52 protein-coding genes and 1 riboswitch (1 of these 53 running past the window's edge) are annotated in these 57,047 nt (G+C 68.5%); of the genes, 27 read left to right on the forward strand and 25 right to left on the reverse strand.

All coding sequences use genetic code 11. The features are described 5' to 3' along the window. Nucleotides 1-125: 125 nt before the first annotated feature. Complete coding sequence (locus GP2_RS01865) at nucleotides 126-1,598, reverse strand: short-chain fatty acyl-CoA regulator family protein (RefSeq protein ID WP_006898757.1); 1,473 nt, start codon at nucleotides 1,596-1,598, stop codon at nucleotides 126-128. Between the two features lie 121 nt (nucleotides 1,599-1,719). Here GP2_RS01865 and prpD point away from each other — a divergent pair, with 121 nt between their 5' ends. The 4 genes from prpD to GP2_RS01885 all read left to right on the forward strand — a co-directional run bounded on the left by prpD (nucleotide 1,720) and on the right by GP2_RS01885 (nucleotide 8,786). After that, nucleotides 1,720-3,222, forward strand: a complete 1,503-nt coding sequence (gene prpD, locus GP2_RS01870; protein WP_006898758.1) for a 2-methylcitrate dehydratase PrpD — start codon at nucleotides 1,720-1,722, stop codon at nucleotides 3,220-3,222. Further along, nucleotides 3,222-4,148, forward strand: a complete 927-nt coding sequence (gene prpB, locus GP2_RS01875) for a methylisocitrate lyase (RefSeq protein WP_006898759.1) — start codon at nucleotides 3,222-3,224, stop codon at nucleotides 4,146-4,148. The genes prpD and prpB overlap by 1 nt, the downstream gene beginning before the upstream one ends. Then, nucleotides 4,145-5,287 (forward strand): bifunctional 2-methylcitrate synthase/citrate synthase, encoded by a 1,143-nt coding sequence (locus tag GP2_RS01880; RefSeq protein ID WP_006898760.1) that lies wholly within the window; start codon nucleotides 4,145-4,147, stop codon nucleotides 5,285-5,287. Before prpB ends, GP2_RS01880 begins: the two co-directional genes overlap by 4 nt. 109 nt (nucleotides 5,288-5,396) lie before the next feature. After that, complete coding sequence (locus GP2_RS01885) at nucleotides 5,397-8,786, forward strand: pyruvate carboxylase (protein WP_006898761.1); 3,390 nt, start codon at nucleotides 5,397-5,399, stop codon at nucleotides 8,784-8,786. Between the two features lie 54 nt (nucleotides 8,787-8,840). Here GP2_RS01885 and metE read toward each other — a convergent pair whose 3' ends face one another. Next, the gene (metE, locus tag GP2_RS01890) at nucleotides 8,841-11,147 is read right to left on the reverse strand and encodes a 5-methyltetrahydropteroyltriglutamate--homocysteine S-methyltransferase (protein WP_006898762.1); all 2,307 of its coding nucleotides are present in this window, start codon (nucleotides 11,145-11,147) and stop codon (nucleotides 8,841-8,843) included. A 164-nt stretch (nucleotides 11,148-11,311) separates the two neighbouring features. Further along, a riboswitch (cobalamin riboswitch) is annotated at nucleotides 11,312-11,482 on the reverse strand. Between the two features lie 152 nt (nucleotides 11,483-11,634). Continuing rightward, the gene (locus GP2_RS01895) at nucleotides 11,635-12,621 is read right to left on the reverse strand and encodes an oxygenase MpaB family protein (protein ID WP_006898764.1); all 987 of its coding nucleotides are present in this window, start codon (nucleotides 12,619-12,621) and stop codon (nucleotides 11,635-11,637) included. 60 nt (nucleotides 12,622-12,681) lie between these two features. On the opposite strand from GP2_RS01895, the gene GP2_RS01900 reads away from it, so the two are divergent. Beyond that, nucleotides 12,682-13,317, forward strand: a complete 636-nt coding sequence (locus tag GP2_RS01900) for a TetR/AcrR family transcriptional regulator (protein ID WP_006898765.1) — start codon at nucleotides 12,682-12,684, stop codon at nucleotides 13,315-13,317. Here the strand turns inward: GP2_RS01900 and GP2_RS01905 are convergent. Next, the gene (locus tag GP2_RS01905) at nucleotides 13,299-13,547 is read right to left on the reverse strand and encodes a DUF2530 domain-containing protein (RefSeq protein WP_006898766.1); all 249 of its coding nucleotides are present in this window, start codon (nucleotides 13,545-13,547) and stop codon (nucleotides 13,299-13,301) included. The genes GP2_RS01900 and GP2_RS01905 overlap by 19 nt on opposite strands. Before the next feature lie 24 nt (nucleotides 13,548-13,571). Here GP2_RS01905 and GP2_RS01910 point away from each other — a divergent pair, with 24 nt between their 5' ends. Both GP2_RS01910 and GP2_RS01915 read left to right on the forward strand, forming a co-directional pair. Next, the gene (locus GP2_RS01910; protein WP_040526226.1) at nucleotides 13,572-15,146 is read left to right on the forward strand and encodes an NCS2 family permease; all 1,575 of its coding nucleotides are present in this window, start codon (nucleotides 13,572-13,574) and stop codon (nucleotides 15,144-15,146) included. A 124-nt stretch (nucleotides 15,147-15,270) separates the two neighbouring features. Then, nucleotides 15,271-15,735 (forward strand): MarR family transcriptional regulator, encoded by a 465-nt coding sequence (locus GP2_RS01915; RefSeq protein ID WP_040526228.1) that lies wholly within the window; start codon nucleotides 15,271-15,273, stop codon nucleotides 15,733-15,735. Between the two features lie 80 nt (nucleotides 15,736-15,815). Here the strand turns inward: GP2_RS01915 and GP2_RS01920 are convergent, their stop codons facing one another. Further along, nucleotides 15,816-17,063, reverse strand: coding sequence for a GNAT family N-acetyltransferase (locus GP2_RS01920; protein ID WP_040526254.1), 1,248 nt, complete (start codon nucleotides 17,061-17,063; stop codon nucleotides 15,816-15,818). A gap of 199 nt (nucleotides 17,064-17,262) precedes the next feature. Here GP2_RS01920 and GP2_RS01925 point away from each other — a divergent pair, with 199 nt between their 5' ends. Next, nucleotides 17,263-18,117 (forward strand): TrmH family RNA methyltransferase, encoded by an 855-nt coding sequence (locus tag GP2_RS01925; RefSeq protein ID WP_040526256.1) that lies wholly within the window; start codon nucleotides 17,263-17,265, stop codon nucleotides 18,115-18,117. Continuing rightward, a complete protein-coding gene (locus GP2_RS01930) occupies nucleotides 18,114-18,440 on the forward strand; it encodes a DUF2537 domain-containing protein (protein ID WP_006898771.1) in 327 nt (108 codons plus the stop codon). Before GP2_RS01925 ends, GP2_RS01930 begins: the two co-directional genes overlap by 4 nt. Nucleotides 18,441-18,524: 84 nt before the next feature. Here GP2_RS01930 and GP2_RS01935 read toward each other — a convergent pair whose 3' ends face one another. The 4 genes from GP2_RS01935 to GP2_RS01955 form a co-directional block, all read right to left on the reverse strand. Beyond that, nucleotides 18,525-19,355: a DUF6928 family protein gene (locus tag GP2_RS01935; protein ID WP_006898772.1), complete on the reverse strand. Its 831-nt coding sequence runs from the start codon at nucleotides 19,353-19,355 to the stop codon at nucleotides 18,525-18,527. Nucleotides 19,356-19,358: 3 nt separating this feature from the next. Then, nucleotides 19,359-20,426, reverse strand: a complete 1,068-nt coding sequence (gene sepH, locus GP2_RS01940; RefSeq protein ID WP_006898773.1) for a septation protein SepH — start codon at nucleotides 20,424-20,426, stop codon at nucleotides 19,359-19,361. A gap of 235 nt (nucleotides 20,427-20,661) precedes the next feature. Further along, on the reverse strand, nucleotides 20,662-21,807 hold the full coding sequence (serC, locus tag GP2_RS01945) for a phosphoserine transaminase (protein ID WP_040526229.1): 1,146 nt from the start codon (nucleotides 21,805-21,807) through the stop codon (nucleotides 20,662-20,664). 1,301 nt (nucleotides 21,808-23,108) lie between these two features. After that, complete coding sequence (locus GP2_RS01955; protein ID WP_006898776.1) at nucleotides 23,109-24,236, reverse strand: citrate synthase 2; 1,128 nt, start codon at nucleotides 24,234-24,236, stop codon at nucleotides 23,109-23,111. A gap of 163 nt (nucleotides 24,237-24,399) precedes the next feature. On the opposite strand from GP2_RS01955, the gene pdxH reads away from it, so the two are divergent. From pdxH to GP2_RS01970, 3 genes are all read left to right on the forward strand, one after another. Next, entirely contained in the window at nucleotides 24,400-25,095 is a 696-nt protein-coding gene (gene pdxH / locus GP2_RS01960; protein WP_174320687.1) for a pyridoxamine 5'-phosphate oxidase, read from the forward strand. Between the two features lie 142 nt (nucleotides 25,096-25,237). Continuing rightward, entirely contained in the window at nucleotides 25,238-26,506 is a 1,269-nt protein-coding gene (locus GP2_RS01965; RefSeq protein ID WP_006898778.1) for an MFS transporter, read from the forward strand. Nucleotides 26,507-26,550: 44 nt separating this feature from the next. Next, the gene (locus GP2_RS01970) at nucleotides 26,551-27,627 is read left to right on the forward strand and encodes an isopenicillin N synthase family dioxygenase (RefSeq protein WP_006898779.1); all 1,077 of its coding nucleotides are present in this window, start codon (nucleotides 26,551-26,553) and stop codon (nucleotides 27,625-27,627) included. Between the two features lie 38 nt (nucleotides 27,628-27,665). On the opposite strand, the gene GP2_RS01975 is transcribed toward GP2_RS01970, so the two are convergent. The 6 genes from GP2_RS01975 to GP2_RS02000 form a co-directional block, all read right to left on the reverse strand. After that, entirely contained in the window at nucleotides 27,666-28,805 is a 1,140-nt protein-coding gene (locus GP2_RS01975) for an oxygenase MpaB family protein (RefSeq protein ID WP_040526232.1), read from the reverse strand. A gap of 48 nt (nucleotides 28,806-28,853) precedes the next feature. Further along, nucleotides 28,854-29,123 (reverse strand): DUF4235 domain-containing protein, encoded by a 270-nt coding sequence (locus GP2_RS01980; RefSeq protein WP_006898781.1) that lies wholly within the window; start codon nucleotides 29,121-29,123, stop codon nucleotides 28,854-28,856. Between the two features lie 26 nt (nucleotides 29,124-29,149). After that, a complete protein-coding gene (locus GP2_RS01985) occupies nucleotides 29,150-29,407 on the reverse strand; it encodes a DUF3618 domain-containing protein (RefSeq protein WP_006898782.1) in 258 nt (85 codons plus the stop codon). Next, nucleotides 29,408-29,803 (reverse strand): phage holin family protein, encoded by a 396-nt coding sequence (locus tag GP2_RS01990; protein ID WP_006898783.1) that lies wholly within the window; start codon nucleotides 29,801-29,803, stop codon nucleotides 29,408-29,410. It lies immediately after the preceding gene. A 136-nt stretch (nucleotides 29,804-29,939) separates the two neighbouring features. Then, on the reverse strand, nucleotides 29,940-30,812 hold the full coding sequence (locus GP2_RS01995) for a 5-oxoprolinase subunit C family protein (RefSeq protein ID WP_006898784.1): 873 nt from the start codon (nucleotides 30,810-30,812) through the stop codon (nucleotides 29,940-29,942). Then, the gene (locus GP2_RS02000) at nucleotides 30,809-31,474 is read right to left on the reverse strand and encodes a 5-oxoprolinase subunit B family protein (protein WP_006898785.1); all 666 of its coding nucleotides are present in this window, start codon (nucleotides 31,472-31,474) and stop codon (nucleotides 30,809-30,811) included. Before GP2_RS02000 ends, GP2_RS01995 begins: the two co-directional genes overlap by 4 nt. 62 nt (nucleotides 31,475-31,536) lie before the next feature. Here GP2_RS02000 and GP2_RS02005 point away from each other — a divergent pair, with 62 nt between their 5' ends. The 4 genes from GP2_RS02005 to GP2_RS02020 all read left to right on the forward strand — a co-directional run bounded on the left by GP2_RS02005 (nucleotide 31,537) and on the right by GP2_RS02020 (nucleotide 35,606). Further along, complete coding sequence (locus tag GP2_RS02005; protein WP_040526234.1) at nucleotides 31,537-32,484, forward strand: carbohydrate kinase family protein; 948 nt, start codon at nucleotides 31,537-31,539, stop codon at nucleotides 32,482-32,484. A gap of 61 nt (nucleotides 32,485-32,545) precedes the next feature. Beyond that, nucleotides 32,546-33,868, forward strand: coding sequence for a citrate synthase (locus GP2_RS02010; protein WP_006898787.1), 1,323 nt, complete (start codon nucleotides 32,546-32,548; stop codon nucleotides 33,866-33,868). A 59-nt stretch (nucleotides 33,869-33,927) separates the two neighbouring features. Further along, a complete protein-coding gene (locus tag GP2_RS02015; protein ID WP_006898788.1) occupies nucleotides 33,928-34,296 on the forward strand; it encodes an FKBP-type peptidyl-prolyl cis-trans isomerase in 369 nt (122 codons plus the stop codon). A 14-nt stretch (nucleotides 34,297-34,310) separates the two neighbouring features. Next, on the forward strand, nucleotides 34,311-35,606 hold the full coding sequence (locus GP2_RS02020; RefSeq protein WP_006898789.1) for a cryptochrome/photolyase family protein: 1,296 nt from the start codon (nucleotides 34,311-34,313) through the stop codon (nucleotides 35,604-35,606). Nucleotides 35,607-35,635: 29 nt separating this feature from the next. Here the strand turns inward: GP2_RS02020 and GP2_RS02025 are convergent, their stop codons facing one another. The 5 genes from GP2_RS02025 to GP2_RS02045 all read right to left on the reverse strand — a co-directional run bounded on the left by GP2_RS02025 (nucleotide 35,636) and on the right by GP2_RS02045 (nucleotide 39,949). Next, entirely contained in the window at nucleotides 35,636-36,856 is a 1,221-nt protein-coding gene (locus tag GP2_RS02025; protein ID WP_006898790.1) for an ABC transporter permease, read from the reverse strand. Then, nucleotides 36,853-37,749, reverse strand: coding sequence for an ABC transporter ATP-binding protein (locus GP2_RS02030; RefSeq protein WP_006898791.1), 897 nt, complete (start codon nucleotides 37,747-37,749; stop codon nucleotides 36,853-36,855). Before GP2_RS02030 ends, GP2_RS02025 begins: the two co-directional genes overlap by 4 nt. Further along, nucleotides 37,746-38,351, reverse strand: coding sequence for a hypothetical protein (locus GP2_RS02035; RefSeq protein WP_006898792.1), 606 nt, complete (start codon nucleotides 38,349-38,351; stop codon nucleotides 37,746-37,748). The genes GP2_RS02030 and GP2_RS02035 overlap by 4 nt, the downstream gene beginning before the upstream one ends. Further along, the gene (locus GP2_RS02040) at nucleotides 38,348-38,677 is read right to left on the reverse strand and encodes a helix-turn-helix transcriptional regulator (protein WP_006898793.1); all 330 of its coding nucleotides are present in this window, start codon (nucleotides 38,675-38,677) and stop codon (nucleotides 38,348-38,350) included. Before GP2_RS02040 ends, GP2_RS02035 begins: the two co-directional genes overlap by 4 nt. Before the next feature lie 126 nt (nucleotides 38,678-38,803). Then, the gene (locus GP2_RS02045) at nucleotides 38,804-39,949 is read right to left on the reverse strand and encodes an NAD(P)-binding domain-containing protein (RefSeq protein WP_006898794.1); all 1,146 of its coding nucleotides are present in this window, start codon (nucleotides 39,947-39,949) and stop codon (nucleotides 38,804-38,806) included. Nucleotides 39,950-40,003: 54 nt separating this feature from the next. Here GP2_RS02045 and GP2_RS02050 point away from each other — a divergent pair, with 54 nt between their 5' ends. Continuing rightward, nucleotides 40,004-40,735 carry an enoyl-CoA hydratase gene (locus GP2_RS02050; protein ID WP_006898795.1) on the forward strand — a complete coding sequence of 244 codons (732 nt, stop codon included), beginning with the start codon at nucleotides 40,004-40,006 and terminating at the stop codon, nucleotides 40,733-40,735. Nucleotides 40,736-40,845: 110 nt separating this feature from the next. Continuing rightward, nucleotides 40,846-41,964 (forward strand): XdhC family protein, encoded by a 1,119-nt coding sequence (locus GP2_RS02055; RefSeq protein ID WP_006898796.1) that lies wholly within the window; start codon nucleotides 40,846-40,848, stop codon nucleotides 41,962-41,964. Nucleotides 41,965-42,195: 231 nt separating this feature from the next. Here the strand turns inward: GP2_RS02055 and GP2_RS02060 are convergent, their stop codons facing one another. The 4 genes from GP2_RS02060 to GP2_RS02075 all read right to left on the reverse strand — a co-directional run bounded on the left by GP2_RS02060 (nucleotide 42,196) and on the right by GP2_RS02075 (nucleotide 46,667). Beyond that, nucleotides 42,196-43,287 (reverse strand): hypothetical protein, encoded by a 1,092-nt coding sequence (locus GP2_RS02060; RefSeq protein ID WP_006898797.1) that lies wholly within the window; start codon nucleotides 43,285-43,287, stop codon nucleotides 42,196-42,198. A 170-nt stretch (nucleotides 43,288-43,457) separates the two neighbouring features. Next, the gene (locus tag GP2_RS02065; RefSeq protein WP_006898798.1) at nucleotides 43,458-44,780 is read right to left on the reverse strand and encodes a D-arabinono-1,4-lactone oxidase; all 1,323 of its coding nucleotides are present in this window, start codon (nucleotides 44,778-44,780) and stop codon (nucleotides 43,458-43,460) included. Continuing rightward, on the reverse strand, nucleotides 44,777-46,069 hold the full coding sequence (locus tag GP2_RS02070) for an alanine racemase (protein WP_040526236.1): 1,293 nt from the start codon (nucleotides 46,067-46,069) through the stop codon (nucleotides 44,777-44,779). Before GP2_RS02070 ends, GP2_RS02065 begins: the two co-directional genes overlap by 4 nt. After that, nucleotides 46,053-46,667 (reverse strand): TetR/AcrR family transcriptional regulator, encoded by a 615-nt coding sequence (locus GP2_RS02075; protein WP_174320686.1) that lies wholly within the window; start codon nucleotides 46,665-46,667, stop codon nucleotides 46,053-46,055. The genes GP2_RS02070 and GP2_RS02075 overlap by 17 nt, the downstream gene beginning before the upstream one ends. Nucleotides 46,668-46,882: 215 nt before the next feature. On the opposite strand from GP2_RS02075, the gene GP2_RS02080 reads away from it, so the two are divergent. The 3 genes from GP2_RS02080 (at nucleotide 46,883) to GP2_RS02090 (ending at nucleotide 50,814) form a co-directional block, all read left to right on the forward strand. After that, the gene (locus GP2_RS02080) at nucleotides 46,883-48,061 is read left to right on the forward strand and encodes an MBL fold metallo-hydrolase (protein ID WP_006898801.1); all 1,179 of its coding nucleotides are present in this window, start codon (nucleotides 46,883-46,885) and stop codon (nucleotides 48,059-48,061) included. Further along, complete coding sequence (locus tag GP2_RS02085) at nucleotides 48,058-50,556, forward strand: HAD-IC family P-type ATPase (RefSeq protein ID WP_006898802.1); 2,499 nt, start codon at nucleotides 48,058-48,060, stop codon at nucleotides 50,554-50,556. Before GP2_RS02080 ends, GP2_RS02085 begins: the two co-directional genes overlap by 4 nt. A gap of 69 nt (nucleotides 50,557-50,625) precedes the next feature. Further along, nucleotides 50,626-50,814, forward strand: a complete 189-nt coding sequence (locus tag GP2_RS02090; protein ID WP_006898803.1) for an antitoxin — start codon at nucleotides 50,626-50,628, stop codon at nucleotides 50,812-50,814. 7 nt (nucleotides 50,815-50,821) lie between these two features. On the opposite strand, the gene GP2_RS02095 is transcribed toward GP2_RS02090, so the two are convergent. Further along, nucleotides 50,822-51,460 carry a DNA-3-methyladenine glycosylase gene (locus GP2_RS02095; protein ID WP_006898804.1) on the reverse strand — a complete coding sequence of 213 codons (639 nt, stop codon included), beginning with the start codon at nucleotides 51,458-51,460 and terminating at the stop codon, nucleotides 50,822-50,824. Here GP2_RS02095 and GP2_RS02100 point away from each other — a divergent pair. The 6 genes from GP2_RS02100 to GP2_RS02125 all read left to right on the forward strand — a co-directional run. Then, nucleotides 51,438-51,875, forward strand: coding sequence for a type II toxin-antitoxin system Rv0910 family toxin (locus GP2_RS02100; RefSeq protein ID WP_006898805.1), 438 nt, complete (start codon nucleotides 51,438-51,440; stop codon nucleotides 51,873-51,875). The two genes, GP2_RS02095 and GP2_RS02100, sit on opposite strands and share 23 nt — an antisense overlap. 85 nt (nucleotides 51,876-51,960) lie before the next feature. After that, entirely contained in the window at nucleotides 51,961-53,886 is a 1,926-nt protein-coding gene (locus tag GP2_RS02105) for a substrate-binding domain-containing protein (protein ID WP_006898806.1), read from the forward strand. Between the two features lie 56 nt (nucleotides 53,887-53,942). Next, on the forward strand, nucleotides 53,943-54,476 hold the full coding sequence (locus tag GP2_RS02110; RefSeq protein ID WP_040526264.1) for an FMN-binding protein: 534 nt from the start codon (nucleotides 53,943-53,945) through the stop codon (nucleotides 54,474-54,476). Between the two features lie 26 nt (nucleotides 54,477-54,502). Then, nucleotides 54,503-55,372 (forward strand): FAD:protein FMN transferase, encoded by an 870-nt coding sequence (locus GP2_RS02115; RefSeq protein WP_006898808.1) that lies wholly within the window; start codon nucleotides 54,503-54,505, stop codon nucleotides 55,370-55,372. After that, on the forward strand, nucleotides 55,369-56,955 hold the full coding sequence (locus tag GP2_RS02120; RefSeq protein WP_006898809.1) for a ferredoxin reductase domain-containing protein: 1,587 nt from the start codon (nucleotides 55,369-55,371) through the stop codon (nucleotides 56,953-56,955). Before GP2_RS02115 ends, GP2_RS02120 begins: the two co-directional genes overlap by 4 nt. After that, nucleotides 56,955-57,047, forward strand: partial view of a hypothetical protein gene (locus tag GP2_RS02125; RefSeq protein ID WP_006898810.1) — the 5' portion only. Its footprint extends 456 nt past the window's final position; 93 of the gene's 549 nt are visible here — the first part of the coding sequence; the start codon lies at nucleotides 56,955-56,957; its stop codon lies beyond the right edge, outside the window. Before GP2_RS02120 ends, GP2_RS02125 begins: the two co-directional genes overlap by 1 nt.

A 57,047-nucleotide genomic window follows, 5' to 3' on the forward strand; every position in this document is an offset into this window, starting at 1 on the left:
GTGCGCCCCGAATCGGCAGCAGGGCCGTAGCCTTCTGTGCGGTGGAGTGCATGGTGTGGTTCGGGCATCTCTGGTGATGAACCGTCGTGGCCCGCGGTCGGATGTCGCACCGCGAGGTTGGGGCCTCAGTGGTGCTCGCGCGGAGTGTCAGGGGCCGGGCGGTACGGTATCGAGTCGCTGATCCGTGAGTCCACGTTCAACGGTCTACCGATCTGGGGGAACGCTCTCTGCGGGCATGCGTCTCGTTCGCACACCTTGCAGCCCGCGCCGATCGGGACCATCGTTCTGGGATCGTGCAGATCGACGCCGGTCGAGTAGACGAGTTTGTGTGCGTGTGTGAGGTCACATCCCAGTCCGACCGCAAAGGTCTTGCGGGTTCCCAGGTACGACGATCGTCCGTCGTCGGTGGTCCGCGCGACCCAGAAGTAGGAACGGCCATCGGGCATCTGAGACACCTGGATGTGGATGCGGCCGGGGGCGGTGAACGCGTCGTGAACCACCCAGAGCGGGCAGCTACCGCCGACTCGTGAGAAGTGAAAAGCGGTTGCGGACTGACGTTTTGAAATATTGCCGGCGCGGTCGGTGCGTACGAAGATGAACGGCACACCCTGGTTTCCCGGTCGTTGAAGCGTCGACAGGCGGTGGCAGACCGTCTCGAACCCCACCTCGAAGTGGAGGCCGAGCATCTCGATGTCGTAGTGCCACTCCTCGGCGGCGTGCAGAAACCGGCTGTAGGGAAGGATTAGTGCGCCGGCGAAGTAGTTCGCGAGACCGATGCGGGCTACTGGTACCGAAGTCTGGCTCAGTCGGTCGGCGCCGGCGATCAGCCGCTCGATCAGAACGTCTTGGGTCATGAGTGCGATCTGCGTCGCCATCTGGAAAGCGCGCTGACCTGAGGTAAGGGTTCGCGCGAGGTAAAGCGTGCGGGTCTCGGTGTCGAAGCGTCGTTTGGGACCGCCCGCGTTACCGGCCCGTGCACCGGGAGGTGCAAGGATCTTGACCCGCACGTCGTACTCCGAGGCGAGGAGATCCGTGAGTTGAACGTCGAGTCCGCCGATCGAGAGTCGATGGCCCTCGAACAGGGACTCGGCCGCATCATCGAGCTCGACGAAGTGATTCTTGTTGTCGTAGAAGAAGTCCCGTACCTCCTCGAACGGCATCGGCGGCAGCGCGGTATTCCCCGGTTCGGTCACATGTGCCCGATAGGTCTCCAACTCCGTTGTCGCGGAGGACAAGCTGCGATGCATCGACACCAGGGCGTGCGCGACATCGGGCATCCGGGCCACCAGCTCGGCGACCTCGGACCGGTGGGAGTCGCCTAGGTCGATATGGGGGGCGAGGGCATCGACGACGTCGGCGACCAGACGTGCGTCGCCATCGGCGGAGAAGTAGTTCGGATCGAGGCCGAACTCCCGGGTCAGTGTCATCAGCACCGGTACCGTGATCGGACGCTGGTCGTTCTCGAGTTGATTGACATAACTGGTCGAGAGATTGATCCGCCGTGCCAGGGCGGCCTGTGACAGGCCGTGGTCGGCGCGCAGACGCCTCAATCGGGCGCCGACGTAGAGGCGTCCGGTGCCGGTAGAAGTTCTGGCCATGTGGTCGATACTACCGTGTCAGTGCGTTTACAGCGTTCGCAAGAGCGCGCAAGAGATTCCGCAAAAATATACATTTGCCAGCTCTTTCGCTGTTCGTGGTCGGCTGCGTACGGTGCGAATCATGATCGAACACAAAGTCCGTGTCCGCCGCAGTGCCGACGACTTCCCTCAGTCCGAACACCTCGCCCAGAAGATCGCCGAGGTCGCCGTCGACCCGGTCGAAGTGCCTGCCGATACCGCCGAGATGATCATCAATCGCATTATCGACAACGCTGCGGTCAGCGCGGCGTCGGCGATGCGGCGTCCCGTCACCACCGCCCGGGCGCAGGCACTCGCGCACCCCGCGTCTCCAGGGGCCACTGTCTTCGGCGTCAGCGGCCGGGTTTCACCGGAGTGGGCGGCCTGGGCGAACGGGGTCGCCGTTCGCGAACTCGACTTCCACGACACCTTCCTCGCTGCCGAGTACTCGCATCCGGGCGACAACATCCCGGCCCTCGTGGCGGTCGCGCAGCACAAGGGCTGTAGCGGAAAGGATCTGATCCGTGGCCTGGCGACGGCCTACGAGATCCAGATCGACCTCGTCCGCGGAATCTCGCTGCACAAGCACAAGATCGACCATGTCGCCCACCTCGGCCCGTCGGTTGCGGCGGGGATCGGTACGATGCTCGGCCTCGACATCGAGACCATCTATCAGGCCGTCGGGCAGGCGCTGCATCTGACCACGGCGACGCGGCAATCGCGGAAGGGCCTGATCTCGAGCTGGAAGGCTTTCGCGCCCGCACACGCCGGCAAGATAGGGATCGAAGCGGTCGACCGCGCGATGCGTGGCGAAGGGGCACCCGCACCGATCTATGAGGGTGAAGATGGTGTCATCGCCTGGCTCCTCGATGGGCCGGATGCCGAGTACACTGTTCCGTTGCCCGGGCCGGGAGAGCCGAAGCGCGCGATCCTCGACAGTTACACGAAAGAACACTCGGCCGAGTATCAGAGTCAGGCGCCGATCGATCTGGCCCGCCGGTTGCGGACACGAATCCCCAACCTCGACGACATCGAATCGATCGTCCTGCACACCTCCAACCACACGCACGTGGTGATCGGAACCGGATCGAACGACCCGCAGAAGTTCGACCCCGGTGCCAGCCGCGAGACCCTGGATCACTCGGTGATGTACATCTTCGCGGTCGCACTGCAGGACGGCACCTGGCACCACGAGGCCTCCTACGCCCCGGAGCGGGCCAACCGTCCCGACACGATCGAACTCTGGCGCAAGATCTCGACCGTCGAGGATCCCGAATGGACCCGGCGCTATCACTCGGAGGACCCCAACGAGAAGGCGTTTGGTGCACGAGCGGTCATCACCATGAAGAACGGTGATGTCATCATCGACGAGCTGGCCGTGGCCGACGCGCACCCGCTGGGCGCGCGGCCGTTCGGCCGCGAACAGTACACGGCCAAGTTCGCCGCTCTTGCCGAGGGGATCGTCGATGCTGACGAGCAGCGCCGGTTCCTCGCCGTGGCTGCGAACCTGGCAAATCTGAGTGGCGACGAACTCGCAGGATTGAACGTGTCGGTACTGCCGAACGTGCTCGACAAGGCTCCGATCCTCCCCGAGGGAATCTTCTGATGAGCGGGAGCCAGGGACTGTTCTCGTCGACTGTCGATGCGCATGCCAAGCGTCGCGCGCTGCGGGCGGGTCTTGCCTCGGGGACGTTGCAGCGCTGGCCCGGTGCCTTCTCTCCGCTGGTCGCAAAGCTGATCGCCGATGTCGGGTTCGAGGGCGTGTATGTCTCCGGCGCGGTGCTCTCCGCCGATCTCGGACTGCCCGACATCGGACTCACCACGCTGTCCGAGGTCGCCAATCGCGGCGGCCAGATCGCGCGGGCGACCGAACTGCCGACGCTCATCGATGCCGACACCGGGTTCGGGGAACCGATGAATGCGGCGCGCACCATCGCGTCGCTCGAGGACGCGGGTCTGGCCGGATGCCATCTCGAGGATCAGGTGAATCCGAAACGGTGCGGCCACCTCGACGGCAAGGCTGTGGTCCCGACCGAGGTGATGCTCCGCCGGATCGGAGCTGCGGTATCGGCCCGCCGGGACACGGACTTCGTGATCTGCGCTCGCACGGACGCACGGGCGCTCGAGGGGATCGACGCCGCGACCGACCGGGCGAAGGCCTACGTCGACGCCGGTGCGGACATGATCTTCACCGAGGCACTGCGTGATCTGTCGGAGTTCGAGGCGTTCCGTAAAGCGGTGGATGTGCCCTTGCTGGCCAATATGACGGAGTTCGGAAAGTCGGAACTGCTGACCGCGGAACAACTGTCCGGCATCGGATACAACGCCGTCATCTACCCGGTCACCACGCTGCGTATCGCGATGGGCGCGGTTGAGGACGGCCTCCGTGAGATCCGCTCGTGCGGAACACAATCGAGACTTCTCGACAAGATGCAGCACCGTAAGCGCCTCTACGAGCTGCTCCGCTACCCCGACTACAACACCTTCGATTCAGCCCTGTTCAACTTCACCATCGAGGAGGTGCGCTCATGAGTGTCACAGAGTCTCCGGCAGCGCCGACGCGCCGGATCATCCACAAGGGGCTCGCCGGCGTCGTCGTGGACACGACCGCGATCTCCAAGGTCGTCCCCGAGACCAACTCGTTGATCTATCGCGGTTACCCGGTTCAGGATCTCGCGGCCCGCTGCTCCTTCGAGGAGGTCGCCTACCTGCTGTGGTACGGCGAGCTCCCGACCTCGCTTCAGCTCGAGGCGTTCGTCCAGAAGGAGCGGGCCTCGCGACGTGTCGGCAGAGGACTGCTGGCGCTGCTGGCGAAGCTGCCGGAGACGTGCCATCCGATGGATGTCGTCCGTACTGCCATCAGCTACCTCGGCGCGGACGATCCGCTCGAGGACCAGACGGACGAGCGTGCCAACCTCGATAAGGCGATCCGATTGTTCGCCGTCCTGCCGACGATCGTCGCCGCCGACATGCGGCGTCGGCGCGGACTGGAGCCGCTCGCGCCGCACAGTCACCTCGGCTATGTGGAGAACTTCTTCACCATGTGTTTCGGTGAGGCGGGGGATCCCGTCCTGCGCAACGCCTTCGAGAAGTCGATGATCCTCTACGCGGAGCACAGCTTCAACGCCTCGACATTCGCGGCGCGCGTGGTCACCTCCACCAGGTCGGACATGTACAGCGCGGTCACCGCTGCCATCGGTGCGCTGAAGGGCTCCCTGCACGGGGGTGCCAACGAGGCCGTCATGTACGACATGATCGAGATCGATCGCTCGGAACGCGCTCGAGAATGGCTACAGGGCAAGCTCGCCCGCAAGGAGAAGGTGATGGGATTCGGTCATCGTGTCTACAAGAACGGTGACTCGCGAGTCCCGACCATGAAAGCGGCGCTCGTGGAGGTCTCGGAGCACCTCGGGGACAGCCGATGGCTCGAGATCTATCACGAACTCGAGGACGAGATGAACGCGCGCACCGGGATCAAACCGAACCTGGATTTCCCCACCGGGCCCGCCTATCACCTGATGGGCTTCGACATCGGTTCGTTCACGCCGATGTTCGTGATGAGCCGGATCACCGGTTGGACGGCACACATCATCGAGCAGGTGTCGGCGAATGCGCTCATCCGGCCCCTGAGTGAGTACTCCGGGCATCCGCAGCGTGCCTTGGGTACGTGAACCGGGAACAGCGCGTAACCACCATGCTTGCCGGGGCCCGGCCGACCCATCCGGTCGCGACCGGGCCCCGGTGGGTGCGATCGACATGACAAGAGGGAAGAGTCACCACGTGTTCGACAAGGTTCTGGTCGCCAATCGTGGCGAGATCGCGGTCCGCGCATTCCGCGCGGCGTATGAACTCGGCGCGCGGACTGTTGCGGTCTATCCATACGAGGACAGGAATTCGCCTCACCGATTGAAGGCCGACGAGGCATACCAGATCGGTGTGCCCGGACATCCGGTCCGAGCGTACCTATCGGTGGACGAGATCATCGGTGCGGCAATCCGATCGGGCGCGGGCGCGGTGTATCCGGGGTATGGGTTCCTCTCCGAAAACCCCCGTCTCGCCGCAGCCTGCGTCGAGGCCGGCATCACGTTCGTGGGGCCCGATCCCGAAGTCCTCAGACTGGCCGGGAACAAGGCGCGGGCGGTGGCGGCGGCGCGTGAAGCCGGACTGCCGGTCCTCGCGTCCACGGTGCCGTCGTCCGATGTGGACGAGTTGGTGTCTGCCGCGAAGGACATCCGTTTCCCGGTGTTCGTGAAGGCCGTCGCCGGCGGAGGCGGACGTGGCATGCGCCGCGTCAAGTGCCTGGGGGATCTACCTGAGGCGATCGCCGTGGCATCGCGAGAGGCCGAGGCGGCGTTCGGGGATCCGACGGTGTTCCTCGAACAAGCGGTGGTCGACGCCCGCCACATCGAGGTGCAGATTCTGGCCGATCATCAGGGCAATGTTATCCACCTCTTCGAGCGTGATTGCAGCCTGCAACGACGACACCAGAAGGTCGTCGAGGTCGCGCCGGCGCCCGGGCTCAGTCCTGGACTGCGCGACCGCATCTGCGCGGATGCGGTCAGGTTCGCCGCGCACATCGGTTACTCGTGCGCGGGAACGGTGGAGTTCCTGCTCGATCGAGACGGCAATCACGTGTTCATCGAGATGAACCCGCGAATCCAGGTGGAACATACCGTCACCGAGGAAATCACCGACGTCGACCTCGTCCAGTCCCAGCTACGCATCGCCGCCGGTGAGAGTCTCGCGGACCTCGGTCTGGCACAGGAATCCATCGCGATCCGCGGTGCTGCCCTGCAGTGCCGCATCACCACCGAGGACCCGGCCAACGGGTTCCGTCCGGGCACCGGCCGGATCACCGCATACCGAACGCCCGGGGGAGCCGGCGTGCGGCTCGACGGGAGCGCGGTACTCGGTGCCGAGGTGGCGGCGCACTTCGATTCGATGCTGGTGAAACTGACCTGCCGCGGCCGCGACCTCGCCACTGCGGCAGCGCGTGCGCGTCGCGCGGTGGCCGAGTTCCGGATTCGCGGAGTGGCCACGAACATCCCGTTCCTCCAAGCGGTTCTCGACGACCCCGATTTCCGGGCCGGCCGCGTCACGACGTCGTTCATCGAGGAGCGCCCCAGCCTGTTGACGGCTCGAACGTCGGCGGACCGGGCCACCCGGCTCCTCGAATATCTCGCGGATGTCACCGTGAACAAACCTCACGGAGACCATCCCTCGACGGTGTATCCGCGCGACAAGCTCCCCACGGTGGACCAGGGATTGCTCGCGACACCGCGTCCGGGCTCGCGGCAACGTCTCCTCGAACTCGGGCCCGAGGGCTTCGCGGCGGACCTGCGGGCGCGGAAGCAGCTGGGTGTCACCGACACGACCTTCCGTGACGCGCACCAGTCGTTGCTGGCGACCAGGGTCCGTACGAGCGAGCTGATCGCGGTGGCGCCGTATGTCGCGGCGCTGACGCCGGAACTGCTCTCGGTGGAGTGCTGGGGCGGTGCGACCTACGACGTGGCGCTGCGGTTCCTCAAGGAGGATCCGTGGGAACGCTTGGCGCAGATGCGTGAGGCAATGCCGAATATCTGCCTGCAGATGCTGCTGCGCGGCGCCAACACCGTCGGCTACACCCCTTATCCGACCCAGGTCACGACCGCTTTCGTCCAGGAAGCGACCTCGACCGGCATCGATATCTTCCGGATCTTCGACGCGCTCAACAACGTCGAGGCGATGCGACCGGCCATCGACGCCGTGCGCGAGACCGGGACCGCGGTGGCCGAGGTGGCGTTGAGCTACACGGGTGATCTCACTGATCCGGGCGAAGACCTGTACACCCTCGACTACTACCTCAAGTTGGCCGAGCAGATCGTCTCCGCCGGGGCCCATATCCTGGCGATCAAGGACATGGCAGGACTGCTACGGCCTCCCGCGGCTAGGCGTCTGGTGGGTGCGTTGCGTGCCGAGTTCGATCTGCCCATCCATGTCCACACCCACGACACGCCCGGTGGCCAACTGGCCACCTATCTCGCGGCCTGGGAAGCCGGCGCGGACGCGGTCGACGGTGCGTCCGCCGCATTGGCGGGCACCACGAGTCAGCCGGCATTGTCGGCGATCGTCGCCGCGACGGCCAACACCGAGCGGGACACCGGTCTGGATCTCTCGGCGGTCTGTGACCTGGAGCCCTACTGGGAAGCTCTCCGACAGGTGTACGCACCGTTCGAGTCTGGTATTCCTGCTCCGACGGGGCGTGTCTACACACACGAGATCCCCGGAGGGCAACTGTCGAACCTGCGGCAGCAGGCGATGGCGCTCGGCTTGGGCGACCGGTTCGAGGCCGTGGAGAGGGCATACGCGGATGCAGACCAGATGCTCGGGGGACTCATCAAGGTCACCCCGTCGTCGAAGGTCGTCGGCGATCTCGCGCTGGCCCTGGTGGGGCGGGGTGTCAGCGCCGCTGAGTTCACTCGGAATCCAGCGGCCTACGACATCCCCGACTCGGTGATCGGTTTCCTGCGAGGGGAACTCGGCGATCCCGCGGGCGGCTGGCCGGAACCGTTGCGTACCAAAGCGCTTGCCGGACGCGAGGTGGGGGTGAGGAGCCTCGGGCTCGAACCGGAGGATGAGCGGCGGCTCCAGAACCCGGGCGCGGAGCGGCGGGCAACGCTGAATCGTCTGCTCTTCCCGGGGCCGACGAGCGAGTTCGAGGAGCATCGCCGGAGATACGGCGACACCTTCCGGTTGTCGGCGAACCAGTTCTTTTACGGCGTGCGTCACGGCGAGGAACACCGGGTCGAGCTCGAACCCGGGGTCGAGCTGATCATCGCGCTCGAGGCGATCGGCGAACCGGACGAGCGGGGGATGCGCACGGTCATGTGCGTCCTCAACGGGCAGTTGCGGCCGGTGCGGGTTCGGGACCGCTCGGTCGGCGTCGAGGTCGCGACGGCGGAAAAGGCCGACCCGAACGACTCCGGACACATCGCCGCTCCATTCGCGGGTGTCGTGAGTGTCGCCGTGTCGGTGGGTGACGAGGTGCCGCCGGGCGGCCGGGTCGCGGGCATCGAGGCGATGAAGATGGAGTCGACGATCACCGCACCGCGCGGCGGCACCGTGGTCAGGGTTGCCGTCGGCGGTGACTCCCAGGTCGAGGCGGGCGACCTGATCGTTGAAGTTCGTTGAGTGGCAACGAGACCGGCCATCGTCGTCTGAAAGACGACGATGGCCGGTCTCATGTCATCGCAGGGTGGACTGCACTTCCGGCCGCAGCTGGGTGGTCGCGGCAACCAGGTTGGTCAACGACGCGACGACCTCACCGGTGGTCCTTGTTTTCAGGCCGCAATCGGGATTGACCCACAACCGCGCGGGGCCGACCGTTTCCAGCGCTGCCCGCAGGGATTCGGCGATCTCCTGCGTGTCAGGCACTCGGGGCGAATGGATGTCGTAGACACCGGGTCCCACCGCGTTGCGGAACCCGGCCTCATCGAGGACGCCGAGAACCTCCATGTGGGATCGCGCCGCCTCGATCGAGGTGACATCGGCATCGAGCTCCGCGATGGCCCCGATGACCTCACCGAACTCGGAGTAGCAGAGATGGGTGTGCACCTGGGTGTCGTCACGGACGCCGCAGGTCGCGAGCCGAAACGCCCGCACGGCCCACGCGAGGTATTCGGGCTTGTCGGCGTCGCGGAGGGGTAGTAGCTCGCGCAGCGCGGGTTCGTCGACCTGGATGATCCCGACACCGGCGTTCTCGAGGTCGATCGTCTCGTCGCGTATCGCGAGGGCGATCTGGAAGGCCGACTCCGACAGCGGCTGGTCGTCGCGGACGAACGACCAGGCGAGGATGGTGACCGGGCCGGTCAGCATCCCCTTCACCGGCTTGTCGGTGAGGCTCTGCGCATACGTGGTCCAGTCCACCGTCATCGGCTGGGGGCGCGAGACGTCCCCGAACAGGATCGGCGGCCGGACACACCGGGTTCCGTACGACTGCACCCAGCCGTTCGCAGTCGCAAAGAACCCGTCGAGCTGCTCGGCGAAGTACTGCACCATGTCGTTGCGTTCGGGCTCACCATGCACCAGGACGTCGAGACCGATCGACTCCTGCAGCTCGATGACATCGGCGATCTCCGACCGCATCCGAGACCGGTACTCCTCTGCATCGATCTCACCCGCGCGCAGCGAGGCCCGTGCCAGACGGATCGCCGACGTCTGCGGGTAGGACCCGATCGTGGTGGTGGGAAGGACAGGAAGATCCAGTCGTTCCCGTTGTGCAGCAGCACGTTCGGGAGCAGGGGCACGGGTGGCGTCCTGGACGGTGATGGCAGCGAGGCGCCCCCGGACAGCTGGGTTGTGCAGCCTCGGATCTGTCGCGCGACTCGCGAGTGCAGTCTTGCACTCGGTGAACGCGACGGCGTGCGCCGCGCGTCCGTCGCGTAGGGCACCTGCGAGCACGCTCACCTCTCGGAACTTCTCCGACGCAAAAGCGAGCCAGCCGCGCAGTCCGGCGTCGAGATCGTCCTCGGCAGCCAGCGTGTACGGGACGTGCAGGGTCGAGCACGACGTGGACACCGCGATCGACCCGGCGGAACCGAGGAGGGTGCCCAGCGTGCCGAGCGCCTTGTCCAGATCTGTGCGCCAGACGTTGCGGCCGTCCACGACTCCGGCGACGAGGAGTTTGTCCGCCAGACCAGGTGTGCCGGAGACGGTCTCGAGGCTTCCCTCGATGAGATCGACGGCTATGCCCTCGATCGGCGTCCGTGACAGGCTGGTGAGCCTGCATCCCGGGTCGCCGAAGTAGGTGGCCACGACGATCGACGGCCGGTGGGTCTCGGCCCCCAACGAGGTGTAGACCCTCTCCGCCATCGACCCGAGATCTGCGGCGGAATCGGTGACAAGGATCGGTTCATCGATCTGCACCCACCCCACCCCGGCGTCGGCGAGCTCAGCGAGTAGCTCGCGGTAGCAGGGGACCAGCTCATCGAGGCGACCGAGCGGCGTGCCCGCTCCGTCGACCGGTTTGGACAGCGCGAGGAAAGTGACCGGACCGACGACGACCGGCCGCGCCGGCACTCCCGCCTCGAGAGCCTCGGCGACCTCGGCGAGGATCTTGTCCGCCTGCAGCCGAAATGCGGTGGAGGGTCCGATCTCGGGCACCAGATAGTGATAGTTGGTGTCGAACCACTTGGTCATCTCCAGCGGCGCGATGTCGGCGGTGCCGCGCGCCGCCGCGAAGTAGCGGTCGAGCGGATCGTCGGCACCGGCGAAGCGATCGGGGAGTGCGTCGAGCATCACCGCCGTGTCGAGGACCTGGTCATAATAGGAAAAGGTGTTCACCGGGACCGAGTCGTGGCCCGCGTCGACGAGCTCTCGCCACTGGGCCCGTCGGAGTTCGGCGGCGGTCTCCTCGAGTTCGGCACGGCTCGTTCGGCCGGCCCAGTAGCCTTCGACGGCTCGCTTCAGTTCGCGCCTCGGTCCGATACGCGCGGTCCCGAGAACGGTTGTGGTGAATGGTGCCGCTGACGCGCGGCCGGTGGTGTCGGACATGGTCGTCGACTTCTCCTACGGACGAAACGGATGGACCGCCGCCCATTTCGGGGAGAGTCGAAGAAGCCCCGGGTGCGTCGTACGCGCACGAACCAACGCCAGTTCGACCTGCGCCCAATCCTCGAGGCGGCGAGCCACCGGACGCGGCGCGCCCGGTACACATGGCAGGTCTTCGGGCTCGCCGTCGTTGCTCGACAAGAGCATTCCTACTGACCGTCGCTTCCCAAGCCCTGCGGGCTCAGTGCTGTTGACGGTGGTCGTTACGGCATACCGCTGCGGGGACAGCTCCGGATTCGCACCGGATTCCCTCTCGTCCGCCGGACTGGCCGGCGGACTCGACGCCGTGCGGGGAGTAGGGGCTCCATTTCTCTCGGCACGGCGGACCACATGCGGACTCAACATTAGACAGAGGGCCGCACGGAAAGCCAGTCGTCAATCGGCTGCGGGCTCCGCGGATGCAACTCTTCGAGTCGTCGGGGAGATCCGGCTACCGTCCTGCCGACGCCGGGCACTCCGGCGCGAACGAGTCCAGCTGGATCGATCGGTACGTCTGTGCCAGACGTTCGCGGCGGTACTCGTGATAGGCCATGGGGGTCAGCACGATTCGACGCGGAAGTCGGCGCCACGCGGTCTGCAGCAGACGCTGGTAGAGCCGGAACTCCCAGCGTTCACGACGGCCGAGTCGCACCGGGGTCGCCGCGCGGACGCCGGGATGCATGATGCTGAACGAGCACACCTTGACCACGTGGCCGGCGACCGGGCGGATGACGAGCCAGACGGGGGTCAGGGCGGCCCGGACCACGGGCGGGAGGCCGATCGTCGGCAGCGGCAGTCGGGTCAGCGCCTCGGTGACCTCGTCGAGGAACGGATTCGGCTGCACGCGTTCGGCGACGACGTCGTCGTACCAGCGCTGCGCATCGGCCAGCGTGGGCGGGAGTCCGTAGGACCTGCCGGGCAACTGCAGCACGCCGAACCGCTCGAGCATGAGCGCGTAGGCGAGTTCCTCCTCGTCCGGGGTGAGTGCGATGCCCGTGCACGGGGTGAAGCTGTGGAGGTAACCCATCATGGCGCTCATCGCGATCCAGTTCCACAACGTCGGATCCAGGGCGCTGTAGCGCGTCTGGGCGAAGTCGCCCACTCCGGCGCCGCGGACCTCCCGATGCAGGAACTTGAGCCGGTCGGCGAAGGAGTTCCGCGTGCGCTCGTCACCCCACAGCACCAGCTGTTCGGCGCCGAAGCTGCGGAGTCCGCGATCGACGAAGTTGTCGGCGAAGCGGCCCGTGCGGTCGACCGCGGCGGCCACGGGCTCCAGCGCGACCTGGTCGAAGAACGACGCGCCGAAGAATCCGAAGAGCACGCTGCCCAGGTGCCACCGGAACTGCTCCACGGCCGGCGGCAGGTCGGTGAGATCGACTGAGGCGGCCGACGTCCGCGTCTGGGTGTCGACGGGCTTCGGCTGGTCGGTGATGGTCATCGTTCCCCCGGGTAAAATGTTAGTGGTTGCGCTGGACGCTAACATTGGGAAGATGTCTGTGTGAAGACCCCGGGCATGTCGCGTGCGGAGCGCACGGGACAGAAGATCCTCGACGCGGCGATGTCGTCGGTCCTCGCCAAGGGGATCAAGCGGACCTCCGTCGAGGCCATCGCCGCTGTGGCCGGCGTCTCGCACATGACGGTCTACCGTCGCTGGCCCCACAAGGAGGATCTCTTCACCGACCTCCTGTCACGGGAGGCGGATGCGCTCTTCGACCGTGTCGACCAGAGCCTGGCGGCGGTGGACGATCCACGGGAGCGCCTCGTCGAGGGCTTCGCCCAGATCTTCTGGGCCTTCTACGACCACCCGCTGTTGGTCCGTGAATACGACGCCGACCCGGCGACCACGCTTCGCGTCCTCACGGTGGCGTCGAGGCCGGTGTTCGACCGGGCCGTCGACTACCTCGCCGCCCGCGTGGGCGGGCTGGCGGGTCCGGAGCAGACGACCGCACAGGCGCGCCACATGGCCGAGGTCATGGTCCGGATCACCCATTCACTGCTGTTGACCACGCTGGAGACGCGCCCGTTCGCCGATGAGGACGAGGTGCGCGGGTGGGGGCGAGAACACCTCGGCTGGATCTTCGACGACCCGACGGCCGGTGGGTCGGGTCGGAGCCGTCAGTCCAATCCGACCTGAGCTCCCTTGGCTCCGCGTCGGACAGCGGCCTTCTGGACGATCACGATGGTCGTGCCGAGCAGTCCGACGCCGAGTCCGACCAAGCAGATCTGCAGGGCCTTGTCGCCGCCGATGTCGGTGAGTGCGACAACCAGCGTCGCGACCACCCACGACAGCATCCCGACCACGATCACCGGCTCCGGCGCGCGGAGAACTCGGGGCAGTTCGGGGATGTCGACTTCATCGGACATGGGTCACAGAGTAGCTTTCGACAGGTGACGAACCACGTTCCGAGTGACTCCGGCGACGCGACACCCGACGACACCGCCACCACGGCGGCATCAGAACCGACACCCGATCCGGTGCCCGCGGAGACGGGGCCCACCACCACCAAGGGGCCGTCGACCTCGATCCCCGGCGGCCGTGTCGACCGCTTCTTCAAGGTCACCGAGCGCGGGTCGACGATCAGCCGAGAGCTGCGCGGCGGTCTCGTCACCTTCTTCACGATGGCCTACATCGTGCTGCTCAACCCGATCATCATCGGCGGCATCCCCGGCGGCGACAAGAACACCGACGTCCTCGGCAACGTGCTCCCGCTCGCGCAGGTCGCGGCGGTCACCGCCCTCGTCGCCGGCGTCATGTCGATCCTGTTCGGCCTGGTCGCCAACTATCCGTTCGCGATCGCGGCCGGCCTGGGCATCAACAGCCTGCTCGCGGTCTCCATCGCCCCCGAGGTCACCTGGCCGGAGGCGATGGGACTCGTGGTCATCGACGGCATCATCATCGTGCTGCTGGCCGTGACCGGCTTCCGCACCGCCGTGTTCAACGCGGTCCCACCGGAACTCAAGGCGGCGATCGCCGCCGGCATCGGGGCGTTCATCGCCTTCATCGGGTTCGTCGACGCCGGCTTCGTCAAGCGCATCCCCGACGCGGCGGGCACCACGGTCCCCGTCCAGCTCGGCATCGACAACTCGATCGCCTCCATCCCGACCCTCGTCTTCGCGCTCGGCGTGCTGATCATGGGCATCCTCGTCGTGCGCAAGGTGCCGGGCGGTCTGCTGATCGGCATCGTCATCACGACGGTCTTGTCGATCATCCTGGAATCGATCTTCGACTACGGCTCGAGCATGGAGAACCCGAAGGGCTGGGGGCTGTCGGTGCCCGACATCCCGAACGCCCTCGGCAGCCTGCCGAACCTTAGCCTGGTCGGCGACGTCGACCTCTTCGGCGCGTTCACCCGCATCGGCGTCCTGTCGGCATCGGTCTTCGTGTTCGCCCTCGTGCTGTCGAACTTCTTCGACGCCATGGGCACCATGACCGGCCTCGGCAAGGAAGCCGGTCTCGCCGACGAGAAGGGCAATCTCCCGGGCATCGGCCGCGCGCTGGTCATCGAGGGCAGCGGCGCCATCGCCGGCGGTGTGGCCTCCTCGTCGTCGAACACGGTCTTCGTCGAGTCCGCCTCCGGCATCGCCGAAGGCGCCCGGACGGGCCTCGCCAACATTGTCACGGGCGCGCTGTTCCTCGCCGCGATGTTCCTGACGCCGCTCTACGAGATCATCCCGCTCGAGGCCGTCGCGCCCGCGCTGGTGATCGTCGGCGCGATGATGATCGGGCAGCTGCGCGACGTCGACTTCACCCGCTTCGAGTACGCGCTGCCGGCATTCCTCACGGTCGTGTCGATGCCGTTCACCTACTCGATCGCCAACGGCATCGGCGTCGGCTTCATCAGCTGGGTGGTCATGGCGACCGCGAGCGGCAAGGCGCGCACGGTCCACCCGCTGTTGTGGCTGGTCGCGGCGATCTTCGTCGCCTATTTTGCCCGGGGTCCGATCTCCGATCTGATCGGCTGACATCCGCAACCGGCACTGAAGGCCGCCTAGGGATGAGATCCCAGATCGCTGTCGGTGTCGTCCGTGCGAGTCAATTTGGGATTCCGAGGTCCTTCGTACGCTTTTCTACGCATACATTGTGTCAATGCACTCACCATTCGGTGACGGAAGCCTTTCCGGAGACCTGTCCCTGGCCGTGGTCCGGCTCGGGCGTCGCCTGCGCGGCCGTCGAGAGAACAGGGTGGTCTCCCTGACCCAGCTGTCGGCGATGTACACGCTGTATCAGGAGGGTCCGATGACCCCGGGGGCGCTGGCGGCGGCCGAGCGCGTACGACCCCCGTCGATGACCAGGGTCATCGCTTCGCTGGCGGATCTGGGGATGATCAAGCGGGAACCGCACCCCACGGACGGCCGGCAGGCGATCGTGGCATTGTCCGAGCAGGGGCTCGCCGTCATCAAGGAGGAGCTCGAGGCGCGCAAGGCGTGGCTCAGCGACCGGCTGCGGGAACTCACCCCGGACGAACGCGAGACGTTGCGCGAAGGGGTGCGGATCTTCAACCAGATCCTGGCCGTGCCCGACGCCGACGCCCCGCGCAGTCGCGCCGTCTGATCAGAGCCCTGCGTTCACGCAGAGGCCGACTCACCGCGGTCCGGGGTGTTCCGGGGTCTCGGCGAGTGGGGACGAGACGGTCAGAAGAACGTTCCCGAGAACGGCGCCCGGTCGGTGCCGAACGCCAGGTCGAGAGCGCGGAGAGTGGCCGGTGAGTCGACGTCGAGCCGGCCGGCGGCCGCGAACTCCGACGGCTTGATGCCGCCGAGATAGATGCTCGACAGCACCGAGGTGTCCATCCGCACGGTCGGCGTCGTGCCCGGCTCCGCCGGCGTGACGATCGCATCGCCGCCCCGCACGGAGAGCTTGAAAACGCCGCCGCGACCGCGGAATTCGTCGGCAATGTCGAGTACGACGTCGAGCTCGGCGGCGTATTTGCGCGCCGACAGCGCGGCCGGGACGTCGAGGATGCGCAACCACATCTCGTCGCGGCGGCCGGTCACCGTCACCGCGCGCAGGTTGGTCAGCTTGTGGCGCAACGGGTCGTCGACGGGAACGGTCGCGGTCAGGGACGGGATGAGGTCGAGGCTGACGAGCACGCGCCACAGTTCGGTGTGGGCGTCGTCGGTCACGGCGAAGATCTCGTTGACCTCGCCGCGGACGTCGCCGGAGGGGGCCTTGTAGATGCGATAGCTCGCGTAGCCGTCGTCGTGCAGCAGGTAGTGCAGCCCGCTCGCGCTCAGCGGCCGTTCCGACGGGCGGTCGGCGAGGATCGGCGCCCACCACTCGGGGGTGCGGGTGAGCGCGCCCGGCGTGCCCAGGGTCCAGCGGGCGTGCAGATCGGGGACCGCCGCGGCGATCTCGTCCGGATTCGCGAACCGGACCGTGGCCTCGCTCGGTTGCGCGCTGCGCATCACCGGGTTGCCCGGCGTCAGCGCGATGGTGTGCGAGAAGCAGGCCGGCCCGAAACCGAAACGTTCGTAGATGGTGCCCTCGCTGGCGGTGAGGATCGCGAACGTGAAGTCCTCCGCCTCCCACTGCTCGAACAGTTCGGTGATCATGCGGCGCAGGATTCCGCGCCGGCGATGCGTCGAGGCCACCGACACCCACGACAGGCCCGCGGCGTCGGCGACACCCGCGCCCGGCAGCGACATCGACATCCGGTAGAACATCGACACCCCGACGAGCGGGTTCGAACTCAACCCGGTGTCGCGCACGAGGACGATGTCGTCGTCGGCGACCTTGTTGCGCAGGTCGGCGCGTTCGTCGTCCGGCAGCGGATTGCGCATGGCGAATGCGCGTGCGTCCGTGGTGATGATGTCGTCCCAGTCCGCGTCGGTGGCGCGCTGCAGGGACAGACGTGACTTCGGGGTGGAGACACTGGTCACGCCCTCCACATTTTCACATCCGGTCTCGGTGGGCACGCACCGGGCGAGCGAGTCGGTCGTCCGGCCGGAGGTATGGAGGAGTGGCGGGGCCGGGCGCAGGGGCGCGCCGTGTCGCCCGGAGTCCTCCGTAGGGGCGGGGAACGCGCGTCGAAAGGCGGTGTCCGTGGTCGCCCAGGCCGCGGATGGCACACTGTTCGGCGTGCCTGGGCTCGCAGTTGACGTGATCGACATCGACGACCCGCAGGATCCGCGGGTGGAGGATTTCCGCGACCTCAACTCGGTCGACCGCCGCCCCGACCTGCCGGTGCTCCCCGGCGGACGCCCCGGGCGCGGTCTGGTCATCGCCGAGGGTGTGCTGGTCGCCCAGCGCATGATCGCCTCGAGGTTCGAGCCTCACGCATTCCTCGGCGTCGACAAGCGGCTGGGCGAACTCGACGACGATCTGCGCGACCCGTCACTGGCCGGTGTGCCGTTCTTCCGGACCTCTGCGGAGGTCATGGCCGAGATCGTGGGCTTCCATCTCAACCGCGGCGTGCTCGCCGTCGCCCGTCGCCCACCGCTGCTGTCGGTGGAGGAGGTCATCGCCGACGCGACGACCGTCGCCATCCTCGAAGGCGTCAACGACCACGAGAACATCGGGTCGATCTTCCGCAACGCCGCCGGCCTCGGTGTCGACGCGGTGTTGTTCGGGCAGGGCTGCGCCGACCCGCTCTACCGCCGCTGCGTCCGCGTCTCGATGGGGCACGCGCTCCTGGTGCCGTTCGCGAAGTTCGAGCAGTGGCCGCACGGGCTCGACGAGTTGCGCTCGCGCGGATTCCGCCTGGTGTCGATGACCCCCGACCCGTCCGCGGTCACGCTCGCCGAGGCGGTCGACGCCGAGAAGATCGGCTTCCTCGTCGGCGCCGAGGGACCGGGACTCACACGCTCGGCGATGGCCGCGACCGACGTCAGGGCACGCATCCCGATGAGCCGCGGCACCGACTCCCTCAATGTCGCGACCGCCGCGGCCGTCGCGTTCTACGAGCGTGTCCGGTCGGGCACGATGGGGGAGTGAACACCCGCGATCCGTTCGCCGCCGACGCCGAGTCCCCTGCGTGGGTGGGCGCCGACGAGCCCACGCCGTGGGGGCTCGGGAGCATCGTCGCAGTGATCTGCGCGTTGTTCGGCGCGTTCGTGCTCGTCGGCATCTATGAGTTGATCGGCAACATCCAGCGATTCCTGGGCCTCGCGGCGGTGGTCGTCGTGGCCGGCGGCCTGGGCTGGACGCTCTGGGAGTTCCGTCACCGGCGGGTCTGGCGCTGGATCGTGTGGGGGCTGTTGACAGGTTTCCTGGCCGGTGTGGCGTCGTCGGTCGCGCTGCTGGTAATCGGGCGCTGAGCCGCTCCGGCCCCGTGTCGCCGGGCGTTTGCGTACGGCGCAGATGGCGTGGGTCACGCTCGGTCGGCGGGGCCTGCGAAGAGATCAGAACCCGAAGTACTCCCGGATCCGTCCCCGCTTCCGGCGTCCGCCCTGGCCTGCGTGCTCCTCCGGGTGTGCCGGTGGCCGCTGCTCGACGCGAGCGCTGTGGCCGTCGAAACGTGCGGCGGTCGCGGCCCGGTACGCCTCGTGGTCCTCGTCGGTCGGTTCGTACTCCGCGGGGTGCAGGGAGAAACAGGTGACCGTGATGTCGGCCGGGTCCAGGTCGTGCGGCGCGAGCGGGTGGGTGTACCGGAACCCGAGCCAGGATCGGTTGGCCTCCTCGGCGAGTTGGCCCGGGTGGAAGGGCAGCGCCATCGGCGCGGTGCCGAGACCGTCGGTGACCGACAGCGGGAACTCGCCGCCCCAGAACGGCCCCTCGAAGGTGAACGGGAGTCCCTCGTCCTCGTGGATGGTCACCGGATCAGCGGAGAACGACCGCCGCAGCGTGCCATGTTCCCAGCGGGCGAACGCGCCGAACGCGGTCTCCGGCTCCACGTAGAGCAGGGTGATCACCGAACTCGGCCGGATCGCGGACAGGGTGCGGGACAGTGTCGACGGGGTGGTCGTCTCGAACAGCGAGCACGAGACCACGGCGAGAGGGCCGTAGAACCCCGCGTAGACGTGGTTGTCGCGAGCGGCGGCCGCGGACGCGAGATCGGTGTCGACGACCGGGACGAGAACGCTGTCGCCGTAGATCCCCGACGCCAGTTGTCGGGCGTGCCCGACGTCGTGCGGTGTCCTCGGAACCCCGTCCGACGGACGCACCGCGGCCCGGAGGTCGCCGGCCGGGTCAGGGGAGTCGATGAACCAGACGGTGGCCGCGCGTGCCGTCATCTGTCAGCTGTTCCCGTTGCTTCGGACCCCGAGCAGGACGTCCTCCCAGGCCGGGACCGCCGGCTTGCGGGACTTCTTCTTCCGGGGGCGTTCGGCGGGGTCCTTGTGCTCGGGCTCGGCGGGCCTCGCCTCGGGAGCGGGTGCCGGCGTCGCCGTCTGCTGCGGGCCGGCAGGTGCGGCTGCGTCGTCGTCGGCGGCCGGTGTTGCGGTCTCGGCGGACCGTGCGGGAGCCTGCGCGACCGGCGCGGAGATCGGGGTGACCGGGCGAACCTCGGGTGCCGCCGGCTCCGCCTCCTCGTCGAATCCGAAGTCGAGGGGGACGGTGCCGTCGTCCTCGATGGCGGCACGACGCTCCTGTCGGGCGCGCTGCGCACCGATGAGGCTGTTGGCGTCGATGGTCACCTCCCCGCGACCGTCCGGCGACGCCGCGACCGTGACCTCGGGCGTGACCACCGGATTCGACACCGGGGTGAGCCGGCGCCGGGGCGTGATGGTCTCGGGGTGGGTGAGCTCGTCGGCGAGGTCGTCGAGCGGGTCGACGGTGCCGCCGTGGGTGCCCGGTATGTATCGCCAGTGCGCGAGGTTGTCGGTGCGGCCGACGCTCCACGCCACCTGGACCACCCAGTAGCCGTCGTCGCCCTTCCACGCGTCCCAGTCGGCGTCGGCGGGGTTGTGGCCCATGGCGACAAGCCCCTCGGCGACCGACTCGGCGAGGGTGGCGACGGCCGGCCCGTCGTGCCGGATCGGATGCGCGGCACCGGCGAGTTCGCAGGCGCGGGTGCGCTCGAGCAGGACCGGATGGGCGAAGCGTTCGATCTTCTCCACACCCACGCCGGCTGCGGCGGCGACTTCGGCGATCGACGCGCCCCCACGGATGCGCGCCTGGATCTCGCGTGGCCTCAATGCACTTTCCATCTCGATCTCGATCTGTCCCAGCCTGGTGATGTCGCCGCGGGCCGCGGCGCGGAGGCGTTCGTCGGAGGCGATCCGGAATTTCTCACCGGACTGAGGGTCTTGGCAGATGACGTGGGAACCGTCGGTTTCCACTCCGACGACGCGGAGCTCACGCATCTGCTCCTCCTCCGGTGGGTGCACGCATTGTGGTCACAGTAACTCACCCTGGCCGTCGTCCCTGCCGGGACACGCGGTAAAACCGCAGTTCAGCACGTGTGGGGCGGGTGCGACGGTAGCGGTCGGTGAGTCGGGTGGTGCCTGTGGGATCCAGGCTACCCGGTGGTCGAGACGCCACCGGCGCGTCGACCCGAAGGTACGGACGCGCCGGTGACGACGGTGTTTCGCGACTGGCTCAGAGGCGCTCGACGATGTAGTCGATGCACTGGGTGAGCTTGGTGACGTCCTCCGGCTCGATCGCCGGGAACATGCCGATGCGCAGCTGGTTGCGGCCCAGCTTGCGGTACGGCTCGGTGTCCACGATGCCGTTGGCGCGCAGGGTCTTGGCGACCGCGGCGGCGTCGACGTCGTCGTTGAAGTCGATCGTGCCGACGACCTGGCTGCGGTTGGCCGGGTCGGCGACGAACGGCGTGGCGAACTCGCTGGCCTCGGCCCACGCGTAGAGGCGCGAGCTGGAGTCGGCGGTGCGCGAGACGCACCAGTCGAGGCCGCCGTTGTCGTTCATCCACTCGATCTGGTTGGCGAACAGCAGCAGCGAGCCGACGGCGGGGGTGTTGTAGGTCTGGTTCTTGCTGCTGTTGTCGACGGCGGTCGGCAGCGACAGGAACTCGGGGCACCAGCGATCGGTCGCGGCGATCTCCTCGATGCGGGCCAGCGCGCGCGGGCTCATCAGCGCGACCCACAGGCCGCCGTCGGAGGCGAAGCACTTCTGCGGCGCGAAGTAGTAGACGTCTGCGTCGGCGATGTTCACCGGCAGGCCGCCGGCGCCCGAGGTCGCGTCGATCGCGATCAGCGCGTCGTCGGACTCGGCGGGACGGACGACAGGCACCGCGACACCGGTCGAGGTCTCGTTGTGGGCCCAGCCGATGAGGTCGCAGCCGCCGAAGTCGTCGGCGGTGAGCGCCGAGGGATCAGGCGCGGTGCCGGGCTCGGTCGAGATGACGGCCGGGGAGTCCAGGAACGGGGCCTTCTTGCTGACGGTCGCGAACTTCGACGAGAACTCGCCGTAGGTCAGGTGCAGCGAGCGCTGCTTGATCAGACCGAAGGAGGCGGCATCCCAGAAGGCGGTGGTGCCACCATTGGAGATGACGACCTCGTAGCCCTCCGGCAGCGAGAACAGGTTGGCCAGACCCTCGCGGATCGAACCGACGACGTTCTTCACCGGTGCCTGCCGGTGGCTGGTGCCGAACACCTTGGCGCCGGTGTCGACGAGGGACTGCAGCTGCTCGGGGCGCACCTTCGACGGTCCGCAACCGAAGCGGCCGTCCGACGGCAGCAGGTCGGCGGGCAGGGTGACAGGTGCGGTCGCGGTATCGCTCATGACCTCGATTCTAGGGTTGTGGCGGACGCCACCCGGGGGCGACCTCGTGTTTCGGCGGTACGGTCCTGTGCGGAATCGCGGAGCGATGCCACGATCGTCGAGTCGGAATGCGCGAAACCGGGGGGTGACTGTGTGACCGCGATGCGCCGGGAACACCTCGGTGTCGCGCGTGGCGGCGGTGATGCGCGCACGACATCCCCGACGGCTCGATCCGCTCGCGCCGGGTTCGCCGCGCAACCGTGCGCGCCCCGGTCGTCGAGTCGTATCGTCCCCCGCGTCTCCTGTAAGAGTCCGTCTCCGGGAGGCTCGGGAGAGTGACGGGAGTTGTGGCGCGCGACCGCGATCGAGCGGTGCCACTCGGCGCTAGGGTTCGGGCCAGAGCGGGTACTGGGGCAGTGTCGGGAATCCTTCGGGGCCAAGGCTTTCGGAGTCAGAAATCTCAATCTGCGGTGGGGGTAGAACGGATTCTGTCCGGCGAAGGCGGGGACACGGTTGAGTGCCTGCGCCACCCAGCTCTCGCAGATCGGGTCGCTGGTGAGATTTCCGGCAGGCGGTTTCGTCGTGGGCAGCACAAATGGTGGGAACACCCACGGGTGAAAGACGTTGTACCGTGGCTCGCGATTGCCCGTACCGGGCTGGGCGATCCGTACGGCGCCGGCTCGCGTGTCGGCGACGTCAGCGGGCTTCTGTGCGACGATCCGGATCCCTGCGGTTCCGTCGAGGACGTCGAATTCCGGGGTGCCGTCGAGGTGAGGGTTGTCCGGGTCGAGTCGCGCCCTGCCGGTGCGGGTTTCGCAGACATGAGCTGAGATCGACGTGCCCGTCGACTCCACCGAGACCACATGTGCGTGGATGGTTCCTTGAAACGCATAGCCGCTTCGTAGTGGCCTGTAGTGGGGGCGAACGCAATTGGCAGACGATCTGATATCTGCATCTAGCGCGGCTTCCTCCGCGCCGGGGTACACCGCGTCGGCGCCGTAGAGTGAGAGTGCACACGACTCGACCTGCGCGCGGATGACCTCCGCCGCACGAGAATGCAGATCGATTCCGTTCTCGGCGGACCACATGAAGGTGAAGGTGCCGGCCACCTCGGTCGGGAATCGGTACTCCGCCGGGACCCGAACGGCCTGGCTGGAAGTGGTGGGATGGCTCGTTGCGCCCGAACTCTCGTCACGCTATCGCGTCGTCGGCGCGGCCCGGACACCGCCCAACAGGATCCGCGGCCGGCCCACTGGCAGGGTTTCGGCGCACGATTCGCGGCCCTGGCGCCGCCCTGGGGGTTCGGGTGGCTCGTCCGACGCTCAGAGCCCCGGCTTGACCACATCGCCCCAGCCCTCGACGTCCTCGGGACGACGCGGTGCGGGGCCGGTGTAGACGGCGGCGGGTCGGACCAGCTTGCCCAGGCGCTTCTGCTCCAGGATGTGTGCACACCAGCCGGCGGTGCGGCCGCAGGTGAACATCGCGGGCATCATGTGCGGCGGCACCTCGGCGAAGTCGAGGATGACCGCGGCCCAGAACTCGACATTGGTCTCGATCGCGCGATCGGGACGACGCTCACGCAGCTCGGTCAGCGCGGCCTGCTCGAGAGCGGCGGCCACCTCGTAACGGGGCACGCCCAGTTCTTGTGCGGTGCGCCGGAGCACCCGGGCCCGCGGGTCCTCCGCGCGGTACACGCGGTGCCCGAAGCCCATCAGCTTCTCTTTGCGGTCGAGGATTCCCTTCACCAATCCCCTTGCGTCGCCGGTCTTCTCGACCTCCTCGATCATCGGCAGCACGCGCGCCGGGGCGCCTCCGTGCAGCGGACCCGACATCGCGCCGATCGCGCCGGACAGGCATGCCGCCACGTCGGCGCCGGTCGAGGCGATGACGCGCGCGGTGAAGGTCGAGGCGTTCATACCGTGTTCGGCGGCGCTCACCCAGTAGGCGTCGATGGCCGCGACGTGCTTGGGATCGGGGTCGCCCTTCCACCGGGTCATGAAACGTTCGGTGACGGTGGTGCACTCGTCGATGACGCGCTGCGGCACGGCGGGCTGGTGGATGCCGCGCGCGGACTGGGCCACATACGACAACGCCATGACCGATGCCCGCGCGAGATTCTCCCGCGCCGTGGCGTCGTCGATGTCGAGCAGCGGCTCGTAGCCCCAGATCGGGGCGAGCATCGCCAGAGCCGCCTGCACGTCGACCCGCACGTCGCCGGTGTGGATGGGCAGCGGGAAGGGTTCGGCCGGCGGGAGCCCGTTGCCGAACCTGCCGTCGACGAGCAGCGCCCACACGTCGGCGAAGGTGACCTTGTTCTCGACCAGGTCCTCGATGTCGACGCCGCGGTATCGCAGGTTGCCGCCGTTCTTGTCGGGCTCGGCGATGTCGGTGGTGAATGCCACCACGCCCTCGAGACCAGGGATGAAGTCCTCGGGAACCGCGTTGGCCATGGCAACCACCTCACTGACAACCGTGTCGTGCTCTCGTGTGCGTCGATCCGAATCGAACTGTAGATGAGCACGCCCCGCGGCGTGTGCGAGGGCGGAACAATGTTCTCGGAGTAAATTCACGATTGTGTTGGACAAATCCCGGAACCCGATCGACCTGCCGAACATGCGTGTCGGTTATGGCGGCGGGATCCCGCCCAACATCGGCGAGGGAGATCGTGCCGCCGGGGCGGACGGTATCCGTGAGAACCTCGACCCCAGCTGGATGCGCGGGGACCCGCCCTGGTTGGATCTCTTCGAGGTGTGGCTGCGTGAGGCGCTCGACGCGCGGATTCCCGAACCCAACGCGATGGTGTTGGGCACCGCCGACGCCCGGGGGAGGGTGTCGACCCGATGCGTCCTCTGCAAAGGGGCCGACGCCAACGGGGTCGTGTTCTTCACCGGGTACAACTCCGGCAAGGGCCTTCAACTCGCCGACAACCCCTACGCGTCGGTGACGTTCCCGTGGATCGCGCTCGAGCGTCAGGTGCACTTCCGCGGTCCCGTCGAACATGTGAGCCGCGAGGAGACCCAGGCGTACTGGGAACTGAGGCCCCGCGGCTCGCAGATCTCCGCCAGGGCGTCGGACCAGTCGCGTCCGATCGCCAGCCGCCTCGACCTCGAGAAGAAGGCCGCCGACACGGCCGAGAGTTTCGGCGGGTTCGACGGCGGCGAGGAGATCCCGTGTCCTCCCGACTGGGGCGGCTACCGCATCCTGCCCGAGGAGGTCGAGTTCTGGCAGGGACGGGCCAACCGCCTGCACAACCGGGTCCGGCTCACGCACGTCGACCACGAGTGGCGGATCGAGCGGCTGCAGCCGTGACCCGGCCGCCGGCGCTCCTGCGGTGAGGCGGGGGTGATCGTCCGCGCGCGACGGCGCGGGAGGCGACGGCAGGCCGCGGGCCGGAGGCCGACGGGCCATCCACAGGTCGGGTGAGGGCGGTCACAGCCATAGCATCGTGGGAATGTCACGACTCCTCGCCGACACGACGCCGCTGCGCAATCAGTACTTCCGGCGGCTGTGGCTGGCGAACATCGTCACCGTCATCGGATCGCAGCTCACGATCGTCGCGGTGCCCGCCCAGATCTACGAGATCACCGGCAGCTCGGCGTATGTCGGCCTGACGGGCGTCTTCGGTCTCGTCCCGCTGGTCGTGTTCGGGCTGTGGGGCGGCGCCCTCGCCGATGTCTTCGACCGTCGGACCCTGCTGATCGTCACCTCGATCGGCCTCATCGTCAGCAGCGCGCTGTTCTGGGCACAGGCGGCCGCGGGCGGTGACAACGTCTGGATCATCCTGTCGCTCTTCGCGATTCAGCAGGCGTTCTTCGCGGTGAACCAACCCACCCGGACCGCGGTGTTGCCGCGACTCCTCGACGCCGGGGAACTCCCGGCGGCGTTGTCGCTCAACATGACCGTGATGCAGGCCGGGGCGATCGCCGGCCCGCTCGTCGGTGGTGCGCTCATCCCGGTGCTCGGCTACTCGTGGCTCTACTTCGTCGACACGCTCTTCCTGCTCCCCACGCTCGTCGCGGTCGTCTGGCTGCCGTCGCTGCGGCCGGAGTCCGACGCGGCGCCCAAGGTCGCGGGCGTGCGCTCGGTGGTCGAGGGCCTGCGGTACCTGACCGGGCACAAGATCCTGATGGCCTCGTTCCTTGTCGACCTCATCGCCATGATCTTCGGCATGCCCCGCGCCCTGTTCCCGCAGATGGCGCACGAGAACTTCGGTGGTCCCGAGGGTGGCGGCATCGCCTTCGCGCTGCTGTTCACCGCGATCTCCGCGGGCGCCGTGGTCGGCGGCGTCTTCTCCGGATGGGTGTCGCGCGTGCAGCGTCAGGGACTGGCGGTGATCGTCTGCATCATCATCTGGGGCGTCGCGATCACCGGCACAGGCGTCGCGGTGGCCTTCGCCGACGGCACCGCGATGCCGATGCTCGTCATCGCGGTGGTGCTGCTGATGATCGGCGGCGCAGCCGACATGGCGTCGGCCGCGTTCCGCCAGACGATCCTGCTCGCCGCGGCCAACGACGAGGTGCGCGGCCGCCTCCAGGGCGTGTTCATCGTGGTGGTCGCGGGCGGTCCGCGCATCGCCGACGTCGCGCACGGAACCGCGGCCGCCTCGATCGGAGTGGCCGCGGCCACCGCCTACGGCGGGGTGGCGGTGGTGATCGCGACCGTCGCCGCGGCGCTGCTGATCCCGGCGTTCGTGCGATACCGCGCAGGTCAACGCACCTAGTCGCGATCTGTTCCGGCCAGCGAACCGGGCGATTCGGTGTCACCATGGGTGCCATGACCGCCGACCCGACCGGCTTTCATGTGCCGATCATCGACATCTCGCCGTACGTGCGTCACGGTGACCCGGCCGACCGCGCGGTCGTGGCGGCGCAGGTCGACGATGCCGCGAGCTCGGTGGGCTTCATGCAGATCGTGGGCCACGAGATCCCGCCGGCGGTGATCGAGGAGTTCACCGCGGTGATGGACGACTTCTTCGCCCTGCCGCTGGAGGTCAAGAAGGCCTACTGCGCTCCGCCGGAGATCAACCGCGGGTACGCACCGCCGAGGTCGGAGTCGCTGTCGTTGTCGCTGGGCGTCGAATCGGCCGGGCGGATGAACGACTTCTTCGAGGCCTTCAACGTCGGCGTGGAGGCCGACGAGTACCCCGACCTCGACCTTCCCGAGGAACACTACGCGCGCAACACCTGGCCCGACGTCGCGCACTTCCGGGCGTCCGTGTCGGCGTACTTCACCGAGGCCCGACGCGTCGCGCACACCCTGACCCGGATCTTCGCCGACGCCCTCGACCTCCCGCCCGACTTCTTCGAGGGCTTCACCGACCACTCCCTCGACGTCCTGCGCATGAACAACTACGCACTGCCGCCCGGCGAGGTGGAGTTGGACGGAGAGCTCACCGGCATGGGGGAGCACACCGACTACGGGATCGTCACCGTCTTGTGGGCCGACCAGGTGAAGGGACTGCAGGTCCTCGACAAGGAAGGCCGCTGGCACGACGTGACACCCGCCGACGGCGCGCTGCTGATCAACCTCGGCGACCTCATGGCCCGCTGGACCAACGAGCGCTGGATGTCGACGCTGCACCGGGTGAAGCCGCCGATCGTCGACGGCACCATCGCACGTCGACGCTCGGCCGCGTACTTCCACGACGGCAACATCGACGCGATGATCTCGACGCTGCCGTCGTGCGTCGGTGCGGGCAGCCGGTATTCACCCATCACCGTCGGCGAACATATCGGGGCCAAGCTCGCGGGGTCGCGTGCCGGACGGCCGAACCCGTATGCGCGACGGGAAGCCGAGCGCGTGCGCCAGGCGATGCGCCGGGGCGGGCTGGGGCAGCAGTAGGGACGACGATCCGGCATTCGCCGGATCTCGACATCCGGTCAATCCGAGGTGATGATCCCCGGGTAGGTGGCGCGACGCGCGGCCGTCACCGGACAGTAGTGCATGGGGTTTCCGCGTTCGCTCTCCGGCGGGAGGTTGCGCTCGGGCGTGTGCACGATCGGTGCGTCGACCGGCACCCTTCCCTTCACACGATCCCAGGCATCACGCGGGCGCGGGTGGCGCAGATAGCGTTTCGGCAGGAGCTTGTGCATCACGATGTTGATGCACCTGCCCAGCAGGCGGAATCGGCGCTCGTCCTTCTCGGTCCATTCCAGTCCGAGGATCTCGCGGATCGGCTCGTCGTAGAAGCCGGTGGTCAGCCACATGAACAGCTTCTGGTTCTGCGGCACGAGGTACTTGTCCCAGATCGGCTTCGGGATGAAGCTCAAGAACGGAGGCGGCGGCAGCTGGGTGATGTCGAGCACCGTGCGCACCGAGACGTGATCGCGGAGCACGTTGCGGCACATGTGGTCCCAGTATTCGAGGAAGTCCTCGTAGGTGTCCGGGACCGGACGCATGGACACACCGTACTGCGCATACCAGGCCTTGGACTCCTCAAACAACTGGCGCTTCTGGTCCTCGGTGAGGAACGGTCCGAAACGCTCGCAGAGGCGCACGTTGCCGTACCAGAACGTGGCGTGCGCCCAGTAGAAGACATCCGGGTCGAGTGCGTGGTACCGCGAGCCGTCCTCCATCACGCCCTTGACGGTGCGGTGGTAGTCGCGGACCTCGTGCCCGGTCTTGGCGCCCGGGATCACCGAGTCGAAGACGACGCCGCTGATCGGGTACAGCGAACGCATCAGGCGTTGCCACCGCTCACCGAAGAAGTCGGAGTGGTCCCATACGGCCGCCCCGAGCTTGGGATGCATGTTCTGGATCGAGCCGGCCCACAGGCCCTGGAACATGCCCGTCCAGGTGCCCCAGATCTGCCAGGTCAACGAGTCCGGGCCGAGCGATTCGTACTCGTGGGCGGCCTTGACGCCCTTGGCCCCGACCTCGAAGCCGTCCTCGGAGTACTCGGCGTCGGGTGAGCCTGTGGCGACGGGACAGCCGTCGCGCTCGGCCGGGGTGCCGTCGCTCGGCGTGGCGCCGGTGTGCACGGGGCAACCGCCCTGGGTGTCGTCCAGTAGCTCGGTCATGAGACGGAACTCTAGGTTTCGTCTCATCGGTGTGTCAACCGTCACGCATCACGACGGGTCCTCATGCGTGACGGCCCGATAACCCTTGGCCCCGGCCCGGTCGACGGCCGCGCGGACGAGTCCGAAGACCAGTCCCTGCAGGGCAGCCGCGGCGAGCACCTCGCCGTTGCTGCGCCGGAGGTCCTTGGGATCGGGGGTGTCGGGGTCGTCGGAGATCCGCTTCCAGATCTGGCCGAACACCGCGCCGGCGGCGACGCCGCCGAGGACGCTGGTGGCCAGCGACAGCGGTTTGTAGAAGGTCTTGGACACGACACTCATGGCAGGTCTCCTGGGATAGGGGTGGATCAGCGGCGTCGGCGGACGATGAGGAAGGCGCCGAGGGCGACGACGGCGGCCACCGCGGCCCCGGCCAGTGCGTTGCGGTTCTCGGTGGCCTTGGTCCTCGCGGTGTGCGCGGTCTCCGACGCCGCGGCGCTCACCCGAGCCGGGACGTCGAGCTTCGCGGCGAGTGCGTCGACGGTCTCGGCGAGCTCTTCACGCTGCTGCTCGATCGGCGGGGGCGCGGCGGACTCGTCGCGGTCGGGTCGGTTGTCGTCGGGCATCTAGAGGTGCTCCTTCACGGTTGCGACGTCGCGCTGGACGCTCTCCACGGTGTGTTCGGGTGCGGGCGGCACCGCCGACTTCGCGCGCTGCGCGCCGAACGCCGCGGTCGCGCCGCCGATCACGAGCAATGCCACGCCGACGATCACCGCCGCGAGCCAGGCGGGGACGGCGTTCGCCAGGCCCAGCACCGCGGCCGCGACCAGCGTGCCGAGCCCCAACAGCGCGAACAGGGTGCCGGCACCGGAGATCCCGGCGCCGACGCCGATCCGGGTGCCTTTGTCCTTCATCTCGGTCACCGCATGCTGCAGCTCGGTTCTCACCAGCGTCGTCGTCTGATGCTGCAGGCGTTCGACGAGTTGGACGGTCGACAGGTCGTTCACTGACGGTTCGGTCACGGTCGTACCTCCGTGTCGGGGACTCCGACCGCGTTCCCGAGGGTCCGGAGTGCCAAACGTTCCGGCGGTGAACCCCGTTGCGCTCGATGCCGCAAAGCGGGCGCAAGCGCAACGCAACCGGGCGCTGCGGCCCGGCTCATCTCGCCCGGAACCTGATCTCCGATCCCGGCGCGAGCTGCGCCGCCAGGTCGACCGACTCCGCGCTGAGCACCGCGACCACCGGATAGCCGCCGGTGACCGGGTGATCGGCGAGGAACAGCACGGGTCGTCCGCTGGGCGGGACCTGCACCGAGCCGTGGGCCACGCCCTCCGAGCGCAGCTCGCCGGCGTCGGGCCGGTGCTTCAGCAGCGGATGGGGCGAGTCGCCGGGACGGTCGAGGCGGACCCCGACCCGGTTGCTGTCGGCGCCGACGACCCAGGTCCCCGCGTACAGGTCCGACGCCGTGACCAGGTGGTCGGTGCGCGGCCCCTCGTGTACCTCGAGTTCGACGACGGGCGGGTGCTCGGTGTTCGGCGGTGCCGTCTGCGTGGGCGGCCACTCGTCGGTCTCCGAGCCCACCGGCAGCCGGGTGTCGGCGGCCAGCGGGGCGGGCCCGAGCCCGGACAACGTGTCGGTGGACCGGGAACCCAGCACCGGCGTGACATCGAATCCGCCGCGCACCGCGAGGTAGTTGCGGAGTCCCCAGCGGGGAGGATCGACGGACAGTTCGTCGCCGGCACGCAGCACGACGGCCGCGCCGAGCCCGACCGGCGTGCCGTTGACGCGGACCACCGCGTCGGCGCCGGTGACCACGGCGAGTGCGTTGCCGTCGGCGCGGACCCGCAGGCCGCCCAGGGTCGACTCGATGGTCGCCGCCGATTCGCGGTTTCCCACAAGGCGATTCGCCAGTCGCAACGACGCCCGGTCGGCGCCGCCGGAACAAGGGACGCCGAGGTGCGCATACCCTGATCGCCCGAGATCCTGGATCGTCGCGAGCGGTCCGGTCGCGACGACGGTCACCGTGGTCATCGGCGAGTCGGCTCCGCGTCCACGAACCGCACCAGCCGGCCGGTCGAGAGCAGCGCGGGGGGCTCGGCGTGCTCGTCCCACAATCGGATGTCGGTGTGGCCCAGCAGTTGCCATCCGCCCGGGCTGGCCTTCGGGTAGACCGCGCTGTAGCCCGCCGCGATCGCCACCGCGCCGGCGGGGACGCGGGTACGGGCCTCCGCGCGTCGCCCCACCCGCTCGAACGGATGCGGAGCCGCGTCGTCGGCGACGAGATAGCCGAAGCCGGGTGCGAAGCCCATGAACTGCACCCGCCACCGCGCCCGGGAGTGCAGGGCGATCACCTCGGCCGGCGAGATGCCCAGCAGGTCAGCGACATCCACGAGGTCCTCGCCGTCGTAGACGACCGGGATCACGATCTCGTCGGCCCGGGGATCGGGGCCCCGGCCGGCGCAGGCGTGGCGCCGCAATGCCCGGCGCACCCCCAGCTCGTCGACCCCGCGGCCCGGCCGTGCCTGCACCAGCAGGGTGTGCGCGCTGGGGACCAGGTCGGCGACGTCGCGGAGTTCGCCGCGCTCCACGGCGTCGCGGAGTGCCACGGCGGCGTCGAGCACCGCGGCCGACGGGGACTCGTCGGCCGAGAAGTCGAGCACGACCGCATCGGGTCCCGCCGGCAACTCACGCATGTCTCGAATCTACCGCCGCAAGCGCAACGGAATCGCGCACCCGCGGTGGCACACTGATGCCCATGAGGGAGATCGTCGTGTGCGGCGAGGCGCTCGTCGACGTCGTGGAACAACGTGTGCCGGACGCCCCGAACGACGGAACGCTCGCTCCGTTGCGGCCGGTACTCGGTGGCGGCCCGTTCAACACGGCGATCACATTGGGACGCTTGGGGAGTGCTGTCTCATTGTTGTCGGCGGTCTCCACCGACACCTACGGCGACGCCATCGTCGGCGCGCTGCAGTCCGCCGGTGTCGGGACATCCCTGCTGCAGCGACGCCCGGAGCCCACCTCGCTCGCCCTCGCGACCATCGGCGACGACGGTTCCGCGCGCTACACCTTCTACGTCGAGGGAACCGCCGACCGCCGCGTCGCCGACCCCGGCGGGCTCCCGCCGACGGTCCGCGCGGTGACGTTCGGGACGCTGTCGCTGGTCCTCGAACCCGGCGCGAGCGCCTACGAGGCCCTCATGCGCCGGTGCCACGACGAAGGCCGGTTGGTCGTCCTGGACCCGAACATCCGCGCGGCGGTGATCGACGACGCCGACGCGTATCGCCGGCGTTTTCGCAGGTGGCTGCCGTTCGTCGACGTCCTGAAGCTCTCCGACGAGGACGCGGCCTGGCTGGGCGAGGGGGTCGCTGGCAGCTCGGCGAGCCGATGGTTGGAGGAGGGCGTCGCGGCGGTGGTCACCACCTGCGGGTCGGCGGGCATCAGCGTGACGACGCCAGACCGTGAGATCACGGTGCCCGCGTGCGCCGTGGAGGTCGCCGACACGATCGGGGCCGGCGACAGCGTCCTGGGCGGGATCGTGCACCAGCTCGACCGACTGGGGGCGTTGTCACCCGATTCGGTTCGCGCACTGGACATCAGCCGATGGCGTGACGTCGCCGAATTCGCAGCTCAGGTGGCTGCGATCACGGTCTCGCGTCCGGGTGCAGACCCTCCTTGGGCAAGCGAGCTGAGAAGCGGCTAGTTTATAGCTGTGTGTCCTACCCGGACACTGTCAAAACTTCTGATTCGAATAAGGGGTTCGTGTGTCTGCTGAAACAGTCCCAGCCGACCAGGCGTCCGACACGGCCTCAGCGACCTTCACCTACCCCGGTGGAAAGCTGGAGCTCCCGATCCTGAAGGCCACCGAGGGGACAGACTCGGTCGCTCTCGGCAAGTTCCTGGCCGAGACAAACCTGACCACGTTCGACAGTGGGTTCATGAACACCGCGTCGACGAAGTCGGCCATCACCTACATCGACGGTGAGCAGGGCATCCTCCGCTACCGGGGCATCCCGATCGAGCAGCTCGCGGAGAAGTCGACCTTCATCGAGGTGAGCTACCTGCTCATCTACGGCGAGCTCCCGACCCCGACCCAGCTCGAGGAGTTCACCACCAAGATCCAGCGGCACACCCTGCTGCACGAGGATCTCAAGCGCTTCTTCGACGGCTTCCCCCGCAACGCGCACCCCATGCCGGTGCTGTCGAGCGCGGTGAACGCCCTGTCGGCCTACTACCAGGACTCGCTCGATCCCAAGGACGACGAGCAGGTCGAGCTGTCGACCATCCGCCTCCTGGCGAAGCTGCCGACCATCGCCGCCTACGCCTACAAGAAGTCGGCCGGTCAGCCTTTCCTGTACCCGGACAACTCGCTGAGCCTCGTCGAGAACTTCCTGCGGATGACCTTCGGCTTCCCGGCCGAGCCCTACGAGGTCAACCCGGATGTCGCCAAGGCGCTCGACATGCTGTTCATCCTGCATGCCGACCACGAGCAGAACTGCTCGACCTCGACCGTCCGCCTCGTCGGCTCGTCGCAGGCCAACCTCTTCACCTCGATCTCGGGCGGCATCAACGCCCTCTGGGGCCCGCTACACGGCGGCGCCAACCAGGCGGTCCTCGAGATGCTCGACGCCATCAAGGCCGACGGCGGCGACACCAAGAAGTTCATGGAGCGGGTCAAGAACAAGGAAGCCGGCGTCAAGCTGATGGGCTTCGGTCACCGCGTCTACAAGAACTACGATCCGCGCGCCGCGATCGTGAAGAAGACCGCCGACCAGATCCTGGAAACCCTCGGTGTCCAGGACGATCTGCTCGAGATCGCCAAGGGTCTCGAAGAGGTCGCCCTCAACGACGACTACTTCATCGAGCGCAAGCTGTACCCGAACGTGGACTTCTACACCGGTGTCATCTACCGTGCGATGGGATTCCCGACGCGCATGTTCACCGTTCTGTTCGCGTTGGGTCGCCTTCCGGGCTGGATCGCCCACTGGCGTGAGATGCACGAGGATCCGACCACCAAGATCGGCCGTCCGCGTCAGCTCTACACCGGCTACACCGAGCGCGACTACGTGCCGATGAGCGATCGCTGAGCCGCTCGGTCCGATCCGCCCGGAACATCGACTGACCGCCGACTCAAAGGAGAGTCCCAGTGACCAGCACCGAAAAGCCCGAGGTCGAGTTCCAGGCGGGTCCGCCGCCGTCCGAGCTGACCATCACCGACCTGATCGTCGGTGAGGGTGCCGAAGCCGTGCGCGGCGGCATCGTCGACGTCCACTACGTGGGTGTCGACTACGAGACCGGCGAGGAGTTCGACTCGTCGTGGGATCGTGGCCAGTCGGCCAACTTCCCGCTCGACCGGCTGATCCCCGGCTGGCAGGAAGGCATCCCCGGCATGAAGGTCGGCGGCCGCCGTCAGCTCACGGTTCCGCCGGAGCTGGCCTACGGGCCCGCCGGCGCGGGCCACCGGCTGTCGGGACGCACCCTCGTGTTCGTCATCGACCTGCTCGGGGTGGCCTGACGGCCACCAACCTGGTGTGGCTCAGGCGCGACCTGCGCCTGGGTGACCTACCGGCGTTACAAGCTGCCAGAGGGACCGACGATTCGTCGGTCCTTCTGTGCTTTGTGGTCGACCCTCGGCTGGAGCGGTCGTCGGGGGAGCGGCGGCCTGCGTTCCTGTTCGACTCGCTGCGCGAGCTCGACGACAAGCTCGACGGCCGGTTGCTGGTCGTGCGCGGGCGTCCCGACGAGGAGATCCCGCGTCTCGCGCGCGCCGTCGACGCGGAGGCCGTGCACATCTCGGCCGACTTCACCCCGTTCGGCAGACGCCGCGACGAAGCGGTCGCCGAAGCCCTCGGCGAGGTGCCGCTCGAGGCGACGGGATCTCCGTATCTGGTCTCGCCGGGACGTGTCACGAAGGACGACGGCGAACCGTACAAGGTGTTCACGCCGTTCTTCCGCCGGTGGCGCGACCACGGGTGGCGCAGGCCCGCAGAGTCCTCGGTGCCGTCCTCTGCGGTGGTCGACCCGGCGGACATCGCGAACAGCGGGCGGATCGCCGTCCCGAAGGCGCCGGTGAAGCTGTCCTTCCCCGCCGGGGAGGACGCCGCGCGGCAACGCTGGGCGGAGTTCGTCGACGCCGACCTCGCCGACTATGACGAGAGCCGCGACGACCCGGCCGCCGACGCGACCAGCCGGATGTCGGCATATCTGAAGTACGGCAACATCCATCCCCGCACGCTCGCCGTTGATCTCGGGAAAGGCAAAGGGGCGCAGGCGTATCTGCGCGAACTGGCCTTCCGCGACTTCTACGCCGACGTCCTCTGGCACTGGCCACACAGCTTGTGGCACAACTGGAATCGTCGGTTCGATGCCATCGAACTCGACACCGACGACGCGGCATATGAGCGATTCGAGGCGTGGAAGGCCGGTCGGACCGGCTTTCCCCTCGTGGATGCCGGCATGCGGCAGCTCAACGAGACCGGCTGGATGCACAACCGGGTTCGCATGATCACCGCGTCGTTCCTGGTGAAGGATCTCCACCTGCCATGGTGGTGGGGCGCGGAGTACTTCCTCGAGCAACTCGTCGACGGCGACATGGCCTCGAACAACCACGGCTGGCAGTGGGCTGCGGGCACGGGAACCGACGCGGCGCCGTACTTCCGGGTGTTCAACCCGCAGACGCAGGCGAAGAGGTTCGACCCGAAGGGCGAGTACGTCCGCCGCTGGGTCGGCGACGTGGAGGCCGACGACTACCCGGAGCCGATCGTCGACCACAGCGCCGAGCGGGCCGAGGCGCTGCGGAGGTACGGCGAGATCGGCGAGGCGTAGAAACGGTGCGCGCCATGTGCGTTCCTTTTCTACGAAATCCCCTTGAGCACCTCACCCCAGCTCATGCGCGATCCGGTGCGCAGGATTGATCGCTGGTAGATCCGCGCGGTCACCCAGGTCGCGGCGGCCGTGGCCAGTGCCATCAGCAGGAAGGTCACCACGATCTGCACGACGTCCGTGTCGCCGGTGGCGATGCGGATCGGCATGAGCGCCGCGCTGAACGGCGGAAGCCAGCTCAGCGTCTCGACGATCGTCGAATCCAGTGCCTGCACACCGAAGATCCCCGAGTACAGCACCGCCAGCGACAACACGGTCAGCGGCGCCGACGACGAGCTGAGTTCCTCCTGCCGGGAGACGATCGCGCCGGACGCGGCATAAAGGGACGCGAAGAACAAGAACCCGAGCACGAACCATGCCAGCGAGGCCGCGAACATGCTCACGGCCGCGCCGGGCACGGTGAGGATGCCGGTCGCCGTCCCCGCGATCACGGCGGTGGCGCCGAGCAGGACCACCTGCGTCAGCACGACGGCCCCGATGCCGATCACCTTGCCCCACATCAGATGCAGCGGCTTGATCGTCGCCAGCAGGAGCTCGACGACGCGCGAGGTCTTCTCCTCGACGACGCCGACGGCGACCATGGTGCCGCCCATCGTGATCGCGAGCATGAGCAGCACGAAACCGACCATGGCGATGACGATCCGCTGGCCCTCGTCGGGCCGGGCCGGGTCGATACTGGTCACGGTGACGTCGACCGCGGGCAGGGAGGCGGCGTCGATGCCCCGGTCGGCGAGCGCGCGGGACAGGGCCTCCTGGGACACCGCGGTGCGGATGGGCCCCTCGACGGCCGGGTCGGTCCCGTCCTTGCCGAGGATCACGTAGGAGCCGGCGGTATGGCCGGGGACGAGCGCGGCCGCGACGTCGCCGTCGGAGACGAACCGCCTGGCCTCGTCGACGGACGAGACGGGTTCCACATCGATGGTGGTGCCGGCAGAATCGGCGACGGCGACGATCGAGTCGGTGACCGATTGCGGCTGGGCGACGACGGCGATCTTCTCGGCGGAGTCGCCGCCGTCGAAGATCTTGAGCACGATCGCCCCCGCGATCAGCAGGACCATCAGCAGCCCGGTGCTGACCAGGAACGACTTCGTCCGCACGCGGGTGGTGATCTCGCGTTCGGCGACCAGCCGGATCGCCTGCGCCGCGCCGGCGGCAGGCGGGTTCTGGGTGGTGGGGTCGTGGAGCACGGTCATGCGGAGACCACCTCTCGGAAGAGTTCGGTCAGGGACGGGGCCGAGGTCGCGAAACGGTGGACGGGGCCATGTTCCAGTGCGGCGGCGAGGATCTGCTGGTCGTCTGCCAGCTGCGGGTCGATGAGCAGCCGGGTGGTCTCGCCGTACTCGACGTCGCGCACGCCGGGCAGGTGGTCGGCCCAGGCGGTGTCGGTACGCGGTCCGCTCACCTCGAGGGTGAGGCCGCTGCGTGTGCGCAGGTCCTCCACGGTGCCGAGCGCACGCATCTCGCCGCGGGCGATGATCCCGACCCGATCGCAGATCCGCTGCACGAGGTCGAGCTGATGCGAGGAGAAGATCACCGGGATGCCCTCGGCCGCCTTCTCCTTGAGGACGTCGCTCATCACGTCGACGGCGACCGGGTCGAGTCCGGAGAACGGCTCGTCGAGCACGAGCACATCGGGGTCGTGCACGAGTGCGGCGGCGAGCTGCACGCGCTGCTGGTTGCCGAGACTGAGGTCGGCGACGTCGTCGTCGAATCGGGAACCAACACCGAGGCGGTCGGCCCAGCGCCGCGCCGACTCCGCGGCCTCGGCGGTCTCCATCCCATGGAGTCTCGCGAGGAAGGTGAGTTGTTCTCCGACCTTCATCTTCGGGTACAGGCCGCGTTCCTCGGGCATGTAGCCGATGCGCCGCCGCAGATCGAGGTCGATGACGTCCTCGCCGATCAGCACGCGGCCCGCGTCGGGGGCGAGAACGCCGAGGATGATGCGCATCGTTGTCGACTTGCCGGCGCCGTTGCTGCCGACGAAGCCGAAGATCTCTCCGGGGGCGACATGAAAGGTCATGTCGCGCAGCGCGATCAGGTCGCCGTAGCGCTTGTGCAATCCGTCGACGATCAGTGGTGCGTTCATCGTTGGAGGTCCTCTCGGGCGGTGTCGGGAAGGGCGACGGGGAAGTCCTCGGGGTCGGGATCGGCCATCCACCAGGCGATGAGCATCGTCGGGACGCACACCGCGGTGAGGACGAGAGAGATGAGCAGGATCGCCGATCCGTAGACCCACTGGCCGGGAACCTCGTCCTGGGTGCTGAGGGCGATGAGCACGGCGTAGGGGATGAACATCGCTGCGGACAGGACGAAGAACCCGAACGACCGCGCCGAATTGCGTTGTGCCAGCTGGATCTCGTCGAGAGCGGTCACCGGCGCGTCGGCCACCGACCCGGTGACGATGCGCAGGATCGTGAGGATCGTCAGCACGGCGACGAGGCTGAAGCCGAACGGCAGGATGAACCAGGGCGTGCCGACGAACGCGAAGCCCGAGCTGACGATGACCAAGGCCAGCGCGCACAGGAGCGCGACCACGAGACGCCGGAACGATCGCCGGTTGCGCCACGAGGTCAACCGGTGGGCGTGCTTGGCGTTGAACGCCTGGTGCCGGCGACCCCGCCAGTCCTCGTAACGTCGCCAGACCTGTGGTTTTGCCTCTTCCGGGAACGCCGAGTTGGGGTCGTTCATCGTTCACCTCCGTTGTCGTTGGCGGCCGAGTCGGTTGCGGTCACGTCGCCTCCGGGTACCCGAGGTGCGCGTCGGTACAACTCGGCGGACATGGCGCCGAACGGCGTACGGCTGAACACGGCCTCCACCGGCAGGTCGAAGACATCGCAGATGCGGAACGCCAGGTCGAGGCTCGGGTAGTTGTCGCCCCGCTCGAGGGCGCCGACGGTCTGCACGTTGATGCCGACGAGCGCTGCGAGGTCGGCCCGGGACATCCCCCGCTCGGCACGCAGGACGCCGATGCGGTTGTAGATGGGGAGCTTTTCCCCACGCCGTATTGGACTCACCTCACTCAGTGTTGGGAAAACACAACAGGTTGTCAATAGTTAGGACGGCGAAAAGAGGTCGCTGCAGGTCAGCGGGCCGGACGGGCCGCGCGGCGCCGCCGGGACGGCGTGCGCCAGGAGGGATGCTCACCTCACGCCGAGTAACTCCGCTGCCACCCGGGCCGCCTCCCGGCCCGCCCGGTTGGCGCCGATCGTCGACGCCGACGGGCCGTAGCCCAGGAGCTGGACGCGCGGATCGGCCTCGACCACGGTCGCGAGGCGTCCGGTCATGACGATGCCGCCGCCGGGCGCACGAAGACGCAGGGGAGCAAGGTGGTCGAGCGCAGAGCGGAAGCCGGTGTTCCAGAAGATGACGTCGACGTCGAGGTGTTCGGGGTCGCCGCCTTCGGTGGTGCAATCCCAGCACACCCCGGTCTCGGTGATGCGGGTGAACATCGGCCGCCACTGCAGGATGCCGTCGCGCCGGGCGGCCGCGATCGTCGGGGTGAGCGCGAGGCCGGTCACCGAGACCACCGACGTCGGCGGCAGGCCGGCGCGGACACGGCGTTCGACGCGGGCCACGGCCTCGCGGCCCTGCTCCGGCGTGAACGGCTCCGGATCGAACACCGGCTCTCGCCGTGAGCACCAGAAGGTCTCGACGCCCGGGGCCTCGCGCGCGATCTCGATGAGCAATTGGATCGCCGAGATCCCCGCCCCGACGACGAGCACGCGCTGACCGGCGAACTCGGCGGGGCTCCGGTAGTCGTGTGTGTGCAGCTGGCGGCCCGAGAAGTCGGCCCTGCCCGGGATGTGGGGGATGAACGGCCGGTCCCACGTCCCGGTGGCATTGACGATGACGTCGGCGGTCACGCTCCGCCCGTCGCCGAGTTCCGCGCGGAACCCGTCACCGTCACGCCGGACCGAACGGACGTGGACAGGTCGGTGGACGTTGAGCCCGAATCTCGCCTCGTAGCGGCCGAAGTAGTCGGGCACCGCGGTCGCGGCGGGCAGGTGGTCGCAGTCGAGCCCCAGTGCGTCGACGATGCCCCAGCCCGGCAGGTCGTGGACCCGGTTGGCCGTGGCCAGGGTCAGCGACGGCCAGCGGAACTGCCAGGCGCCGCCGGGGCCGGGGGCGTGGTCGAGGACCTGGTAGCGCTCACCGAGACCGAAGCGGTGCAGGAAGTACGCCGCCGAGAGCGCGGCCTGGCCGCCGCCGATCACCAGGACGTCCGAGTGGTCGGCGATCTGTGCCGGGGGAGTGTCGCCGGGTGCGCTTGCGCCGGTGTTCTGCACGTCACCACCCTGTCATGACCGTCTGCACACGGTTCATCGGTAAGCTGTGCGACCATGATTCACTCCACCACCGACGGCGCCGTCGTCACCATCGAGCTGGACCGGGTCGAGAGGCGCAACGCCTTCAACGAGGAGCTGTTGACCGGCCTCGCCGACGCCTTCGACGCCGCGGTCGAAGGCGGTGCGCGGGCCATCGTGGTGACCGGGCGCGGTTCGGTGTTCAGCGCCGGCGCCGACCTCTCCGGCCCGGTGTACGACCCCGGCTTCCTCGAGAGACTGGTCGGGACGCTGGAGCGGATCGAGCGCACGCCCGTGCCGGTCATCGCCGCACTGAACGGCGCGGCCATCGGCGCCGGCGTGCAGCTGGCGATGGCCGCCGACCTGCGGGTGATGGCGCCCGACGCGATCGCCGCCATCCCGGCCGCGAAGATCGGTGTCGCCGTCGACGAATGGACCATCCGGCGGCTGGTCTCCCTGGTGGGGGCGGGACAGGCCCGCGGCATGCTCATCGGCTGCGAGCCGCTGAACGCCGACCGTGCACACGCACTGGGCTTCGCCAACCGGATCGGCGATCTCGCGGACGCACAGCACTGGGCCGCGACCATCGCCGAGTTCGCGCCGCTCACCCTGCAGCACTACAAGCTCGTTCTCAACGGCGACGGCGCACGTGATCCCGCTCCGGCCGAGCGGGATGCCGCCATGCGTCGCGCCTGGGAGAGCGACGACATGCTCGAGGGGCGCGCGGCGCGCCAGGAGAAGCGCGCTCCCCGATTCGTCGGACGCTGAGCCGACGCGTTCGCGGCCGTCGGCGATGACCCGCGTGCGCCGCTGAGGCCGACCGGCGCCGGGGCGCCGACGGCGGGCACGTCGTGCCGGGCGCGTGCACACTGGACTGCATGCGCGACATCCTGCCCGAGCTCGTCGGCCTCCTGACCGGGGCCGACGCCCGGCCGGTGGCGCTGTGCCGCGTCGTGTCGACGGCGGGTTCGGTGCCGCGCGACTTCGGGGCGGCGATGGTCGTGACCGCCGACGACACCGTGATCGGCTCGGTCTCGGGCGGATGCGTCGAAGGCGCGCTCGTGCACACCGCGCGGCAGGTCCTCGACGACGGCACCGCGGTGGTCGAATCGTTCGGCGTCGCCGACCCGGAAGACCCGGCACCGGGACTGACCTGCGGAGGGCAGATCGAGGTCCTCGTCGAGCGGGTGGAGGCGAGCCCCGAACGGCTGCGGCAACTCACGCTTCTCGTCGATGCGCTCGACGCCCACCGGCCGATCGCACTCGCCACGACGCTCACCGGGCGACCCGACTGGTATCTCGGCACGTCGGAGACCCACGAGCCGTGGCGCCGCCTCGACCGCGACGTCGCCGACATGCTGGCGACCGGACGCAGCGGCATCATCGGCGTCGACGACTGCGAGACGGCCGATCCCGCCGACGCTCAGGAGCGTCCCCGGACCTTCGTGCAGAGCTTTGCGCCGCCCGCGCGCCTGATCCTGGTGGGCGCCAACGACTTCGTCCGCGCGCTGAGTTCGCTGGGTGCGCGGCTCGGCATGCGGGTGACCGTCGTCGACGCCCGTCCGGTGTTCGCCACCCGGCAGCGGTTTCCCGACGCGGACGAGGTGGTCGTCGGCTGGCCGGACCGTTACCTCGCCGAGCAGCTCCGGGGCGGGCGCGTCGGCACGACGACTTCCTTGTGCGTGATGACCCACGATCCCAAGTTCGACGTGCCGACCCTGCGAACAGCCCTGCAGTCGGGCACATTCGGGTTCATCGGCGCGCTCGGATCGCGGCGGACAGTCGACGATCGCAACCGTCGCCTCCGTGAGGAGGGCGTTCGCGAGCAGCAACTCGCTCGACTGCGGTCGCCGCTCGGACTCGACCTGGGCGCCCACACCCCGGACGAGGTGGCGGTGTCGATCGCGGCACAGCTCATCGCCGAACGCCAGGGCGCCTCGGCGGCGCCGTTGCACGTGACGACCGGGCCGATCCATCACAGCCGGCCTCCTGGTTGAGTATTGCGAGGATGACCTAGGCCACTGTGTCGAACCAAACAGGCGTTGGTACGCAGTACACCGAAACCAACAGCAGGAATTTGTTCGTGGTCAGATGAGCGACGTCGGAGCGATTGGTGGCGGGTGGTCAGTTGCGCACCGCGTCGGGCTTTGCGAGCTTAGAACCCGATCGGTGGGCGCGGTCAGTCGGAAATGCTCAGTACCGCCTGTAGTCCGGGGTCCGTGCTTGGCCTACGACAATCTTGCGATTGCGGCGGCTTTGGCAGCTTTGAACTCGTCGTCATCGAGTAGGCCACGCAGGTGCATATCAGCGAGTCTTTCCAATTCGTCGGCCAAACCGACACCGGCTGTATTGGCTTCGGATACAGGCGTCGATGCCGGTCGCTCGTGAACCACCACCTGAGGACGCTTGTATTCCATGATTCTCTGTTGCAGTTCGTTCAAAGTCGGCTGAGCTTCCCGGTAAGTTGGCTTTCCCAGGGGAAGGCAATTCGACAGCGTGTAAGGGTCGTCGCTTGCCTGAGTGCGTGATTTGTTCGTGGACCGCCAGAAATCGTGGTTTCCGGACCCCTGGTAGCTCGGGGTCAGCACTTCTAGGACGCCGTTCACGAATCCTCCGTTGTACTCGATGTTTGTGATCTCGGCGTACGGAAATGTTGTCTCTCGGCCACCGCCAAGCGATCCGGCCATGAAACTGGTCATTCCCCCGGTCTTACTTATCAATAGGCGGTCTTCGAATGCTACGAGTCTTCCCCCGCTTCCGGCGTTGATTATGAACCAAGGCAATTCATTTGGGCGTGAGTGACGGTCGATGTCCTCCCACCACTTGTCTTTCATTGGTGAGCCGAAGATCTCGACCTGATCGCGCCTACTGATCCGATCCTTTTCGGCCTGGAGTGATGCGCTCGTTTCGTGACGTCGCTCGGCCAATTCTCGAGCAACCTGGGGGTCAACTCCGGTCCTGTGCAGATACTCGGCGTAGTAGCGCGCGAAGTCCACTTCCTCCTTATGGAGGAGCCCGAAATTGACCTCGCCCTCGTCTGTCAGGACGCGCATGCTCGTGCTGCCCGCCTTGGTTGGGAACTCGACTGCGCGCACTTGGTCCGCAAAGACCTCAACGGGAATGCGCTGCTGAGCGTTCTGTCCAGCAGGATAGAAGCCGATTATCCTGGCGTTCGTGATCGCAGTACCGACGGTCACCGGTTTGAATCGTGTTGCATTGGTGATTGCCCAGATTGTCTCGCCTGGTAACAAGTCGGCGGCCAGAGTAGCGCACCACTTCTCTGCCTTCTTCTCTTTAACCTTTGGGCTGCGCTCTGCCACCTCGACCACCTCCGATAGAACCGCTGATTCAGTCATGATCACATACGTAACCGACGAATTTCGCTGAAACCTTGTGCGCTATTAGGCTGCGCCCAGGGAAGTGGTATGCGGTCACCGCGGATAGCTCGAGGCCGCGCTCGACGCGTCGTCGAACCGTGAACCTGTGCGCCTCAGTCGCCGAGCACCCGGCGCAGGTATCCGTTCGCGAACACCCGCGACGGATCGAAACGATCTCGCACGCTCAGGAATTCGTCGAAACGGGGGTAGACGCTCCGCAGGTACTCGGCATCGCGCGTGTGCATCTTGCCCCAGTGCGGGCGTCCGCCGACCGCGGTCAGGATCGCCTCGACGTCGGCGAAGTAGGCGTCGGAGTCGGCCGGGTCGTCGCGGTGGTAGCGGTGGACGGCGATGTAGCCGCTGGTGCGTCCCGACGCCGTGGACAGCATGAGGTCGTCGGCGGCCGCGGCGCGCACCTCGATCGGGAAGCTGACCCGGTATCCCCGCCGGTCGATCATCGAGCGGATCTCGCGCAGCGCATCGGGCACGTCCTCGAGCGGGATCGCGTACTCCATCTCGCGGAAGCGGACGTCGCGATTCGAGACGAACACCTTCGTCGAGGCGTCGGTGAGCTCGCGCGCCGAGAGGCTGCGCCCGGCGAACGCGTTGATCTTCGGAACCAGGCCCGGTGCGCGCCTGCCGATCTCGCACAACAGCCGGAACACCTTGTTGCTCAGCAGCTCGTCGTCGAGGTAGCGGCGGAATCCCGACGGCCCGCTCACCGCGGCGTCCGCGGGCAGGCGCGTGTTGGTCTTCACCAGCGCGCAGTCGGTGTGGGGGAACAAGTAGAACTCGTGGTGGTCGGCCGCTGCGACCCGGTCGAGGAAGCCCTCGATCGCCTCGGTCGCCGACGCCGGTCCCTCCACCGCGTGCAGCCGGAAGTCGTCCACGCAGTTCAGCGTGATCTCGACGAGCACGCCCAGCGAGCCGAGACCGAGTGCAGCGGCCGGGAAGTCGGGATCCTCGGGGCCCAGTCGCACGATCTCGCCCGTGCCGTCCACCAGGGTGACCGCGGCGATCTGGGTGGCGATGCCGCCGAACGCCAGTCCGGTGCCGTGGGTTCCGGTGGAGGTCGCGCCGGCGATGGTCTGCCGGTCGACGTCGCCGAGGTTGGCCATCGCGAGACCATGCGGCGCCAGCAGCGCGGGGATCTCGTGCAGGTGGGTGCCGGCCTTCAGGGTGACCTGCTTGCCGTCGACGCCGACGAGGCCACGCAGACCGGACAATTCGAGCTGCACGTCGTCGGCGACGGCGATGGGGGAGAAGCTGTGTCCCGCGCCGACCGTCTTGACCGTCCCGCCGCGTTCGGCGGTCTCGCGCACGATCGTCGCGATCTCCTCGGCGCTCGACGGCGAGATCACCCGGTTCGGTGTGCAACTCGCGGTGCCGCCCCAATTGCGCCAGCGGTCCGCCGGACTCGCCGTGGTCGCCTTCACAGGAAGCACTTCCCCTCACCCCGGTAGGTCGGGATCACCTCGGTCACGACTGCGCGTCCGGCGTCGTCGAGGTCGATCACGGCCACCTGCCGGGCGCGCTCGCAGACCTCACCGGACTTGGTGTGCCGGAACCATACTCGATCACCGACGGCGAGTGCGGAAGCGGCACGTCCGCGCAGCGGGGTCTGGACCTCGCCGGCGGCCTCGGCGCCGAGGTAGTCGAGGCCGCGCGGCCACACCGGCTTCGGGAGCCGGTCGGCGCCGGGCGGGCCCGACGCGATCCAGCCGCCGCCGGCGCAGGTGACGATGTCGCGCGCGGGCCTGCGGACCACGTCGAGTCCGAACGCCAGCGCGGGCGCGGGCCGGAAGTGGGCGTAACCGTCGAAGAGGTGACCGCCGAAAAGGCCGCTGCCGGCGGCGATGTCGGTCACCGAGCGATCGCGCGCGGTCTCTTCCAGCGAGCCCGTGCCGCCCCCGTTGACGAACTCGAGGTCGGCGAGCTCCCGGAGTTCGGCGATGACCTTGCCGCGCCGGCGGCGGAGCTCGGCCATCGAACGACGCTGCATCAGCGAGACGACCTTGTTCATCGCGGCGCGGCCGGGCACCCTGTTCGCGACCCCGGCCACCTGCGCCTCGTAGGACATGACCCCGACCAGGTCGAAGCCGTCACGGGCGGCGACGGTCCGGGCGAGGTCGAGGGCCTCCCGTCGTGAGTGGACCGGCGACCTGCGGACGCCGACGTGGACGCGACCGCCGAGCAGCCGGTACGAGGCGTCGAGGTCGAGGGCGACGCGCACCGGGCGGCGCGATGCGGGCGGTGCGACGAAGTCGACGATGTCGAGCTGGTCGACCGAGTCGACGAGCAACGTCACCCGCGACGTGGCGACCTCGTCGGTCACGAAGGCCGCGAGCGCATCCCGCCGCACCGTCGGATAGCCGACGAGGACGTCGGCGATGTCGGTGGTGGTCGCCAGCCAGTGCGCCTCGGCGAGGTCGTAGGCCAGCACGCCGTGGAACCCTGGGCGCGTGGCGAGGTCGGCGACGACCGACCGGACCCGCAGCGACTTGCTGGCGATTCGGATCGGGACGCCGGAGGCGCGTCGGAGCAGATCGGCGGCATTGTGCTCGAGCGCCGACCGGTCGAGGGCGAGCACCGGGGCGTCGAGCCCGGCGTCGCGGACCGCCTGATCGATTGCGGCCCAGTATCCGTCGGGGTCGCGCACCCACAGTCCGTCGCCGAGCGGGCCTCGCGCGGAGGGGTCGGGCCGACGGTCAGTCGACTGTGACATAGGTCGACAGCTGATCGGAGACGGCGCCGATGATCGAGTCGATCACCTTCTCGTCCCCGGTGCTCAGGTGGATCAGGGTGATGGAGTTGGTCGCGGCGATGACGAACGGCCCGAGCTCCTCGACGGGGCGGTTCCAGGTGACCGGGGCGTTGTCGGAGATGGCCCGGAGGCCCTCGGCCGCGATGCGGTAGAGCTCGCGGTACATCGTCTGCCCGACTTCCTGCAGCTCCGGGTGGTTGTGGGCGTAGATGCCCAGCGCGATCGCCGCCTGCATGCGGCCCGGGTCGGCCTTGAGCAGGTCGTAGAACGCGTGGAACTGCCGTTCCATGTTCCGGCGGATGACCTCTATGGTCGTGGGCTCTTCGTAGTCGGCGGCGGGGAGCACCGCGTTGAGCATCCGTTCGATGTCGACGGGTACCGCCTGCTCCATGACCGCGTTCAGCAGCGCGGTGCGGCTCTCGAAGGCGTAGTGGAAGCTCGCGAGGGGCATACCGGCGTGTGCGCAGATCCGGCGGGTGGTGGCACCCTCCACGCCGTGATCGGCGATCACGCGGTAGGCCGACTCGATGAGCGCGCGACGACGTTCTTCAACGGACATCCGGGCCACGACGGTCTACCTTCGGGTGAGCATGCGCCAGCGCATGTGGTCTGAACGGTTTCGCGAAGCTTAGCAGTGCGATAAGGGCCGTCAGCGCGGTTCACCGCCGAAAACGCACGGATCGTCCCATCGCTCACGAGTGCCCGGGGCCCGTCGGCAGGCCGTGCCCCGCGGGATCGCGCCTGCCGACCTTCACTGTCCGAACGCACTAGTGTGTGATCGTGACCTCGAACGTCGGACGGACCACGGAATCGGCCTCGCGGGTACTCGGGCGGGTGACCTCGGCGGGGGCCATGATGGCCGACCTCGCCCTCGAACGTCTCGCCGCCGGCGGTGTCGGACCCGCGCGTGCGGTGGGCGCGAGCCGTGAGGAGATCGCACCGCACGTCCGAAACTCGCCGCATCAGCGCGACGGGGTGTTCGACAATCCCGAGCCGCAGAGCTCCATCGATCCCGACCTGCAGGTTCTCACCGAGATGGCACGCCGGCCGGGCCGGCCGCGGCGTCCGGTCATGGTCACCACCCCGCGGTTCGGGGCGCCGGCCCCGCTGGCGGTCACCTGGCTCGGGCACGCGACCGCGGTCGTCGACGTCGACGGAGCCCGGATCATCACCGACCCGGTGCTGAGCCGCCGCTGCTCGCCGAGCCAACTCATCGGACCGGCCCGGATGCACCCCGCGCCGGTGGCGGCGCGCCGGCTCCCGCCGATCGACGTCGTGGTCATCAGCCACGACCACTACGACCACCTCGACATGGACACCGTCACCGCCATCGCGGCCGGCCAGCCCGATGCCGTTTTCGTGACGACGATCGGGGTCGGCGCGCACCTCATCGCCTGGGGAATCCCGGAAAATCGTATCCGGCAGGCGGATTGGTGGGAGGAAATCGTCGTCGGCACGCCCGCCGGCGACCTGCGGTTCACCTGCGGGCCGGCCCGTCACTTCTCCGGACGCTGGTTGGCCCGCAACCTCACCCAGTGGGGCAGCTGGGCGATCAGGGGGCACACGCACAAGGTCTTCTTCTCCGGCGACACCGGGCACACCGAGCGGTTCGAGGACCTGGGAGCGCGCCTGGGGCCGTTCGACCTGACCCTCATCGCCGTCGGCGCCTACGACGAGATGTGGCCCGACATCCACGTCAACCCCGAAGAGGCGCTGTCGGTGCATCGCATGGTGTCACCCGGCGCCGGCGCGGACTCGGTGATGATCCCGATCCATTGGGGGACGTTCAATCTCGCCCGTCACCCGTGGGGTGAGCCCATCGCGCGACTGCAGGCCGGGACGCGCCGCGGGGACCCGACTGTGCTGGTCCCGCAGCCCGGTGGTTCGATCGACCTCGAACACCGCACCGGAACCGGTGTGGCGCATCCGAGTTGGTGGGAGGTTTCGGCGTGAGCACCACGGCTGAGACGATCGATCCGGGGTTGTCCGCGCAGGAGGTGGCCCAGCGGGTCGCCGAGGGCAAGGTCAACACCCTGCCCGACAAGTCCGGCCGGACCGTCGCCGACATCGTCCGCGCCAACGTCTTCACGCGCATCAACGCGATCCTCGGCATCCTCTTCGCGATCGTCGCCTTCACCGGATCGTTCATCAACGGCCTGTTCGGCCTGCTGATCATCGCCAACTCGGGCATCGGCATCATCCAGGAGGTGCGCGCCAAGCGCACTCTCGACAAGCTCGCCATCGTCGGCCAGACGCGTCCCCGCGTCCGGCGCGAGGGCAAGGTCACCGAGGTGGCCCCCGACGAGGTGGTCCTCGACGACATCATCGAGATCGGCGCGGGCGATCAGATCGTGGTCGACGGCGAGATCGTCGAGGCCACCGCGCTCGACGTCGACGAGTCGCTGCTGACCGGCGAGGCCGACCCCATCGACAAGGCTCCCGGCGACCGCGTCCTCTCCGGCAGTTTCGTCGTCGCCGGCGGCGGCGCCTACCGGGCGACCAAGGTCGGCGCTGACGCCTATGCCGCGCAGCTGGCCGCCGAGGCGTCGAAGTTCACGCTCGTCTCCTCCGAGCTCCGCGCGGGCATCGACCAGATCCTCAAGGTCATCACCTGGCTGCTCATCCCGGCCGGCATCCTGACCATCGTCAACCAGCTGTTCATCAGCGAGAACGGCCTCAAGCAGGCGCTGCTCGGCATGGTCGCGGCCCTCGTGCCGATGGTGCCCGAGGGGCTGGTGCTGATGACCTCGATCGCCTTCGCGGTCGGCGTCGTGCGGCTCGGCCAGCGTCAGTGCCTCGTCAACGAGCTCCCCGCGATCGAGGGCCTCGCCCGCGTCGACGTCGTGTGCGCGGACAAGACCGGAACGCTCACCGAGAACGGCATGCGCCTGTCGGAGCTGCGCATGGTCGGCGACGTGCCGGACGAGGACGCCGCCCGGGCGCTCGGAGCGCTCGCCGCACACGATCCGCGCCCGAATGCCTCCATGCAGGCGATCGCCGAGGCCTACCCGACGCCGCCGGCGTGGACGGTGTCGGCGATCAAGCCGTTCACCTCGGCCACCAAGTGGAGCGGCATGTCCTTCCACGACGAGTCCGGCGCCGCGATGGGTCACTGGATCGTCGGCGCGCCCGACGTGCTCCTCGACCCGGCGGGCGAGACCGCCCAACTCGCCTCCGACATCGGCGCGACCGGTCTGCGGGTGCTCCTGCTCGCCCGCACCGACGTCCCTGTCGACACCGAACCCGGCGATGGCGCGATCGCGCCCGGCCACGTCGAACCGGTCGCGCTCGTCCTGCTCGAGCAGCGTGTCCGTCCCGACGCCCGCGACACCCTCGAGTTCTTCGAACGCCAGAACGTCGCGGTCAAGGTCATCTCCGGCGACAACGCGCGCTCGGTCGGCGCGGTCGCCGAGTCGCTCGGCCTCGGCTCCGTGGACACCTCGGTCGATGCGCGCCGACTCCCATCGGACACGGACGAACTCGCCGAGGCCGTCGAGGAAGGGGTCACCTTCGGGCGGGTCCGTCCCGACCAGAAGCGGGCCATGGTCAAGGCGTTGCAGTCGCGCGAGCACACCGTCGCGATGACCGGTGACGGCGTCAACGACGTGCTCGCGCTGAAGGACGCCGACATCGGCGTCGCGATGGGATCGGGTAGCTCGGCCGCCCGATCGGTGGCGCAGATCGTGTTGCTGGACAACAAGTTCGCCACCCTGCCCTACGTCGTCGGCGAGGGTCGCCGCGTCATCGGCAACATCGAGCGCGTCTCCAACCTGTTCCTCACCAAGACCGTGTACGCGGTGTTGCTGGCGCTCTTCGTGGGCATCGGCGGCGTGCTGGGCAAGCTGTTCGACACCGAGCCGCTGAGCTACCCCTTCCAGCCCATCCACGTGACGATCTCGGCCTGGTTCACCATCGGCATCCCGGCGTTCATCCTGTCGCTGGCGCCCAACAACGAACGCGCTAGGCGCGGCTTCGTGCGCCGCGTGCTGCTGACCGCCGTCCCCAACGGCATCATCGTCGGCCTCTGCACCTTCGTCACCTACGTGATCGTCAATCCGGGCGGACCCGGCGTCCAGGTGGGCGGTGACAGCGTCAACCTCTCGCCGGAGCAGACGCAGGCGGCCACCGCGTCGCTGATGACCCTGATCGCGGTCGCGGTCTACGTCCTCGCGGTCGTCGCGCGCCCCTACACCTGGTGGAAGGTGCTCCTGCTGGCCGTGTCGGCAGGAGCCTACGTGCTGATCTTCTCCTGGCCGTTCACCCAGGACCTGTTCGAGCTCGACTCGTCGAACTGGACGATGAACTCGGTCGCGTTCGTGTCGGCCGCCGTCGGCATCGCACTGGTGGAGGTGGTCTCTCGTCTGGCGCCGCGGTGGATCGCCGCGCACGATCCGCACCACGTGCATCCCGCGGATCGCGACGCCGAACCGGTGACGCCGACCGCGTGAGTCCGCGCTGAACGCGGATAGACTCACGCGGTGGCCGGAAGGAGTCCGGCCCGTCGACCCAGGAGAGACATGGATCTGAAGGGCCTCGTCAACAAGGCGCGCGACACCCTGCGCAAGAACCCGGACCTCATCGAGAAGGGCGGCGACGCCATCGACAAGGCCACCGGCAACAAGTACGCCGAGCAGGTGGACAAGGCGCAGGACGCCGTCCGCAAGGCGGTCGGAGCCGAGCAGAAGGCGCCCGAGAACGACAAGTGACGGGCTGTCACCCTCCGGCGCGCGGATGGCGCCGGTAGGGCGACACCGACGGGTGGCCGTCGATGTGGAACCGCCACTGCCGGTCCGCGGCGAGCCGGACCCCGACACGGGGGCCGGCGACCACCCGCATCCGACCCGGCCGACGGCTCGCGGTCTCCAGTCGCACCGGGGACGCGGGGTCGGTGAGGTCCGTGTCGAGATCGTCCATCGTGATCCCCAGAGCCCGGCACAGATTTCCCGGGCCGCGGGCGAGATGCGCGTCGGGCACCGGCGTCGACCGCGTCGCATGCCGCCGTTCGCGTGCGATCTCCGCGCCGCCGACCACCTCGCCCGCCCGCAACAGGACCGCCGCGGCGGGACCGGTGCCGCGCACAACGATGTTGGCGCAGTGGTGGCCGTGGATGCGGTAGACGTACAGCCGTCCCGGCGGGCCGTACATGATCTCCGAGCGGGGCGTGCGCGTGTAGGCGTGCGACGCCGGGTCGTCCGGGCCCGCATAGGCCTCGACCTCGGTGAGCACGATCGTCACCCCGTGCCCGACCAGTCGGGCGCCGAGGAGTCCGCGCGCCTGTTCGGCCACCGGTGCGGTGGCCCGCGTCACGGGGACATTAGGCTCTGGGGCCATGGCGAAGACGAGCAACTCCATCGAGATCGGGCTGTCCCCGGAAGATACCTGGGCCGGGTTGACGGATCTCTCCCGGTATCCCGAGTGGCTGGTGATCCTCGAGGGCTGGAACGGGCCGATCCCGACTTCCGCGGAACTCCGGAAGGGCACCAAGGTCTCCTCGATCTTCGACATCAACGGCTTCCACTGGAAGTTCGACTGGGTGGTCGAGAAGCTCGACCACGCCTCGCACGTGCGTCTCAAGGGCAAGGCCAAGGCCGGGATCAAGGCGAAGCTGGACCTGGGCGTGGCTCCCACCGCCAAGGGAACCGAAGTAACGTTCACAGTTGATCTGGGTGGGCTGCCGCTCATCGGTCCCGTGGGCAAGGCCGTCGCGGAGATGGTGTCGGGGGACCTGACGAAGTCGCTGCAGCAATTCCGGGAAGTATTCGAGTGACGCGCCGCGTCGGGGGCTTCGATTGTCGGCGCTGATGCGTCGGGCGGTGTGAGGGCACCGCCGCACGAGGGGAACGAGAACATCTATGGGGCGTCACAGCTCAGACGGCGATCGCGCGGGCAACGAGTGGAGCCGGTCGGAGAAGAATCCGGCGGCGAGGAATCAAGCAGGGCAGAATCCAGCAGGGCAGAACCCGACAGGACGGGCCACCGGCGGGTTCCGCGCTGCGGGTGACCCCGGACGCCCCCGTGCCGAGAGCGACACCGGGCGCTCCCGCGCCGCATCCGACACCGGGCGCTCCCGCGGCGCATCCGACAGCGGCGGTTTCCGGGCCGCGTCGGGCAGCCCCCGCGCGTCGGACACCGGGGGCTTTCGTCCGGCCGCCGACGCGGGCGACGACGATTTCGGTTTCGAGCACCGCGAGCCGCGGACCGGTCGCCGCAGTCCGTGGCTGTGGGGCATCGTCGCGCTGGTGGTCGTCGCGGGCCTCGTGACCGGATTCGTCATCTGGAAGACCAGTACGTCGGGATGCGGCGAGCGCACCAAGGTGGCGGTCGTCTCCGACGCCGCGATGACCAACGCGCTGAGCGAGGTGGCGCGGCAGGCGTCGAAGGCCTCCTGCTTCGATTTCGACGTCAAGACCGCGGCCGGCGCCGACGTGCCGGGCCTGATGACGCAGGGCGCCGCGGCGCCGGACCTGTGGGTCGCGGACTCCCAGGTACAGGCCCGCCGGGTGACGACGCAGGTGCGTCGTGAACTCGACCTCGTCTCCCCGTCGATCGCCTCGACCCCGGCGGTCGTCGTCGGCAGCGACGTACCCGAGCTGCAGACCTGGGTCGACGTCATGAAGCTGCCGAACCTCCGAACCGGCAGCCCGATCGACACCAGCACCGGCGACGCCCCGATCATCGGCGCCCTCGCGGCCGTCGACGCGGGCGAGCTGACGAACGAGAAGTTCACCGAGGCGATGACGGTGCTCGCCGTGCAACAGAACAATGCGCGCCTGCAGAACGACAGCGAGGGCGCACGGCTCAACCTCGCCGACCGCGAAGGTGTGCCGGTGGTGACCACCGAGCAGCAGTACCAGCAGTTCGTGCGCACCCACCCGGGATCGGAGCTGAAGTCGAGCGTCCCGGAGTCGGGCACCGTCACCCTCGACTACCCGCTCGTGAACACCGCGGCGACGGCCCGGCAGGAGGTCGCCGCCGAGGCCGGAGCGGCCCTGGTGGCCGCGCTCGATTCGGAGACGGGCCGCAAGGCGCTCGCGGACGCCGGGTACCGCGACCCCGAGGGCAACGGGGTGGGCGAGCCGGTCAAACGCCTCCAGCTGGGAGATCCTGCCTCGGTGGACAAGGCGCTGCGCCAGTGGCAGGTTCTCGGCGTGCCGATCCGCAGCCTGGTGGTGCAGGACACCTCGGGTTCGATGGCAGCGGCGGCCGGCGGCGCGACGCGCGCCGAACTGCTGATCGAGGCGTCGAAGACCGGCCTGAAGCTGTTCCCCAACAACACGCAGATCGGCGGTTGGGCGTTCAGCGTCGACAAGGGCGGCAACGGCCAGGACTGGGTGGAGATGGCTCCGATCAAGCGCCTCGACGCACCCTCCGGCCGCGGCACCCACCGCGAGGCCCTCGCCGAGGCCGTCGAGGACGGGTTGTCGGATCTCGGTGGCGGCACCGGCCTGTACGACACGACGCTGGCCGCGTTCAAGAAGGTCCAGGACACCTACGACCCCAACTACTCCAACAGCGTCATCGTCATGACCGACGGCCAGAACGACGACCCGAACAGCATCACGCTCGACGAGTTGCTGGCCGAGCTCAAGCGCCTCGAGGACCCGGCACGCCCGGTGCTCGTCCTGACCATCGGAATCTCCGACGACGCCGACACCGAGGCGCTCGCGAAGATCGCCGAGGCCACCGGCGGCACCACCTACGTCGCGAAGGACGCCGCCGACATCCGCACCGTGTTCGTGGACGCGATCCAGGCGCGCGTCGCGGCCGCCGGTCGCTGACGCGCCGGGGCGCGGGTGGGATCACCGGAGTGCAGGTCATCGGGGACAATGGGTCGATGACCCGTGATTCGAGCATCGATCCCGATCTGTCCGGTGCGGCCGAGGTGTCCGGTGACGCCGCGCGTGCCGAGTCGGCCCGCTCCGGCCGTGCGGTGCTGACCCGAACCGGCGGCGTGGTCGCCGCGATGGCGGCGGTCGGCCTCGTCGCCGGTGCGTGTTCGTCCGACGACTCGTCGTCCTCGGCCACCTCGGCCACGTCCCATCCGGCCGGACACGACGCCTCGCACGACGTCCACTACAAGGACGGCGAATACACCGCGGAGGGCGGCTACATCTCGCCCGGAGGCCCGCAGAAGGTGGGCGTCACCGTCACCCTGTCGAACAACGTCATCAAGTCGGTGTCGGTCGACACCAGGCAGACCAAGGGCCCGTCGCTGAAGTACCAGGGCAAGTTCGCCGGCGGCATCGCGGACGTGGTGGTGGGCAAGAACATCGACGACATCGACGTGCACAAGGTGTCGGGATCGTCGCTCACCTCGGGCGGCTTCAACGAGGCGATCGGGAAGATCAAGCGGGAGGCGGCCGGCTGAGTCCCGGCTCGAGGAATCCCCTCCCCGTGCACGACTGGGTCTTCGAGGCGATCGGCACCCGATGGACGATCACGACCCCGGCGCCACTGGCGGCGCCCGTGGTCGCGGCGGTGGGTGCCGAGATCGAGCGGATCGATCGTGCGTGGTCGAGGTTTCGCGACGACTCCGCCGTCGCCGAGATGGCCCGTGCCGGCGGCAGCCACCGGGTGGAGGCCACCGACCAGCCGCTGCTCGATTGGTATCGGAGGCTGTACGACCTGACCGGCGGCGCGGTGACCCCGCTCGTCGGCGGGACCCTCGCCGCAGCCGGTTACGACGCCGACTATGCGCTGCGCCCCGCGGAATCCGTTCCGTCGGTCCCCGCCTGGGACGACGTGATCGCCGGTCACGACGGCGTTCTGGAGTTGCGACGGCCCGCGCTGATCGACGTCGGCGCGGCGGGCAAGGGGTTCGCGGTCGACCGGGTCGCCGGCATCGTCGCGGACGCCGTCGACGAGTACATCGTCGACGCGGGCGGGGACATGGTCATATCGGCGCGGCAGCAGCCGGTCCGGATCGCACTCGAGCACCCGCTCGACCCGGCCAAGGCGATCGGGGTCGTGACCCTCGACGGCGGAGCGATCTGCGCCTCGGCGTCGAACCGGCGGGCGTGGGCGGATTGGCATCACATCGTCGACCCCCGGACCGCCTCGCCGGCGTGGGAGGTGCTGGCCACCTGGGTGATCGCGCCGTCGGCGATGGAGGCCGACGGCCTGGCCACCGCACTGTTCCTCACCCCGGCGGCCCGGCTGCGCGGACATTTCGACCATCACGCCGACGGGTTCCACCACGTCACCTTCCGCCGCAACGGGAGCGTCGAGCACACGGCGGTCCCGGGATTGGAGTTGTTCCTGTGAAGTCGGTACTCGTGCGTCTGGAAGCGCCGGTCGATGCGGCGCGGCGGTTGCTGACCCCGTACCGCGCGGTGCTGTGCGGTCTCGTCGTGCTGGCGGTGGCGGCGTTCGTGGTCTCCGCGGTCGACGCCGAGTTCGGTTACCGGCCCGCCGATCTCGCGGTGTGGCTGGTCGTCGCGGTGGTCGCGGGCTTCGTCTCCAGCTACGCGATCGCCGCGGTCCTGCGGGTGCCGCCGAACTCGGATTCGTGGCTCATCACCGCTCTGATCCTGTTCTTCGTGTTGCCCGGCGGTTCGGAGGACACCGCGGTGGCGACGGTCGCGACCGGCGCGGTGATCGCGTCGGCGTCGAAATACCTGGTCGCCTGGCGGCGACGGCTGATCGTCAACCCGGCGGTCGCCGGCGCCGTGGGATGCTATGCCCTGGCCTACGCCGGGGTGGGGCAGGTCGACTTCCCGTTCTGGTGGGTGGCCGCCGAACCGATGCTGATGCCGATGATCGTCGTCGGCGCCCTCGTGGTGACGCTGATCCGCGACTGGCAGCTGGTGACTGTCTTCGTCGTCGCCTCGCTGGTGACCATCGGGGTCGTCGAACTGGTCCGCGGCGGACAGGATCTCAGGACCTGGATCGTGTCGAGCCCGATGTTGTTCGTCGCGGCGATCATGCTGCCCGAGCCGCTCACATCGCCGGCGACCCGACTGCACCGCCTGATCTACGCCGCGCTCGTCGGCGTCCTGATGCACTGCCAGCACACCGTCGAGGTGACCGATTCCTACACCCTGGCCTTCGTGCCGGAGGTCGCGCTGCTGGTCGGGTGCTCGTACGCCTTCGTCGTCCGCCTGGCGACGCGCACCGCCCGGCGCGTGCGTCTGGACGTGACCGCCGAACCGCTCGCCGAGAACACGTATGCGCTGCAGGGTGAACCCGCGGGCGGCGCACCGGCCTTCCGTGCGGGACAGTGGTCGAGCGTGAGCGTGCCGCGCTGGCGGGCTCCGGTGTGGGTCGGGTCCCGGCGGGTCTTCTCGTTCGTGTCCGTGCCGAAGGGGACGCCGGTCGAGTTCGGTTTCACGGTCTCCGGGGAGCCCTCGGCGTTCAAGGCGGCGCTCCTCGACGGCCGCGCGCGGCGCGTGTGGGTCGACGAGATCGGCGGGGATTTCGTCCTGCCGCGCGGATTCCCGTCGACCGTGCAGGTGGTGCTCCTCGCGTCGGGGATCGGGATCACCCCGTTCGTGTCGATGGTGCGGTCGCTCGCCGGCGCGGATCTGTCGCGACTGACCCTGGTGCACGTGCTGCGGTCGCCGCAACGAGCGGTCTACGAGGCCGAACTCGAGCAGGCGCGTTCGGCCGGCGCGCAGGTGGTGACGGTCGTCGGGCCCGAGCTCGCCGACGGCATCGACGATCCGGGCCGCCTGGCCGAGCTCGTCGGCCCACACGGGGCGGGCGACCGAGGAGAGGAACCCGTCCACTACTACGTCTCGGGTGCCCCGGCGTTCGTCGAGCGCACCACGGCGACCGTCCGCCGATTCGACGCGGCGACACGGTTGCGGCCGTGGCGGATTCACACCGACTCGTTCGCGGGGTACTGATGTCCCGCCGATACCCCTGTGAGATCGTCACCTTCGTGGTGTCGCCGGCTCACGCGTACTTCGGGCGGCCCAAGGACGGACCTGCCGACGAG

The organism is Gordonia paraffinivorans NBRC 108238, assembly GCF_000344155.1.
GTDB classification, from domain to species: Bacteria; Actinomycetota; Actinomycetes; order Mycobacteriales; family Mycobacteriaceae; genus Gordonia; species Gordonia paraffinivorans.

What these genes read in the sequence shown, in the direction of transcription:
- GP2_RS02000 (WP_006898785.1), bottom strand. Translation starts at nt 31,474, where the DNA reads ATGCGTGAGTTGCCGGCGGGACCCGATGCGGTCGTGCTCGACTTCTCG.
- GP2_RS02030 (WP_006898791.1), bottom strand. Translation starts at nt 37,749, where the DNA reads ATGAACGCACCACTGATCGTCGACGGATTGCACAAGCGCTACGGCGAC.
- GP2_RS01915 (WP_040526228.1), top strand. Translation starts at nt 15,271, where the DNA reads ATGCACTCACCATTCGGTGACGGAAGCCTTTCCGGAGACCTGTCCCTG.
- GP2_RS01975 (WP_040526232.1), bottom strand. Translation starts at nt 28,805, where the DNA reads ATGACCGAGCTACTGGACGACACCCAGGGCGGTTGCCCCGTGCACACC.
- GP2_RS01970 (WP_006898779.1), top strand. Translation starts at nt 26,551, where the DNA reads ATGGGTGCCATGACCGCCGACCCGACCGGCTTTCATGTGCCGATCATC.
- GP2_RS01955 (WP_006898776.1), bottom strand. Translation starts at nt 24,236, where the DNA reads ATGGCCAACGCGGTTCCCGAGGACTTCATCCCTGGTCTCGAGGGCGTG.
- GP2_RS02050 (WP_006898795.1), top strand. Translation starts at nt 40,004, where the DNA reads ATGATTCACTCCACCACCGACGGCGCCGTCGTCACCATCGAGCTGGAC.
- prpD (WP_006898758.1), top strand. Translation starts at nt 1,720, where the DNA reads ATGATCGAACACAAAGTCCGTGTCCGCCGCAGTGCCGACGACTTCCCT.
- GP2_RS01935 (WP_006898772.1), bottom strand. Translation starts at nt 19,355, where the DNA reads ATGACGGCACGCGCGGCCACCGTCTGGTTCATCGACTCCCCTGACCCG.
- GP2_RS02025 (WP_006898790.1), bottom strand. Translation starts at nt 36,856, where the DNA reads ATGACCGTGCTCCACGACCCCACCACCCAGAACCCGCCTGCCGCCGGC.
- GP2_RS01865 (WP_006898757.1), bottom strand. Translation starts at nt 1,598, where the DNA reads ATGGCCAGAACTTCTACCGGCACCGGACGCCTCTACGTCGGCGCCCGA.
- GP2_RS02075 (WP_174320686.1), bottom strand. Translation starts at nt 46,667, where the DNA reads ATGTCCGTTGAAGAACGTCGTCGCGCGCTCATCGAGTCGGCCTACCGC.
- GP2_RS02005 (WP_040526234.1), top strand. Translation starts at nt 31,537, where the DNA reads ATGAGGGAGATCGTCGTGTGCGGCGAGGCGCTCGTCGACGTCGTGGAA.
- metE (WP_006898762.1), bottom strand. Translation starts at nt 11,147, where the DNA reads ATGTCCGACACCACCGGCCGCGCGTCAGCGGCACCATTCACCACAACC.
- GP2_RS01880 (WP_006898760.1), top strand. Translation starts at nt 4,145, where the DNA reads ATGAGTGTCACAGAGTCTCCGGCAGCGCCGACGCGCCGGATCATCCAC.
- GP2_RS01965 (WP_006898778.1), top strand. Translation starts at nt 25,238, where the DNA reads ATGTCACGACTCCTCGCCGACACGACGCCGCTGCGCAATCAGTACTTC.
- GP2_RS01980 (WP_006898781.1), bottom strand. Translation starts at nt 29,123, where the DNA reads ATGAGTGTCGTGTCCAAGACCTTCTACAAACCGCTGTCGCTGGCCACC.
- GP2_RS02035 (WP_006898792.1), bottom strand. Translation starts at nt 38,351, where the DNA reads ATGAACGACCCCAACTCGGCGTTCCCGGAAGAGGCAAAACCACAGGTC.
- GP2_RS01985 (WP_006898782.1), bottom strand. Translation starts at nt 29,407, where the DNA reads ATGCCCGACGACAACCGACCCGACCGCGACGAGTCCGCCGCGCCCCCG.
- GP2_RS02100 (WP_006898805.1), top strand. Translation starts at nt 51,438, where the DNA reads ATGGCGAAGACGAGCAACTCCATCGAGATCGGGCTGTCCCCGGAAGAT.
- GP2_RS02095 (WP_006898804.1), bottom strand. Translation starts at nt 51,460, where the DNA reads ATGGAGTTGCTCGTCTTCGCCATGGCCCCAGAGCCTAATGTCCCCGTG.
- sepH (WP_006898773.1), bottom strand. Translation starts at nt 20,426, where the DNA reads ATGCGTGAGCTCCGCGTCGTCGGAGTGGAAACCGACGGTTCCCACGTC.
- prpB (WP_006898759.1), top strand. Translation starts at nt 3,222, where the DNA reads ATGAGCGGGAGCCAGGGACTGTTCTCGTCGACTGTCGATGCGCATGCC.
- GP2_RS02090 (WP_006898803.1), top strand. Translation starts at nt 50,626, where the DNA reads ATGGATCTGAAGGGCCTCGTCAACAAGGCGCGCGACACCCTGCGCAAG.
- GP2_RS02055 (WP_006898796.1), top strand. Translation starts at nt 40,846, where the DNA reads ATGCGCGACATCCTGCCCGAGCTCGTCGGCCTCCTGACCGGGGCCGAC.
- serC (WP_040526229.1), bottom strand. Translation starts at nt 21,807, where the DNA reads ATGAGCGATACCGCGACCGCACCTGTCACCCTGCCCGCCGACCTGCTG.
- pdxH (WP_174320687.1), top strand. Translation starts at nt 24,400, where the DNA reads ATGCGTGTCGGTTATGGCGGCGGGATCCCGCCCAACATCGGCGAGGGA.
- GP2_RS02110 (WP_040526264.1), top strand. Translation starts at nt 53,943, where the DNA reads ATGACCCGTGATTCGAGCATCGATCCCGATCTGTCCGGTGCGGCCGAG.
- GP2_RS02070 (WP_040526236.1), bottom strand. Translation starts at nt 46,069, where the DNA reads ATGTCACAGTCGACTGACCGTCGGCCCGACCCCTCCGCGCGAGGCCCG.
- GP2_RS01895 (WP_006898764.1), bottom strand. Translation starts at nt 12,621, where the DNA reads ATGACCATCACCGACCAGCCGAAGCCCGTCGACACCCAGACGCGGACG.
- GP2_RS01995 (WP_006898784.1), bottom strand. Translation starts at nt 30,812, where the DNA reads ATGACCACGGTGACCGTCGTCGCGACCGGACCGCTCGCGACGATCCAG.
- GP2_RS02105 (WP_006898806.1), top strand. Translation starts at nt 51,961, where the DNA reads ATGGGGCGTCACAGCTCAGACGGCGATCGCGCGGGCAACGAGTGGAGC.
- GP2_RS01905 (WP_006898766.1), bottom strand. Translation starts at nt 13,547, where the DNA reads ATGTCCGATGAAGTCGACATCCCCGAACTGCCCCGAGTTCTCCGCGCG.